This is a genomic window from Paraburkholderia sp. GAS42, assembly GCF_050436565.1.
Lineage (GTDB): Bacteria > Pseudomonadota > Gammaproteobacteria > Burkholderiales > Burkholderiaceae > Paraburkholderia.
In genome coordinates, this window is record NZ_JBNDML010000012.1 from 114,426 (window position 1) to 170,995 (window position 56,570).

Sequence of the window (56,570 nt, forward strand, 5' to 3'; positions counted from 1 at the left end):
AGTTCGGGCATGCCGTTTGCCCGCGCGCCCTGGAAGCGCACGACGGCAACGAAGTCGCGTTTCAGTTCACCCCGGTCGAACGCTTCCTGCACGGCTTCCTGCGAATCGAACACGATTGCCGGGGCCTTCACCTTGCGATGCTGCGCTGCAACCGCGGAAATCTTGATGACGCCGCGACCGAGCTTGCCTTGCATCAGACGCAGGCCGCCGTCCGGCTGGAACGGTTCCTTGATGCTACGCAGCACCTTTGTGTCGAGGCTATCCACAGCGCCCGGCCCCCACATCAGCTTGCCGTCGATCAGCTTCGGCTCTTCGGTGTAGTGCGACAGGCCGCGGCCCGCCACCGTGTTCACGTCTTCATGCAGCAAGCCGCCTTCGAGCAGATTGCGGATCAGGAACGCCATACCGCCGGCCGCGTGATAGTGGTTCACGTCGGCCTTGCCGTTCGGGTAGACCTTCGCGAGGAGCGGCACCGCCTGCGACAGTGTGTCGAAGTCGTCCCAGTCGATCACGATGCCAGCGGCACGCGCGATTGCGACCAGATGCAGCGTGTGGTTCGTCGAACCGCCCGTTGCCAGCAGACCGACGATGCCGTTGACGATCGCCTTCTCATCGATCACATGGCCGATCGGCGTGTAGTTGCCGCGCTCGGCCGTCAGGTCGAGCACGCGGCGCGCGGCCTGCGCGGTGAGCGCGTCGCGCAGCGGCGTGTGCGGATGCACGAACGCTGAACCCGGCAGATGCAGGCCCATCACTTCCATCAGCATCTGGTTGCTGTTGGCTGTGCCGTAGAACGTGCAGGTGCCGTGGCCGTGATACGCAGCGGCTTCGGCTTCGAGCAGCGCGTCGCGGCCCACTTCGCCGCACGCGAACCGCTGGCGGATCTTCGCCTTGTCGTCGTTCGACAGCCCACTTGTCATCGGGCCGGCCGGCACGAAGATCGTCGGCAGATGGCCGAACTGGAGTGCACCGATCAACAGGCCCGGCACGATCTTGTCGCACACGCCAAGACACAGCGCCGCGTCGAACATGTTGTGCGTGAGCGCGACGGCCGTGCTCATTGCGATCACTTCGCGCGAAAACAGCGACAGCTCCATGCCCGCGTTACCTTGCGTCACGCCATCGCACATGGCCGGCACACCGCCCGCAAATTGCGCGACGCCGCCGTTTTCGCGCGCGGCCGCCTTGATGATGTCGGGGAAATTCCTGTACGGCGCGTGCGCCGACAGCATCTCGTTGTACGAAGACACGATGCCGATGTTCGGCTCGCGGATCGTCTTGATAGCAAGTTTCTCGTTACCTTCAAGGCCAGCGAAGCCGTGAGCGAGGTTCGCGCACGACAGCGCGCCGCGCGCCGGAAACTTGCCCTGCGCGTGGTCGATGCGCGCCAGATAGGCGTCACGGCTGGGCCTGCTGCGGTCGATCACGCGCTGCGTGACCTTCGTCAATTGCGGATGCGGGGAAACCATCGAAGCTCCTTCGTCGCTGGCTGGGCGGGACACGCGCACACGGCGCCAGATTTGATAAACGCGGGGGACGGCTTTCGCAGCCGACAATGCGATGTTAGTAGAAAAACTACATCACCGCAACGTTCTGCCACCTGACATCACAGGGTACCCAGATCGGCCTGAGAGCCTTTCCATGCGGCGCTTAAGACAAAATCCCCCCAAACCCAGGGATTACACCTACACTAGGTTATGTAGTTTTTGTACATATCTGCGTGATCGGCTATAGTCCACGCATTCTTCAGCATAGTGCGAGTTTTCCGATGATGCTGTCCCAGGTGGAAGCGATGCGCGACCAGCTGCGTCCGTCCGAGCGCAAGCTGGCCGATTACGTGATCGAGGCGCCGCGCGAGGTGCTCGATCTGTCAATGACGGAAGTCGCGGCGCGCGCGGGCGTGAGCCAGCCGACCATCGCGCGGTTCTGTCACGCGCTCGGCTTTTCAGGTTTCAGGGAGTTCAAGATCCGGCTGGCGCAGGGCATCGCGGCCGAGGTGCCTGCCGTCTATCGCGACGTGCGCCCGGACGAGCCCGCGCCGGGCGTCGCCGCCAAGGTGCTCGACCGGACGATTGGCGCGTTGATCCAGGTGCGCAACAACCTGTCTTCGGATAGCGTCGCTTCGGCGATCGCGCTGCTCGCCGACGCGCGACGCATCGAGTTCTACGGCGCGGGTGGCTCGGGCATCGCGGCGCTCGATGTGCAACACAAGTTCTTTCGCCTCGGCATGCCGAACGTCGCGTATTCGGATCCGCATACGTTTCTGATGTCGGCGGCACTGCTGGGCAAGGGCGATGTAGTCGTCGCGATTTCGAACACCGGGCGCACGCGCGATATCGTCGACGCGGCGAAGTCAGCGCTTGCCGCGGGCGCGAAGGTGATCGCGATCACGCACGGCAATTCGCCGCTCGCGCGCCTCGCCACAGTCGGGCTCTACGCGAACGTCGATGAAGACACGGATATCTTTTCGCCGATGACGTCGCGCGTCTCGCATCTCGCGATCGGCGACATTCTGGCAGTGGGTGTAGCGCTCAGGCTCGGGCCGGAACTGCTCGGCAAGCTGGCCGAGGCGAAGGATGTGTTGCGGCGGCGTCGGATTGAAGACACACCGGCCGTCGCCGGCACGGAAAAGCCGGCGACTGACGGGACGAAAAGCGGGACGAAAAGCGGGACAAAAAGCGGGACAAAATGCGGGACGAAGAACGAAACGAAGCGCTGATCAGAACGGTTTGATGACCACGAGCGCGACAGCGGCGAGCATGCCGAGTACCGGGAGTTCGTTGAACATCCGGTACCACTTGTCTGACCGCTTGTTCTCGCCACGCTCGAACGTGCGCAGCAGCACGCCGCAATACACGTGATACACGATCAGCAGCACGACCACGCCAACCTTCGCGTGAATCCAGCCCTGTCCGCTGCCGATGCCGACCGCGAGCCACAGCCACAACCCGCACGCCAGCGCCGGCACCGCGATAATCGACATGAAGCGGAACAGCTTGCGCGCCATGATCAGGAGGCGCTTCACCGCGGCGGGCTCCGTCTCCATCGCCAGATTCACGAAGATGCGCGGCAGATAAAACAGTCCGGCAAACCAGGAAGCAATCAGTACGATGTGAAACGTTTTCACCCAGAGCATCGGCGGTCCTCGTGCGGCTTGTTGATCTTGTTCGGCTCAAACGAAGGCAGTTACTGACGCCCTTCCCCGTGTCCCAGCACGATGTACTTCATCGACGTCAGCCCTTCCAGGCCAACCGGTCCGCGTGCGTGCAGCTTGTCGTTCGAGATGCCGATTTCCGCGCCGAGACCGAATTCGAAGCCGTCCGCGAAACGCGTCGACGCGTTGACCATCACGCTCGCCGAATCGACTTCGCGCAGGAAACGCATCGCGCGATCGTGATCTTCGGTGACGATCGCGTCCGTGTGTGCCGAACTGTACGTATTGATGTGCTCGATGCCCGCATCGATGCCGTCGACGATCTTGATCGCCAGCACCGGCGCCAGATATTCGGTGCACCAGTCTTCTTCCGTCGCGTCGACGAGCGGACCGACGCCCGCCGCTTCGAGCACTGCGCGCGCCGCCGGATCGACGCGCAGTTCGACTTCCTTGCCGCGATACAGCTTGCCCAGCGGCGGCAACGCTTCGTTCGCGATACCCCGCGCCACCAGCAGCGTTTCCATCGTGTTGCACGTGCCGTAGCGATGCGTCTTCGCGTTATCGCAGACGGTCAGCACCTTCGTGAGATCCGCACGATCGTCGACGTACACATGGCAGATGCCGTCGAGATGCTTGATCATCGGCACGCGCGCGTCTTCCATCAGACGCGCGATCAGGCTCTTGCCGCCGCGCGGCACGATCACATCGACGTATTCCGTCATGGTGATCAACACGCCGACCGCGGCGCGATCCGACGTTCCGACAACCTGCACCGCGTCCTGCGGCAGACCGGCCGCTTCGAGCCCTTCGCCGATCAGCTTCGCCAGCGCCGTGTTGCATTCGAGCGCTTCGGAACCGCCGCGCAGGATCGTGGCGTTGCCCGACTTCAGGCACAGCGCGGCAGCGTCGATCGTCACGTTCGGACGCGATTCATAGATGATGCCGATCACGCCGAGCGGCACGCGCATCTGTCCGACCTGAATGCCGCTCGGACGATACTTGAGATTACTGATCTCACCGATCGGGTCCGGCAGCGCGGCGACCTGGCGCAAGCCTTCGACCATCGTCTTCAGCGCCTTGTCGGAGAGCGTCAGACGGTCGATGAACGCGGCGTCGTGGCCTTTCTCGCGCGCCTTCGCGACATCGCGTGCGTTCGCTGCTTTCAGCGTCGCTGCGTCGCGCTCGATGGCATTCGCCACGGCTTCCAGCGCGGCGTTCTTCGCAGCCGTCGAGGCGCGCGCCATCGCACGCGAAGCGTGTCGAGCGCGGCGGCCGAGGTCGGTCATGTACTGGGTGATGTCCATCGTATTTCTCGTAATGTCGCGCCTGATTCACGCGCGGCGCGCAGGCAGGAACAGCAGGATTAGCGAAAGAGATGCGTCGATTGTAAGTCGGGGACGGCGGGTTTGCTGGCGGCCCATCCGTCTCCGGACATCGGGCGGGATCAGCGTGGCCGGTATGCCGGCCGGCCTGGCGGTGGCGCGACGGGCGTGACCCCAGTACCCGGCGCGGCTTTCGCTGGCGAAGCGACCGTCATCGCCAGTTCGAACAGACCGCTCCACGGATCAGGCGGCGGGTCATGGCGATGATTGCCCGGCGTGCCGCCGGACAGGCCTTTCACCTGACGATCGAGACGCGCCGCCAGCGCCAGCCCCTTTTCGAGCGCCGCCTCGCTGACACGCGACAGCGCCGGCCCGACGAGCCGCTCACGCGGGCCCCACACGCGATTCTCACGCAGCAGGATCGCGAGCGGCTTGCCGGCCGCCACGCCGCGCTTGATGCGCAAGAGCGTGCGCACCTCTTCGACGACCGCCCACAGCACGAGCACGGCTGCCTCGCCTTCGCCACGCAGCCCGTCCAGCATGCGCGACAGCCGGCTGACGTCGCCCGCGAGCATCGCTTCGTTCAGCTTGAACACGTCATAACGCGCGACGTTCAGAACCGCATCGTGGATCTGCTCGAAGCTCAACACACCTTGCGGATACAGCAGACCGAGCTTCTGGATTTCCTGATGCGCCGCGAGCAGATTGCCTTCGACACGCTCAGCCATAAACTGCAACGCGCGCCGCCCTTCCTCGCCCGCCGCAACACGCTGACCCTGCTGCGCAAGCCGCTGCCCAACCCATGCGGGCAACTGCGCACGCTCAACCGGATCGATCTTCAGCGCGACGCCGGCATCGGCCAGCGCGGTGAACCATGCCGACTTCTGCGTGGCCGCATCGAGGCGCGGCAACGTCACCAGCGTGAGCACATCGGGATTCACCGCGGCAACGAGCGTCTTCAGTGCGTCCGCGCCTTCCTTGCCCGGCTTGCCCGACGGAATGCGCAACTCGACCAGTTGACGGTCGCCGAACAGCGACATCGACTGGCTCGCGCCCAGCAGCGAACTCCAGTCGAAACCACGCTCGACGGTGAACACCGAGCGATCGGTGAATCCTGCTGCACGCGCCGTCGCGCGAATGCGGTCGCACGCTTCCTGCGCGAGCAGATGCTCGTCGCCATACACGACGTACAGGCCAGCGAGGCCTTTCGCGAGATGCGGTTCGAGCGCGTCAAGTCGCAGTTGCATGGCTAACGGCACACAGGGTGAGAGCGGAACACAGCGCGGATCACAATGCGGATCACAGCGGCGGCGGCGGCAACGGTGCGCGCGGCGCGACCGCTGGCACTTCCTGGCCCGGCGCCGGATGCAGCGAGCGGACGATCGCCAGACGACGGGTCAACTGGTCGACCGCATCGTTCTGCATGTCGGAATACAGGATGTCGGCTTCCGCGCCCTTCGCCTGCGAGAACTGGTCGCTATAGGTCATTGCGCGGTTCAGCGCGATCGAACTCGGCGGAATCAGCAGCGTGCCGTCGGCGCCGACGAGCGTGTAGTTCAGCGAGTAATTCAGTTGATACTCTTCGACGACACCCACCGAGTTCAGCGTCAGCACGCTGGCGCCGCGTCCTTCGGACATCCGCAGCACGGCATCGGCATTGGTCGGCACATTGACGACCACGGTGTCGCTTCCGCCTTCGACCATCCGGGTCAGCCGCGCGGTGACCGCTGCCGGCGCGCCCGTAATGTTGAGACGCTTGAATGCGTAGTTCTGCTGGCCGCGCAGCTGGAAGCCGCATGCGGACAACATCATCACACCACACGCGAGCGTCAAGAACGATCTGCGAGTCACATTGGCTCCCTGAATACCCAGCGACGAACAGGGCTGGCTTTCACGCGATGTGCCGGCATCCTGTCCATCCTGCTGCTTCCGTTAAACGACGACGTTGATGAGACGACCCGGCACGACGACGATCTTCTTCGGCGGCTTGCCTTCGCCGAATTTCGCGACCATCTCGTGCGCGAGCGCCGCCTGTTCGATGGCTTCGCGCGTCGCCTCTTTCGCGACCGTCAGCGCGCCGCGCACCTTGCCGTTCACCTGCAGCACGAGTTCGATCTCCGACTGCTCCAGTGCCTGTTCGTCGACCTTCGGCCACGGCGCATCGAGCAGCGAGCCGGCTTCGTCTGCGTAGCCAAGTTCCTGCCACAGCTGGAACGTCGCATGCGGCACGACCGGATACAGCACGCGCAGCAGCACGCCGTACGTTTCACGCAGCACGGCGGGCGTCGCACCCCTGGCGCTTTCAATGGCGTTCAGCATCTTCATCGCCGCCGACACCACCGTGTTGTACTGCAGACGCTGGTAATCGTAGTCCGCCTGCTTCAGCACGCTGTAGATCTCGCGACGCAGCACCTTGTCGGTGTCGGAGAGCTTTGCGGCATCGAACGATGCGCGTTGAGCCAGCGCCGTTTCGTTTGCCTGACCGAATGTCCACAGACGACGCAGGAAGCGGCTCGCGCCCTCGACGCCCGAACCCGACCACTCCAGCTGCTGCTCGGGCGGCGCCGCGAACATCACGAAGAGGCGCGCGGTGTCAGCACCATACTGGTCGATCAGCACCTGCGGATCGACGCCGTTGTTCTTCGACTTCGACATCTTCTCCACGCCGCCCAGCACGACCGGCTGACCGTCCGCGATCAGGACTGCGCCCACCGGACGACCCTTGTCGTCATACGTGACGGTGACGTCGGCCGGGTTGTACCAGGTCTTCTTGCCTGCATCGCTTTCGCGATAGTAGGTTTCGTTGAGCACCATGCCCTGCGTAAGCAGGTTCTTCGCCGGTTCGCCGAACTTCACGAGACCCATGTCGCGCATGACCTTCGCCCAGAAACGCGAGTACAAGAGGTGAAGAATCGCGTGCTCGATGCCGCCGATGTACTGGTCCATCGGCATCCAGTAATCGGTGCGCTCGTCGACCATCGTCTTCGCGTCCGGCGCGGCGTAGCGGTAGAAGTACCACGACGAATCGACGAAGGTGTCCATCGTGTCGGTTTCACGCTTCGCGGCCGCGCCGCACGTCGGACACGTGCAGTTCACGAACGCTTCGGACTTCGCGAGCGGATTGCCCGTGCCGTCCGGCACGAGGTCTTCCGGCAGCACAACAGGCAGATCCTTTTCCGGCACCGGCACGTCGCCGCAGCTCGGGCAATGGATGATCGGAATCGGCGTGCCCCAGTAACGCTGACGCGAAATGCCCCAGTCGCGCAGACGCCACGTGATCTGCTTGTCGCCGAGATCGAGCGCTTTCAGGTCGACGGCGATTGCATCGACGGCAGCCGCATAGCCGAGGCCGTTGTACTTGCCGCTGTTCGCGCACACAACGCCTTCCTTGTCGCCGTACCATTCCTGCCAGGCGTCGGTCGAGAACGTCTTGCCTTCGGCTGCGATGACCTGCCGGATCGGCAGACCGTATTTCTTCGCGAACGCGAAGTCGCGCTCGTCGTGCGCCGGCACGCCCATCACCGCGCCTTCGCCGTAGGTCATCAGCACATAGTTGCCGATCCACACTTCGACCTTTTCCTGCGTCAGCGGATGCGTGACGAAGAAGCCAGTCGGCATGCCCTTCTTTTCCATCGTCGCGACGTCGGCTTCGGCGACGCCGCCGCGCTTGCATTCCTCGATGAACGCCTGCAGTTCCGGCTTGCCCTGCGCGAGACGCGTCGCGAGCGGGTGCTCAGCGGCCACCGCGCAGAACGTGACGCCCATGATCGTGTCGGCGCGCGTCGTGAAGACGCGCAGCAGCTTCGCTTCGCCGTCGATCTCATACGGGAAGCCGAAGTTCACGCCGAAGCTCTTGCCGATCCAGTTCTGCTGCATCACCTTCACGCGCTCGGGCCAGCCGAGGCCTTCGAGGTCGCTCAGCAGTTCATCCGCGTACTGCGTGATGCGCATGTAGTACATCGGGATTTCGCGCTTTTCGACAAGCGCGCCCGAACGCCAGCCGCGACCGTCGATCACCTGCTCGTTCGCGAGCACGGTCTGGTCGATCGGGTCCCAGTTCACCGTGCCGGTCTTCTTGTACGCGATACCCTTTTCGAGCATCTTCAGGAAGAGCCACTGGTTCCACTTGTAGTAATCCGGGCTGCAGGTTGCGACTTCGCGCGACCAGTCGATGGCGAGACCCATCGACTGCATCTGCTTCTTCATGTACTCGATGTTGTCGTACGTCCACTTTGCCGGCGGCACGTTGTTCGCGATCGCCGCGTTTTCCGCGGGCATGCCGAATGCGTCCCAACCCATCGGCATCAGCGTGTTGTAGCCGTTCATCCGCAGATAGCGGTACATCACGTCGTTGATCGTGTAGTTGCGCACGTGACCCATGTGCAGCTTGCCCGACGGATACGGCAGCATCGAGACGCAGTAGAACTTGGGTTTGTCGCTGACTTCCGTCGTCTTGTAGGCGTCGATGGCGCGCCATTGCCCTTGCGCGGCGGATTCGACGTCGGAGGGAACGTATTTTTCGTGCATGGTGTGGTGGAGTCGCTGGTTCGGTGCTTCCGCACCGGGCCGGGTGCTTTGCTTGATGGAATCGGTCGCCCCCTCGCGGGGGAAAGGGCTGATTATACCGTCCGGCGGCGGTCTGGCCGGGGCGGCGGCGGTGTGATTTGCGGCGGGTTGCGGCGACGGCGCGTCTTAAGGCCTGCCCGCCGCAGCCGGCGGCGGATCGGTCACAAAGCCAATCCGCTCGAGCCCGGCCTGCTGCGCGGCACCCATCACCTGGGCAATCGTTTCATAGCGCGTCGAACGCTCGGCGCGCAGATGGATTTCGGGCTGGTCAGAACGTTTGCCTTCATCGGCGAATCGTGCGCGCAACTGGTCAAGCGTGATGGGCGTGCTGTCCCAGTAGAGCCTGCCGGCGGCATCGATGGAAAGGGAAATCGTCTGCGGCGTCTGACGCGACGGCGCCGACGCCACCTTCGGCAGATCCAGCCTGATCGCGTGCGTGAACAGCGGCGCGGTGATGATGAAAATGACGAGCAGCACGAGCATCACGTCGATCAGCGGCGTCATGTTGATCTCCGCCATCGGTGCGGCCGTCTGCTTCTTTTCGAGCCCGCCGAATGCCATATCGATGACCTCCGCGAAAGATGTTCAGGCGCCCGTTGCGTTCGTTACGCCCGGCGCGCACACATAGGCGTGCAGGTCGTGCGCGAAGCCGTCGAGTTCTTCCGACAACTGGCGCACCATGCGCCCGAGCACGTTATAGGCGAGCACCGCCGGAATCGCGACGACCAGCCCGAACGCCGTCATGATCAGCGCCTCGCCGACCGGCCCGGCGACGTTCTCGATCATCGCCTGCCCGCTTGCCGCGATGCTGCCGAGTGCGTGATAGATGCCCCACACGGTGCCGAGCAGGCCGACAAACGGCGCCGTACTGCCTACCGAAGCGAGCAGCACCTGGCCGAATTCCAGCCGGCGCTGCGACGCAGCCAGCGCCTGCCGCAGCGCGCGCAGCACGCGCTCGCTGCGCTCGACGCGGCCAAGCAGCGCACCGGGCATATCCGCCTCGGCCGCATGCAGTGCCGCTTCCGCGAGCGGCGCGAACACGCGTTCGCGATCCGCGAGCCGCATCGCGACGACGCCATCCGACAGGGTTTGCGCCTGCCAGAAGAGCGCCACGGCACGCGGCCCCTGACGTTTCGCCCGTCCGAGTACCCAGCTTTTCACGATCAGGAAACACCAGCTCGCCACCGACATCGCCAGCAATACCCACGCGACGCCATGCGTAATTGCGTCACTGGTTTGCAGATAGTGGAGGATGCCGGTGGTTGCCATCGAGCCTCGCTGTGGGACTGTCGGACGGTTGAACCGCCGGTAGATACGTGTTTAGCGCAGGCCGAGCACGTCCTGCATATCGAAGAAACCGGTCGGATGACCTTCGAGGAAACGCACTGCGCGCAGCGCGCCCTGTGCGTAGGACAAACGGCTCGCCGATTTGTGCGTGATTTCGATGCGCTCGCCGATACCGGCAAACAGCACCGTATGGTCACCGACGATATCGCCGCCACGGATCGCGGAAAAGCCGATCGTCGACGGATCGCGTTCGCCGGTCACGCCTTCGCGGCCATACACCGCGCACTGATCGAGATCGCGGCCGAGCGCGTCGGCGATCACTTCGCCCATCATTAGCGCAGTGCCCGACGGTGCGTCGACTTTGTGACGGTGATGCGCCTCGATGATTTCGATGTCGTAGCCGGTTGCGAAATGACGCGCCGCGAATTCGAGCAGCTTGAGCGTGACGTTAACGCCGACGCTCATGTTCGCCGCGAACACGACGCCGGTCTTTTCGCCGGCCGCGCGCAGCTGCGCCTTCTGCGCATTGTCAAAACCGGTCGTGCCGATCACGAGCTTCACGTTGTGACGCAGCGCGGCTTCGAGATGCACCATCGCACCATCAGGACGCGTGAAGTCGATCAGATAGTCGGCTTCAGCGAACACCCGGTCGATGTCGTCGGTCAGCAGGACGCCCGTCTGCTTGCCGAGAAACGCGCCGGCGTCCTGGCCCAGTTGCGGGTTGCCGGCGCGGACGAGCGCGCCTGCGAGCGTCGCGTCGGGATCGTTCAGGACAGTTTCGATGAGCATACGGCCCATCCGGCCCGACGCTCCTGCAATGGCAATTTTCATCGGCAACTCGTCAGCAATTCAGCGGCAACTGCGGGCAACTGCGGGCAACACCCGGGCACCACGAGGAAAAACATGAAAAGGCAGGCGGGCCCGCCGCACGCATCTGTTGCGCGTTCGGCAGGCCCGGCAGGCTTACGCCTGGGGCAAGCTCACCCATCGTGCGCACCTTGCGGACGTAACCCGCAACGATACGGACAATGCGTTTAGCCGCCCGTTCCCGTCGATGCAGGCGCCGGCGTGTTGCTTTGCGGCCCGACCGGGCCCACGGGGTTTTCCGACGGTGCATTCGGATTGGTCGGCGGCGGCGGACGGTGGAACTGGAACTGTGGCGTGACCGGCGTGCCGGAATTCGGCGGCAGACCTGCCGACGGCGGCGTGCCCGCACGCACCGATGGCGTCGTATTACGTGCCGGCGCCTGGACTGCGTCGGTCGCGCGGTTTGCCGCCTGCGCGGCCTGCTCGTTCGCAGCCGTTGACGGCAACGCGGCCGCAGCGGACGCATCGGCTGAAGGCGAACGCGCCGTATCGTACGGCGCCGGGGCCGGAACCGGGACCGGCGCCGAAGCAGCGGCAGCCTCGACCGGTGCGCTCGCGCCGCTCGCAACAACCGGTGCGGCGGCGGTCTTCTTCCTGCCATGCCTGTCGCCATCGATATCGGCCAGCAGTTCGAGGTTCGACGGCAGATCTTCTCCACCCGACCAGCTCGCGACACGATCATTCGCGAAAATCACGACGAAGTCGCGCTGCTGCACGATGGAGGTCGACCCGCGCTTGAAATAGAACAGGTAGTCCCAGCGGTCCGCGTGGAACATATCAGTCAGAAGCGGCGTGCCCAGCACCTGGCGCACTTCCGCGCGCGACATGCCGACCTTCATTTGTGCTGCGGCTTCGCTCGAGACGAAGTTGCCCTGCACGACAGTAATCCGGTACGGCGTGATGCTTTGCGCAATACGCTGCGTGAGGTTGTCGTATGTGGAACATCCAGCAAGAACCGCAACAACCGCAGCAGCGATCAAGGTACCCCGCATGCGGCTCCCCCGGTAGATCAATTGAGATTTTGAAATCATTTCACTCACCGTGCGGGCTTGCTGGCAAGCCGCGCGAGTTTCTATCGAAGATGACCTGAACAGCAATTCACATTACTATTAGAACCCTGCATTGTACTCTAGGGACTCGCCGTCATGACCAATCCAACCGATCTCAAGAATATCGGGCTTAAGGCGACCCTACCGCGCCTCAAGATTCTCGAGATCTTCCAGCACAGCCCGGTGCGCCATCTGACGGCGGAAGACGTCTACCGGAACCTGCTGCACGAGGAACTCGATATTGGTCTCGCCACGGTGTATCGCGTGCTCACGCAGTTCGAGCAGGCCGGTCTTCTGTCGCGCAGCAATTTTGAATCCGGCAAGGCGGTTTTCGAGCTGAACGAGGGGACGCATCACGATCACCTCGTGTGCCTCGATTGCGGGATGGTCGAAGAGTTTTTCGACCCCGAAATCGAAGGCCGTCAACAAGCCATTGCGAAGGAGCGTGGGTTCAAGCTGCAGGAACACGCGCTCGCACTGTACGGCGCCTGCACGAAGGAAAACTGCCCGCATCGCAAGCATTGATCTGATCTGACAGCAGGGGCGGCGCTTTCGCAGCGCCTGCCATGACGAAAGGCCCGGTTTGGCAGTGCCAACCGGGCCTTTTCCGTGCCGCGTGCATGACTCAGGTTGCGATCCCCGCAATCTGCTCGCCCGGCACTTCCAGCCGCCACGGTTCCGTCAATGCGATCTCATCGCAATTGGGCTGTTCGCCGCCGCGATCGATCACCACAAAGTCACTGACGCGATCGAGCGCCAGCAGCGGATGGTGCCAGACGCCTTTCGCGTAATTGACGCCCTGCCAGCCTTCGGTCCAGAACGCGCGCATCTGCGACACGTCGAACTCGCCCGCCGGCGCGACGACGATCACGTAGCACGCGTCGCTTAACGGCAGAAATGCCTGACTGCCGAGCGGATGCCGCTCCATCATCGAGATTTCCAGCGGCCACGCGCGTGGCTGTCCGCGAAACACGTTGATCAACGGCCGGCCTCCGTCACTGCATACGTCGACGGTTGCCAGATCGTGAAAGCGTTCGGTCGTGCCGCCGTTGATCGGGAAATGGCGGGCGCCATCCAGTTCGATCACATCGCCGAACGGCGCGAAGGCTTCGCGCGTCAGGCGCGCGATCCGCAGTGTCTTCATGACGGCCTCTCCGTTACTCGATCTCGCCCAGGAGACGCAGCCGCGACACGCCGCCGTCCGGATAGATATTGAAGCGCACGTGCGTCACGGGTCCGAGCGCGGCGAGCTGCTCGCTGTATGTGTGGACGTTGTCCATTTTCAGCGATTGCTCGGGCAACAGCACAGGCCAGAACATCGCCTGCGTGACGAGCGAATCGTCGGTGCCGCCCACGACCGTCGCCGCCTGCAGCGAACAGCGATCCGGGAAATTGCCCTTGAAATGCGCGGTGTCGACTTCGACGCGGCGGATCGTGCCCGGCCGCGCAAGCGCGACGATGGCCCAGTCGTTGCCCGGCTCGCGACGCCGACGCGTCTCCCAGCCGTCGCCCATGTTGACGCCGCGTCCTGGCATCAGCATCGTCGACGCCGGCCCGAAATGCTGGTTGTTCGCGGCGACGAGATACGCGCCGTTTTCGATCGCAGCGAGATCGATCAGGCTGCCGCGTTCGATATTGCTCCAGTCGCGCTTCGGTTGACCGTACACACGCAGACGCGCGAGGCCGCCATCCGGATAGAGATTCACGCGCAGGTGCGTGAACGCCCGCGCGTCGTTCACTTCGACGTAGTGATGCTGGTTGCCCTGCAACGTCGTTGCAGGCACGAGCGTTTGCCAGTCGGCGTTATCCGGCGGCGTTTCGCCATCGACGTGGCACGCTTCGATTGAAGCCGCCGGCGGAAAATTGCCCGTGAAATGGCTCGTATCCAGATCGACGCCGTGCACGACGCCCGGACGCGCAAGCCGGACCACGCAGTAATCATGACCGGTGGTGCGCTTGCGACGCGTTTCCCAGCCGTCCATCCATTTGCCGTGCTCGTCGTACTTGCCGGGGATGAACACCGCCGGCTGCGGATCGAGCATGCGTTCCTTCGGCGCGAAGAATTCGTCGCTGGCGAAGAGCGCCTTCGCGCCCAGACGCGGATCGGCGAGATTCATGTAGCGGCGCGTGAAGGCGGGTGCGTTCGGGTCGAGGATTGGAGTAGCCATGATGTCAGTCTGTCCTTCGGGATCGTTGGGTGAAAACCGGCGGCAACGTTGCGCGCCGGAATGATCAGATTACGTGCGCCGGTTCGCCGGCTGCGGAACGCGCGGCGTTCTCGTCGCCGCCCGGCACGAAACGCAGTTCGGCATCCTGATCCAGCACGCGGCGCGCACGCACCTTGTCGATATCGTTTTCCCACACGGCGACGACCACCGTCGCCACGCAGTTGCCGATCAGGTTGGTCAGCGCCCGCGCGATGCCGACGAACCAGTCGACCGGCAAAATCAGCACGAGGCCAAGCACGGGAATCGCAGGAATCGCGGAGAGCGTCGCGGCGAGAATCACGATCGCGGAACCCGGAATGCCGTGTGCGCCCTTCGACGTCACCAGCGAAACCAGCACCACAACGATCAGATCGTGCATCGACAGCGGCGTATTCGTGGCCTGCGCAATGAAAATCACCGCGAGCGTCAGATAGATCGAGAAGCCGTCGAGATTGAACGAATAGCCAGTCGGAATCACGAGACCGACGGTCGAATCCTTCACGCCCATCCATTCGAGCTTGCGCATGATCTGCGGCAGCACTGCATCGGACGAAGCCGTGCCGAGCACGATCGACAGTTCTTCACGCAGATAGCGAATCAGCTTGAACACGTTGAAGCCGGCAAGCCGCATCACCACGCCGAGCACGACCGCGACGAATACGATGCAGCTCGCGTAGAACACGATCACCAGCATGCCGAGCTGTTTGAGCGACGCAACGCCATATGTGCCGGTGGTGAATGCAATCGCGCCGAGCACGCCGAGCGGCGCGAGCTTGATGATGAAACTCATCACGCGGAAAAAGACCTGCGCGAGTTCGTCGACGAGGCTGCTGACGCGTTGCGCTTTCTCACCGAGCAGCGAGAGCGCCGAGCCGAACAGCACCGAGAACACGAGAATCTGCAGGATGTCGCCCTTTGCGAAGGCATCGATCGCGGTTTCGGGGATGATTTTCAGCAGGAACCCAGCCGTGTCCTTCAGGCTCTTCGCGTGCTCCGTGTACGTGGAGAGCGATGCGGCGTCGAGCGAATGCAGATCGATGTTCATGCCGACGCCGGGTCTCGTCGCGTAAGCCAGCACCGCGCCGATCACGAGCGCGATTGTCGTCATGATTTCGAAGTAGACCACCGCCTTCAGTCCGACGCGGCCCACTTTCTTCAGGTCGCCGGCATGCGCCATCCCGCCCACAACGACGCAGAACACGATCGGACCGATCACCATCTTGATGAGCTTGAGGAAGCCGTCGCCGAGCGGCCTCAACGATTGCGCGAAATGGGGAAACAACGCGCCGATCACGATGCCCGCCACCAGCGCGATCACCACCCGGCCAAACAGCGAATTGAAAAACTTCAACACGGCTTTCTCCTGGTTCCGGTTCATCTGTTCATACTGGTCCGACCAGTACTGTTATGGCGAATAGTAGGAAGCCGATATAGTCGAGTCAAGGAGAGATTCGACGGGGTTTACCCCCGCGATCTGGCCGTCGTTCAGGCATGCCTTGCGCAGGTTAGTAAACGCGCGATGCACAGGTTCGCAGCGAGGACTACAATGCCGGTCAGACCACGTCCATTTCAAAAGTCAGATGAAAAACGTTCCGCATACCGTCACTGATGCCGCGATTGCGACGATCCGCGAAAGGATCGAAAGCGGCGCGTATCCCGTCAGCAGTCTTTTGCCGGCGCAGCGTCAGTTGTCGGAGGAACTGGCTATCAGCCGGGCTTCGCTGCGCGAGGCGCTATCGACGCTCGAGGCGCTCGGCCTGCTGACAATCAGACCCGGCAAGGGCGTGTATGTCCAGAGCGCGCAGGCAACCGCCGGCGGACACGCGTGGCGTTTTGCTGATCAATCGTCGTTGCCGGACACGTACCAGATGCGTTTCGCGCTCGAAGGCTTTGTTGCGCGCATGGCGGCGCTCGCGGTCAGCGACAGCGACATCGAATGGTTCGAGGACAACATCGCCGCGTTGCACGGCGCGTTGGCCGCAGCCGAACTCGACGAAGCGGCCCAGCTCGACTTCGAGTTCCATATGCGGATGGTGAGCATCGCCGGCAACGCGGCGATCGAGTCGATCCTGCGCAGCAGCGCGGACATCATGAAGGAAAGCCAGCGCATGCCCTTCTACCGGCGCGAACTCGTGCTGACGACGTATCACGAGCATCGTGCGATTCTCGACGCGCTCAAGGCGCGCGACGCCGACGCCGCAGGCAAGGCCATCGAGACGCATATCGCGAACGCCGCGCAGCGCGCCGGCGTGTATTTTCCGACGCCGCGAGCGTGACGGCCGCTGCGGGTGTGACCGCGTCCGCGGCATGGCACGCCGCGACGCCACGCGAAAGGCCATAAAAAAACCGCTCCGAAGAGCGGTTTTTTGTTCCTGCCAGACGCGGGTCACGTGATAAATGACTTCGCGCCTTACTTCGCGCTTTACTTCGCGTTCGCCAGCGCCACAGCCGTATCCAGCATGCGGTTCGAGAAGCCCCATTCGTTGTCGTACCAGCTCGACACCTTCACGAGACGACCCGACACCTTCGTCAGCGTCGAATCGAACGTCGACGAAGCCGGGTTGTGGTTGAAGTCAATCGACACCAGCGGTGCGGCGTTGTAGCCGAGGATGCCCTTCAGCGCGCCTTCCGATGCTTCCTTCATGATCGCGTTCACTTCTTCGACCGTCGTGTCGCGCTTCGCGATAAACGACAGGTCGACGATCGACACGTTGATCGTCGGGACGCGGATTGCATAGCCATCCAGCTTGCCGTTCAGTTCCGGTAGCACGAGGCCAACCGCCGATGCGGCGCCCGTCTTCGTCGGGATCTGGCTGTGCGTGGCCGAGCGCGCGCGGCGCAGGTCTTCGTGATACACGTCCGTCAGAACCTGGTCGTTCGTGTACGCGTGAATCGTCGTCATCAGGCCGTTTTCGAGGCCGATCCTGTCATTCAGCGGTTTGACCAGCGGGGCCAGGCAGTTCGTCGTGCACGATGCATTCGAGATGACCGTGTCCGATGCCTTCAGGACGTGATGGTTCACGCCATAGACGATCGTCGCGTCGACATCCTTGCCGCCCGGCGCCGAGATGATCACCTTCTTCGCGCCAGCCTTGATGTGCGCGCCCGCCTTTTCCTTGGTCGTGAAAAAGCCCGTGCATTCCATCACGACGTCGACCTTGAGTTCGGCCCACGGCAGTTCAGCCGGGTTACGGACAGCCAGCACGCGGATCTTGTCGCCGTTCACGACGAGGTTCTCGCCGTCCACCTTCACTTCGCCCGGGAACTTGCCGTGCGCCGTGTCGTACTGCGTCAGGTGGGCGTTGGTGTTGGCATCGCCGAGATCGTTGATGGCGACGATTTCGATATCGTGCTTCTTGCCGTTTTCATAGAAGGCGCGCAGCGTGTTGCGGCCGATCCGGCCGTAGCCGTTGATTGCGACGCGAATCGTCATGTTCTATCTCCTGATTCCTGATGGCTAAAAAAATACGTTCTATGCAGGGGGTTCCGCCGCCGCGCCCACCCTGCACGCGTGCGACAGAACGAAATGCCAGCGTCAGCCGAGCGTCTTCTTCGCCGTTTCCACGACGTGGTCGACCGTAAAGCCGAAGAACGGGAACAGCACGTTGGCCGGTGCGGACTCGCCGAACACGTCGATGCCAACCACGCCGCCTTCGAGGCCGACATACTTGCGCCAGAAATCGGTCACGCCCGCTTCGATCGCGACGCGGCGCACGCCCTGCGGCAGCACGCGCTCACGGTACGCAGCGTCCTGCTTGTCGAACACCGTGGTGGACGGCATCGACACGACGCGTGCCGCAATGCCGGCTTGCGCCAGCGGCTCGACGGCCTTCATCGCCAGTTCGACTTCCGAGCCGGTCGCGATCAGGATGATCTTGCGCGCGGGAATGTCGTCGTTCCAGTCGCGCAGCACGTAGCCGCCCTTCGCGATGTTCGCGATCTGCGCATCCGTACGTTCCGAGAACGCGAGGTTCTGGCGGGTGAAGATCAGGCACGACGGACCGTGGTGCTCGACTGCCTGCGTCCACGACACTGCCGTTTCGACGGTATCCGCCGGACGCCACACTTCCATATGCGGAATCAGACGCAGGCTCGACACGTGCTCGATCGACTGGTGCGTCGGACCGTCTTCGCCGAGGCCGATCGAATCGTGCGTGAACACGAAGATCGACGGCGCCTTCATCAGCGCGGCGACGCGCAGCGCGTTGCGGCTGTAATCGGAGAACGTCAGGAACGTGCCGCCGAACACCTTGAAGCCACCGTGTGCAGCGATGCCGTTGATCGCCGCGCTCATGCCGAATTCGCGCACGCCATAGTTCACGTAGTTGCCGGCAGCGCCATTTTCGCCGACGCGCACGTACTTCGCCGCCTTCCAGTTGGTCAGATTCGAACCGGTCAGGTCAGCCGAGCCGCCGAGCAGTTCCGGCAGCACGACCGACAACCCTTCGATGGTCTGCTGCGAAGCCTTGCGGGTCGCGACGGTTTCAGCGCGCTCGTTGGCGCCGGCGATGATTGCCTTCGCCTTTTCGGCCCAGTCAGCCGGCAGATGCTTCGACGTGCGGCGCTCGAATTCAGCGGCTTCCTGCGGATACTTCGCACGGTACGCGGCGAACGCCTTGTCCCATTCGCCTTCGACCTTCGCGCCCGATTCCTTCGCGTCCCACGCTGCGTAGACTTCCGGCGGGATCACGAACGGCTCGTAGTTCCAGCCGATCTTCGCGCGCGTGGCCGCGATTTCCTTGTCGCCGAGCGGCGCGCCGTGCGCGTCGTGGCTGCCCGCCTTGGTCGGCGCGCCTTCACCGATCACCGTCTTGCAGCAGATCATGGTCGGCCTGTCCGACAGCTTCGCCTTCCTGATCGCTGCGTCGACCGCTTCGACGTCGTGACCGATGACGCCCGGGATCACGTTCCAGCCGTAGGCTTCGAAGCGCTTTGGCGTGTCATCGTGGAACCAGTGGATGACTTCGCCATCGATCGAAATGCCGTTGTCGTCATAGAACGCGATCAGCTTGTTCAGCTTCAGCACGCCCGCGAGCGAGCACGCTTCGTGCGAGATGCCTTCCATCAGGCAGCCGTCGCCGACGAACACATACGTGTGGTGATCGACGATCTTCGCGTCCGGCCTGTTGAATTCGTTGGCAAGCAGCGATTCGGCGAGCGCCATGCCGACTGCATTCGCGAGGCCCTGGCCGAGCGGGCCCGTCGTGGTCTCGACGCCCGGCGTGATGCCGTATTCCGGGTGACCCGGCGTCTTCGAATGTAGCTGACGGAAGTTCTTCAGCTCTTCCATCGGCAGATCGTAGCCGGTCAGATGCAGCAGCGAATACAGCAGCATCGAGCCGTGACCGTTCGACAGCACGAAGCGGTCGCGATCGGCCCACTGCGGATTTTTCGGGTTGTGGCGCAGATGGCGCGACCACAGCGCAACGCCGATCTCGGCCATGCCCATCGGCATGCCCGGGTGACCGGAATTGGCTTTCTGAACGGCATCCATAGCCAGTGCGCGAATCGCATTGGCCATCAGGGAGGTGGGTGCGGGAGACGAGGTCGTCATGTCGAGTCCGGAGAACGAGTCCAAAAAAGCGGGAGCGCGGGCAGCGGTCCGGAAGCTCGGCGGCCAGAGGGCTCCGGCGCACGATGCGGCGCCGGGAGACGCGAAACGGGCAGAGCAAACGGACAAGGCAGCAAAGCGGGACATTCTAGCAGATCGTCACCGTTTACCCGGCCGCGGACGGCCTGGCGAGCCAAGTTTCGCCTTGGGTTCGACTATAGGGATCGCTTAGGGTTCGCCGGGGTTTGCGGACGGAACTGGCGTCTGCTGGAGGCTGGAAAGCGGCTTGCGGAGTGGCGCTTGAGTGGTCGCCTGGGTTGGCCACCGGGTTGGCGTTCGGGTTGGCCGCCGGGTTGACCACCGGGTTGGCGTTCGGGTTGGCCGCTGGCCTGAACGTCGGACTGGCTCCCGCATCCGCCCCTCTATAATCGCCCCATCGAGAACTATCGCGCCGCATGCGCACCTGCCATCCGTGAGCGCCCCACTTCTCTTCCACCCTTCACCCGACGCGATCTACGGCTTTCCCGGCGCTCGCCGTCTCGCGAGCGTGGATTCGCCGTTCCAGCACATCGAGGTGTGGGACACGCCGCAACTCGGCCGGCTCTTCACGCTCGACGGCCGCCCGATGACGTCGACCGGCGACGAGTTCATCTATCACGAATGCATGGTCCATCCGGCCGCGCTCGCGCACCCGGCGCCGCGCGCCGCGCTGGTGCTGGGCGGCGGTGATGGTGGCGCGGCGCGTCAGTTGCTGCGGCATCCGGGAATCGGGCGGATCGTGGTCGCCGAACTGGATGCCGAAGTGGTGCGACTCACGCGCGAGCATCTGCCCGAAGTGCACGGCGGCGCATTCGACGACGCCCGCGTCGAACTCGCGATCGGCGACGCTGCCCGCTATGTCGAAACGAGCGGTGAACACTTCGATCTGGTCGTCTTCGATCTGACGCCGCCCGATTCACCCGCGGCCGGCCTCTATACGACGGCGTTCTACGCACAGCTAAAGCGCGTGATGACACCTGACGCCGTGTTGTCGCTCCATCTCGGCTCGCCGTATTTTCATGCGCCGCGCATCGTCGGTTTGCTGCGCGATCTGGGCGCGACATTTGCCGTGGTACGGACGCTGAGCGCGTTCGTGCCGCTTTATGGATCGCAGTGGCTGATGGCAGTCGCCAGCGACACGCTCGATCCCGCCGCACCTGACCGCGTGGACATCGCCGCGCGGCTCGCGGACCGCCAGATCGACGGTTTGCGCTGCTACGACGCAACGGTGCACGCCAGCCTCTTCGCCGCGGCGGATGCGGCGCGCGATAAACTAAGTCCATTTTTAAAGTCGTCGTGATGCCCAAGCGCAATGCGGAGTCAGGCCGGCGCGAGTCGCAGCAACTCGCGCGTGTCTTGCGGCATCACCGCGTTCGCCCCGACGACCCGTCGATCCGGAGAATTCCTTGACCGCCCCTCGCCCAGCCGGTGTGCCCTGGTTGACCCCCTATCTGACGGTGCGTGATGCCCGCGTCACGATCGCGTTTTTCGAAGCTGCTTTTGGATTCGCCGTGCGAGACAGCGTGAATGATGACGGTGTCGTCATGCACGTCGAAATGACCTATCAAGGCCAGTTGATCGTGATGTTCGCGCCGGAAGGCGGATTCGGTTCGACGGCAAAGACACCCAAAAGCGCGGGCGCGATTGCGCCGCAATCGTTCTATCTCTATGTCGACGACGTCAACGCTGTGTATGCCCGCGCCCTCGCTGCCGGCGCGAAATCGTTGAGCGCGCCCGAAGACCAGTTCTGGGGCGACCGCTTCGCCCAGATCGAGGACCCGGACGGATACCGATGGGCGCTCGCCCGTCACCTTTCATGAACCAGAGAGTCTTTCCCTGATGCCCCGTTTTTTCGTCGACATGCCGCTTCAATCCGGCAACGTCGTGCAACTTCCGGACGACGTCGTTCGCCATGTCCAGGTTCTGCGCCTGCAGACAGGCGACTCGATCGCGCTTTTCAACGGCGAAGGCGGCGAATACAGCGCCGGCCTCGTCGACGTGGAACGTCGCTCTGCCACGGTCGAAATTGCCGAATTCCGTGATATCGACCTCGAGCCGCCCTATCAGCTGACGCTCGCGCAAGGCATCGCCGGCGGCGACAAGATGGACTGGCTGATCGAAAAGGCTGTCGAACTGGGCGCATCGGCTTTCGTACCGCTGACCACCACACGCAGCGTCGTGCGCCTTTCTGGCGAGCGGGCGCAACGACGGAATGTGCACTGGCAAGGCGTCGTTCGCGCGTCGTGCGAGCAATGTGGACGTAACCGTCTGCCCGACGTCGCGCCCGTGAGCGAGTTCGGCGCGTGGCTCGGGACGTTATCGGACGCGCCTGCGGAAGGCGAACTGCGACTGCTGCTTTCGCCGCGCGGCAGCATCGCGTTTTCCGCGCTGCCGGTTGAACCGCCGCGGGGTCGCGTCACGGTGTTGATCGGACCGGAGGGCGGATTGTCAGCGGATGAAGAGACGGCGGTGACGAATCAGGGCTTCACGCCGGTCGGGCTCGGGCCGCGCGTGCTGCGCACGGAAACCGCTGGCATCGCCATGCTGGCTGCGTTGGCCGCGCGCTGGGGCGGCTGGTAAATCGTTGTTCCGCGCGGCCTTTTGTTCAGGGTGTCCGTTTCCTGACGCCGAATCGATACGCGAAGATATCGCGGCACAAAAGACAAAGCCCGCCAGACGGCGGGCTTTGTCTTTATATCCTCAACGGACGGACGGCGACTCAAGCCGCCCCGACGACGTCACGCGAACGAGTAAAACACGCGGAACGCCACCTTGCGCTCGGCCCAGAACTCGGCGGCTTCGCGGAACACATCGAGCAGCGTTTCGCGGCCTTCCTTATCGAATTTTTGTGCCACCGGCAGCGCTTCGAGCACGATCACGAAGCCAGGTTGCGGACCGGCCTTCGCGACCAGATCGGTCAGGCAATCGTACAGCGCGTCGTAATTCTTGCCGAAGTGCTTGGGAAACATGAACGACGTCGCAATCGTTTCCATCACTTCCTGCTTGCTTTGCGCGTTGCCGCAACAGGCGTAGAGAAAATGCTGCTCGAGCTGGTTCGCCTCGTCAGCAAGATCCTGCACGCGAAACGCGCGGATCGACTGTACGATGTTCGGTCGTACGGTCTTGAAAAGACTCATGGGGCCCTCGTTCGATGAAAGCACAGTGCTGGCTTCGCTCTGGGTATCCTGGCCGGGGCCGGCGCTGCGCATCTGCATGACGCGCTGGAACAGATTGCCGTTACCGGCCGCGAAAAGATCCGTCGCGACTGCCGAGTCGTGCGCGTAGACGTTGTCGCTCATGCTGTTCATCCCGATGTCATTCAACAATACGTTTAAAACTCGTGTAGTGGTCGTCGGAGTAATAACAGTTGTCGGTTCGCTGTAGCGGACCACCGCAGACAATGCGACGCGCGCCCCGATTGCGGGCGCGAGGCGTGGGGACGGTGTATTCGTGGTAATAACCGCGTTTGTGCGGCGACAGCAACCGCTCGCGATTGCCGAATACGATGCCGTCCTTCTCATACGGGTAAGGCCCGCCTGCTGCAATCAAGTTCAAAGTATTGACTGCTTCCCGCGGCAATTGCGCCACCGCGATAGTGCCCTGCGCCTGATCGGTGGACGGCGTCGGGGTATCGCGCGCGAAGGCGCCAGAAACGACACTCCCGCACAGGCTGACGACGATCAGGGCGGCTGGGAGCACGCCGTTGCGGAGCCACTTGCGCGCCATGAACCAGAATTCCCGCTGTTAGATCACGAGTTCGACGACCATGAAAGGTGTAAGGGTATCTCTAATGGTCCGTGGAATCAATGCGCGATCGACCAGCCGAACGCTCCACCGAAGCGCAAACGCCCCACTGGCGCGCCTTCCGGCGGCTTTTGCCGCAGCCAAATTAATCCTGGCTCGAATCCGGAACAATCAGGGCGCGACCGGCGAGGACATCGAACGGAAATGGCGCGGGCTTGACGCCAGTTCGTTCGAGGGCACAGCCGGTCGGCTTGCCCGGACCGCAGGACACGGCACGGCGCGACCATCGCGGGCGCGCCGTTTCATGCGGCAAAAATTACCGGGAGGCGATCACATCAGCGACCAGCAACGCCGTCATGTTGACGATCCGTCGCACCGTCGCCGAAGCGGTCAGCACGTGGACCGGCTGCGCCGCACCCAGCAGCATCGGGCCAATCGCGATGTTGTTGCCGGCAGCCGTCTTGAGCAGGTTGTACGAGATGTTCGCGGCGTCGATATTCGGCAGGATCAGCAGGTTCGCGTCACCCTCAAGGGTCGACTCGGGCAGCACTTCGCGACGCAGGTTCGCGTCGAGCGCGACGTCGCCGTGCATTTCGCCGTCGATCTGCAGGTCGGGTGCGCGCTCCTGCACCAGCGCCAGCACGTCGCGCATCTTCTGGGCGCTCGGCGCGTGGCTCGTGCCGAAGTTCGAATGCGACACCAACGCGATTTTCGGCTCGATGCCGAAACGACGCACTTCCTCAGCGGCCATGACCGTGATCTCGGCGAGCTGCTCGGGCGTCGGATCGACGTTCACGTGCGTATCGACGATGAAAATCTGCCGGCCCGGCAGCACCAGCGCGTTCATCGCGGCGTAGACGCTGCAGCCTTCACGCTTGCCGATCACCTGATCGATGAAGTGCAGATGGCGGTGCGTCGTGCTGATCGTGCCGCAGATCATGCCGTCGGCCTCGCCCTTCTTCACCAGCATCGAGCCGATCAGCGTCGTGCGACGGCGCATTTCGAGCTTCGCCATCTGCTCGCTGATGCCCTTACGCACCATCATCTTGTAATAGGTCTGCCAGAAGTCGCGAAAGCGCACGTCGTGGTCGTTGTTGACGACCGTGTAATCCTGGCCAGCAACGAGGCGCAGGCCGTAGCGCGCGATACGCTGCTCGATCACCGCCGGACGGCCAATCAGGATCGGCTTCGCCAGCTTTTCATCGACGACGATCTGGAGCGCGCGCAGCACGCGCTCTTCTTCGCCTTCCGCGAACACGATGCGCTTCTTCTCCGGCTCGACGCTGCGCGCGAGCTGGAAGATCGGCTTCATCGTCGTGCCGCTGTGATAGACGAACTGCTGCAGATGCTGTTCGTACGCGTCCATGTCCTCGATCGGACGGGTCGCGACGCCCGAATCCATCGCCGCCCTCGCCACCGCCGGCGCGATCTTGACGATCAGGCGCGGATCGAACGGCTTCGGAATGAGGTACTCCGGACCAAACGACAGATCCTGAATGCCATAGGCCGTGGCGACGATGTCGCTCTGTTCCTGGCGCGCGAGTTCGGCAATCGCATTCACCGCGGCGATTTCCATTTCACGCGTGACCGTCGTCGCGCCCGCATCGAGCGCGCCGCGGAAGATGAACGGGAAGCACAGGACGTTGTTGACCTGATTCGGGTAATCGGTGCGGCCCGTGCAGAGCACGGCGTCCGGACGCACTTCGAGCGCGAGTTCCGGCAGGATTTCCGGCGTCGGGTTGGCAAGCGCGAGAATCAGCGGCTTGTCGCCCATGCGTTTGACCATGTCCTGCTTCAGCACGCCACCGGCCGAAAGCCCCAGGAAAATGTCCGCGCCGTCAATCGCCTCACCCAGCGTGCGCGCGCTGGTTTCGCGCGCAAAGCGTTCCTTGTCCGGATCCATCAGTTCGACGCGACCCTTATAGACCACGCCGGCAAGATCGGTCACGAGAATGTTTTCGAGCGGCAGGCCGAGATCGACGAGCAGATCCAGACACGCCAGCGATGCTGCGCCCGCGCCTGACGCCACCAGCTTCACCTTCGAAATGTCCTTGCCGACGACCTTCAGCCCGTTCGTAACGGCCGCCGCGACGACGATCGCCGTACCGTGCTGGTCATCGTGGAACACCGGAATCTTCATGCGCTTGCGGCATTCGCGCTCGACGATAAAGCAGTCCGGCGCCTTGATGTCTTCGAGGTTGATGCCGCCGAACGTCGGTTCGAGCGCGCAGATCACCTCGACGAGCTTGTGCGGGTCGGACTCGTTAAGTTCGATGTCGAACACGTCGATGCCGGCGAACTTCTTGAACAGCACGGCCTTGCCTTCCATCACCGGCTTCGACGCGAGCGGCCCGATGTTGCCGAGACCGAGCACCGCGGTGCCGTTCGTCACCACGCCGACGAGGTTGCTGCGCGCCGTGAACCGCGCCGCGTTCAGCGGATTCTCGACGATCTCCTCGCACGCGAAGGCAACCCCGGGCGAGTACGCCAGCGCGAGGTCGCGCTGGTTGATCATCTGTTTGGTCGGTGCGATCGCGATCTTCCCGGGAGTCGGGAACTCGTGATAATCAAGGGCAGCTTCGCGAAGTTTGGTATTGGCGGGAGTCGACATAAGGCGGGCTTGGAAGTGCAGATTAGAATAGAAGTTCGACGCATTGTAGCGCCAATCCCAAAGCCGATTCCTTCAAAAAGGGTACAACTGCCGCGACTGAAACAGCGCAAACGCCCGCTGTGCGGTGCAGCAAACGGTTCGCTATCGGCCGTCTGGCCGGGTTTTACCAGCCGGACGGCCGAGTCGCCGGGCGGAAAACCGGACCGTACAATCCATGCATTCCCGTCGCGCTTCAAAGGCCTTCGGCTCCCATTCTGCCGTCGCGATCGTCGAGCTTCGAAACCGCGCTTCGCGCTTGCAGATGGACTTCAGGGCACGTTCCCGCTTTTCGGATTTACGCCATGCTTTCCGAGTTTTCGCTGATCGACCGTTTTTTTGCGCGCCGCGCGCGCGCCACGCCACGTGCACCGCTCGGCATCGGTGACGACTGCGCGCTGCTCTTGCCGCGCGCCGGCGAGATGCTGGCGATTTCGACGGACATGCTGGTCGAAGGTCGCCACTTTCTTCCTGACGTCGATCCTCACGCGCTAGGTCATAAGGCGCTGGCCGTCAACCTGTCCGATCTCGCCGCGATGGGCGCGAAACCGCAGGCGTTCACGCTGGCGCTCGCGTTGCCAGAAGCGCGCGAAAGCTGGCTCAGCGCGTTCAGCGAAGGCATGTTCGAGCTCGCGGAGCGCTTCGACTGCGAACTGGTCGGCGGCGACACGACGAGCGGACCGCTCAACATCTGCATCACGGTGTTCGGCGAAGTGCCGCACCAGCACGCGCTGCGCCGCGACGCCGCGCAGCCCGGCGACGACATCTGGATCTCCGGCACGCTCGGCGACGCGCGTGCCGGGCTCGGCGTATCGCGTGGCGAATGGTCAGTTGAAAACGATGACGCCGCGGCATTTCGCCGGGCGCTCGAGCGCCCGGAGCCGCGCGTCGCGCTCGGCCTCGCGCTGCGCGGCCACGCACGGGCCGCGCTCGACATATCGGACGGGCTCGCGAGCGATCTGCTGCACATCCTCGAGCGCTCGCGCGTGAACGCGAGCGTCGACATCGACGCTGTGCCGCGCTCAGCCGCGCTTCGCCGGCTAACCGCCGACGTGCAGCGCCGCTGCACGCTTGCCGGCGGCGACGACTACGAACTGTGCTTCACCGCACCGCAGTCCGCGCGCACGGCAATTGAAGCTGCGGGTAAAACCGTTGATGTGCCCGTGACGCGCATCGGTACAATAAGCGCTCTCCGGACCGGCGAACCTGCGATCACGTGGCACGACGCAGCGGGTACGCCGCTCACTCTGACGTTGCAAGGCTTCGATCATTTCCATGCAGACTGAACCGCCGCTCGGCCCCGTCGACGACCTCACGCCCACTCCCGATCCGCGCGCCCCCCGGCCGCGCCGCGCGACTGCACGCTTCATGCTGTCGCATCCCTTGCATCTGATCTCGCTCGGCTTCGGCAGCGGACTGTCGCCGATTGCACCGGGCACGTTCGGCACGCTGTTCGCGTGGGCGTCGTTCGCGGCGTTCAATCACTATCTGACTGTGATCGAGTGGGGCATCCTGATCGCGGTCGGTTTTTTCGCCGGCATCGGCATTACGGGTTTCACCGCAAAACGGCTTGGCATTGAAGATCCGTCGCCCGTCGTGTGGGACGAGATCGTCGCGTTCTGGCTCGTGCTGCTGATGGTCACGCCGGTCACGTTCACCGGGCAGTTGTGGGCGTTCATCGTGTTCCGCTTTTTCGACATGGTGAAGCCGCCGCCCATCCGCTATTTCGATCGCAAACTGAAAGGTGGTTTCGGCATCATGTTCGATGACCTCGTCGCTGCGTTCTTCACGCTGCTCGTGATCGCGCTGTGGCGCATGTCGGTCTGACCGACGCACGTTACCGGACACACGTATGGCTACCGATTCCGTCGTCCATCAACTTGCGATCCGCGTGGGCAACCGTTTGCGCGACGAACGGCTGATGCTCGCGACGGCCGAATCCTGCACGGGCGGCATGGTCGCGACAGCCATGACGGACATCTCCGGCAGCAGCGGCTGGTTCGAACGGGGCTTTGTCACGTATTCCAACCAGGCGAAGAGCGAAATGATCGGCGTGCCCGCCGACCTGATCGACAAGCACGGCGCGGTGAGTGAACCCGTCGCACGCGCGATGGCGGAAGGCGCGTTGCGCAATAGTCGCGCGCAGGTGTCTCTGGCGATCACCGGGGTCGCCGGGCCTGGCGGTGGCACGGAAACGAAACCAGTCGGGATGGTCTCGTTCAGCTGGACGAACCGCCTGCATACGAAGGTCGAGACGGTCGTGTTCAAGGGTGACCGCGACAGGATCCGCGTGCAGGCGGCTGCGCACGCATTGCGTGGTGTGCTCCTGCTGCTCGATGAGCAGGAACGTTAGCCTTTCTTTTCTCCACAAACGATACGACCCACGCGATCCAGATGACGCCTCCCGCTACCGATAAAGACGAACTGATCCGCCGTTTCGGGCTTCAGCCTCATCCTGAAGGCGGGTTTTTCCGCGAGACGTATCGCTCGAAAGCGGGGGTCGCGAGGCAGGGTTCGGACGAGACGCGATCAGCGTCGACCGCAATCTACTATCTGCTCGCTGATGGTGCCCATTCGGCATGGCACCGGATCAAGTCCGACGAAGTCTGGCATTTTTATGCCGGTGAGCCGATGTACGTTCACGTGCTCGACGAAGCCGGGCACCTGACGTCGCACCGGCTCGGCGATGCGCTCACGCATCCGGATGCCGTATTTCAGATGGTTGTGCCGGCTGGGCAGTGGTTTGCGGCGGAATGCGCCGATCCGGCGGGTTACGCGCTGGTCGGTTGCACGGTGGCGCCGGGGTTCGAATTCAGCGAATTCGAACTGGCCAGCGTGGACGTGCTGCTGGAGGCATATCCGGCGCATCGGGACGTCATCGCACGGCTCGGACCCGACGCTCGCGTTGGATAGCTAACCCTCTCACCGATACTGATTAATCCGGTCCCGCGTCTCCCGCGCCGCCTTAGCCGCAGCTTCAGCGAAATCGTCACCCTTGCCCGCATAGATGATCGCGCGTGACGAGTTGATCAGCATCCCGGTGTTCGCGGCCGTGCGACCCGCGCGCACCGTCGCCTCGACGTCGCCGCCCTGGGCGCCGATGCCGGGAATCAGCAGCGGCATGTCGCCGACGATCCCGCGCACCACTTCGATTTCCTTCGGAAACGTCGCGCCGACCACAAGGCCGAGCTGGCCGCTCGCGTTCCATTTCTCGGCCGCAAGACTCGCAACGACCTGGTACAGCGGACGCCCGCCCGTCTCCAGAAACTGCAGATCCGAGCCACCCGCATTCGACGTGCGGCACAGCACGATCACGCCCTTGCCTTTGTGTTCGAGATACGGCTCGATCGAATCGAAGCCCATGTACGGATTCACCGTTACAGCATCCGCGCGATAGCGTTCAAAGGCTTCGCGCGCGTATTGCCCGGCGGTGCTGCCGATATCGCCGCGTTTCGCGTCGAGAATCACCGGCAGCGCTGGATGATGCTCGTGAATGTGTGCGATCAGCTGTTCCAGCTGGTCTTCGGCGCGATGGGCGGCGAAGTACGCGATCTGCGGCTTGAACGATGACGCGTACGGCGCGGTCGCGTCGACGATGGCGCGGCAGAATTCGAAAATGGCATCGGGCCGGTTCGCGAGCGCGCCGGGAAACTTCGTGGGCTCGGGGTCGAGGCCGACGCACAGCAGCGAGTTCGTGCGCTGCCACGCGTCGTTGAGTGTCTGGATGAATGAGGACATGGTGAAAACTCGCGGCGAGCCATTGACGGATGAGGCGCGTATTTTAACCGGCAGCGCCTGGTTCCGGGCCGGACGGTCGCACAAGTGGCGTCGCGCATTCCCGCCGGCGCACCGTCATCGCCCGGCGATCACCACGACATCCCTACGTAACGCCACGTAACGCGGCGTAAATCGCCAGCCGGTCGTCGCCCCGACACCGCCAGCAGACCCGGAATTACTGCTTTCCATGCCCCCGCGCACCGGCCGTCGACCGCATGCCGGTCCGCTCGACCGTGAAAGTAAACTGTCGCGTCAGACGCTCGCCGCGCGCAAGCACCGTCATGCCATTCGCCGCGGCGCCGCCCGGCAGGTTCATCGCGTTGATCGGATGATCGACCGGCTCGAAGCAGAAGAAATCTTTCGACGGCGGCGTGTACAGCACGTAGTAGTCAGTATCGGCGGCTATGGTGAGCGACAGACGCCGCTTCGGCCACACAACCGCCGTGCGTCCACTCCAGCCGGTGAACGCATGGTTCACGATCGTCTCGGGCAGCGGATACGCGACGCCGAACTGCCATGCCGGCGGTGCCGGCACATGCCGCATCGGCAGCCAGTCGTCGTCGGCGAGCCACAGGCCGCCAGCCGCTGCCGACAGCTCCGTGCCTGTATCGCGCGGCAGAAACGGATGAATCCCGAGGCCGAATGGCAGCGCTTCACGCCCCGAGTTCTCAATCTCAAGCGTCACGATCAGCGTCGGGCCGTCGAGCGTGTACATCTGCATCGCGCGATATGCGTATGGCTTGCCACGACTGCGATCGAGCGTCAGACGCACGCTCTGATGATCGGTGTCCGCGACCTGCCACGGCGCGAGCCAGCCATCGCCGTGAATCGGCAGCGATTCGCCGTCGCGATTGAGCGGCACGTCGATCGAGCGCCCGGAAAAACTGAATTGTCCGCCGCCGATCCGGTTTGAATACGGCAGCAGCGGATAGCACGCGAGTTCGTTCGGATCGGTATCGCAGGCGACGTGACGGCAGCGACGGAAAATCGGCACGAGGCCGCCGTCGCTGCGATAGTCGAAACGGGTAACGCCGCCGCCGAGCAGCGGCGCGACGTCGAGCCGGAGTTGTGCGTTGGAAAGGGTGACGGACGCGATATCGCCCGCGACCGTCGTTCCGGTTGCGACGGCCGAAGTACTCGGTCCGGGCAGCACGGGGTTGGCAGCCGCGGCGAGTCTCGCGCGGCGCGACTGCGATGAAGACGAGCCAACGGAATTCGTGACAGTCATGTCAGTCTCCTGGAGAGGCGTCAAACATTGCCGTCGTCATCGACGGGAAGTTCTGCTGCGGGCGACTCGGCAAGCCGGTCGCCTCTATGGCGTCGTGCTGCATGCTGCCTGATCAATCAATGTGTACTGCCCTGCGTTATTACCTGAAACGATCGACACAAAGCCCTCATCGCCGCGCCGGCACACCCTGAAAAAGCGGTTCCGGCAGGCCGCGCGCCTCAGGCGTCGCGATAAAAACGCCACCTGCGCGCGTGTCTTTGACAAGCGCCGCTGCGTCGAGATCCACGCGCGCGCTCGTGATGTACAGCGTGCCCAGTTGCGCCCCGCCCAGCGCGACGCAACTCGGTTGCGCGGTCGGCACCGTCACGCGCGCCGTTTCGACACCGTCAGCGCCATATCGCACGACGCGCGAGCCACCCCACTGCGCGTTCCACAGGCCGCCGTCGCGATCGACGGTCGAGCCGTCGGGTTCGCCGGTCGCATCTGTGAGCGTCGTGAAAACGCGGTCACCGGAAATGCGGCCGTCGCTGCCGTATGCACAGGTGCGGATCGTGCGGGTCGGCGAATCGCAGTAATACATCGTCGCGCCGTCCGGGCTGAACGCAATACTGTTCGCAATTGCCGGCGATGGCAATGGCAAACGTTCAAGCGTCAGATCATGATTCAGGCGATAAAAGCCGCCGACCGTCTTCACCGGCGACGCCTCGTCTTTCGTTCCGAATACAAAACGCCCCTGACGGTCGCATCGGCCGTCGTTGACGCGCGTATTCAAACCCGGCTCGACGTCGACGATCCGCTGAGTCTCACCGGTAGCGAGATCGAAGAATGCGAGGTGCGACGCAAGACCAAGGAGCAGGTAATGCGGATCGGCGCACAGCGCGAACGTGGCGAGCCGCTCGGGCATCGGCCAGAACGTGCTGCGGCCGTCGCGCGGGTCGTAGCGCCACAGACGCGCGCCTTCGATGTCCGTCCAGTAAAGGCGTCCGCTGCGTGCGCACCACGTCGCGCCTTCGCCAAGCTTGCATTTTGCGTCGACGAGAAGCGCAGCCTGCTGTTCGCGCACCGCCACGCTCATGCCCAGCCTCCGTCGACGACCACGTCCTGCGCGGTCATCATGCGGCTGTCATCGGCGGCGAGGAAGAGCGCCATGCGGGCCAGATCCTCAGGCAGCAGTTCGCTGTCGATGCACTGGCCTTGCTTGATCGCTTCGCGGCCCGCATCGTCGAGCCACAGGCGCTTCTGCTTTTCAGTCATCACCCAGCCCGGCACCAGCGTATTGACGCGAATATTGAACGGCCCGAGGTCGCGCGCGAGACCGCGCGTGAGCCCCTGCACCGCCGCTTTCGACGTTACGTACACGGGATAACCACCGTTTTTCAGCATCCAGCTGATCGAGCCGAGATTGATGATCGAGCCGCCGCCCGCCGCCTTCATGTCGTCGACCACGGCCTGCGCCGCGAAAAACTGGTGACGGACGTTGACCGCGATGCCCGCGTCGAAAAACCCGGGCGTGACTTCCGCGATCTGGTGACGCTTGTCGTTCGCCGCGTTGTTGACGAGCACGGTGATCGGGCCGAGCGCCGCGCGCACGTCGGCAATGGCCTTGCGCAGTGCATCGATATCCGTCAGATCGCATGGCAAAAACAGCGGCTTGTGACGCGAGTCGCCGAGTTCGTCGGCGTGTGCTTCACCGGCGCTCGCATCGATATCGAAGAACGCGACGCGCGCGCCCTGCGCCGCGAAGTGTTCGACGAACGATGCGCCGATCCCGGTTGCGCCGCCGGTGATCAACACCGTGCGGTCGGTAAGACTCGGATAGCGCGCGTACCTGCTATCCGCCTGACGTTCATTCGCATTGGCCGGAGACGACATCGTTCGATTCCTTCTCAAAAGCAAACATTAATCACGCGAACCGCGGTTCTTGAGCTGGTCCAGCAGCACGGCGGCGAGCAGGATCGCGCCACGCACGAGGTACTGGTAGAACGCGTCGATGTTGAGCAGGTTCATCACGTTTTCGACCGTGCCCATGATGAGCACGCCGATCACGACACCCGAGATCGTCGCGCGGCCGCCCAGCAGCGACACGCCGCCCAGCACGCACGCCGAAATCACGTTCAGCTCGAAGCCTTCAGCCGCATTCGGCTGACCGGACGTAATACGCGACGCGAGAATCACACCTGCCAGCGCCGTCACTGCGCCCTGGATCAGGAAGATGTAGACGCGCGTGCGTTCCACATTGATACCGGCGAGACGCGACGCTTCCGGATTGCCACCGATCGCCAGCGTGTTACGGCCGTAGACGGTCTGGTTCAGCATCACGCCGAACACGATAAAGCACAGGAGCGTCACCCAGATCGGCAGCGATACGCCGAAGAACGACAGGCCGCCCAGCGCGATAAACGAATCCGACGAAACACCTACCGCCTGACCGTGCGACACGATGAAGCCGAGGCCACGGACGATTTCCATCGTCGCGAGCGTCGTGATCAGCGCATTGATGCGCAGGTACGCGATGACCGCGCCGTTTACGAAGCCGATCACGCCGCCAGCCGCGACCGCTGCGATGATCGCGATGAACGTGTTGCCGGTTGCGTTCAGCACCATTGCGCAGAGCACGCCCGCGAACGCGACGATCGAGCCGACCGAAAGGTCGAAGTCACGCGACGCGAGACAGAACATCATCGTGCACGCGACCATGCCGATCTGCGAAATCGACAGCGCGAGGCCGAGCATGTTGTCGATCGAGAAGAAGTGGTCGACGGTCAGCGACATCGTCAGGAACATCACCACGAAAATCACGATCAGGCTGTATTCGGTGACGTGTTGCCACCACTTCTGCTTGTCGCTGGCTTGCGGAATCAACGCATCGGCGGCGCTCTTCGCGGCCTGTTGCGCGAGGTTTTCTCTGGCTTGCATTTGATAACTCCTCCCGTTCCCCACGGGTTGTCGGACAGGTAATGAAGCGATCGTGACTGGCGATCGTGTCCGGTGAAATTCAGGCCGCCTGCGCGGCGGGTTCTGTCGAGCTTTGCGGCAGTGCAAGGCTCAGGACGGTCTGTTCGGTTGCTTCGCCGCGCTTCAGCTCGCCGGAGATCCGGCCCTGTCGCATCACGACGATGCGGTCGGACACGCCCAGCACTTCCGGCAGTTCCGACGAAATCATCACGATCGCGCAGCCGCGCTCGGCAAGCTGATAGATCACGTTATAGATCTCGTGCTTCGCGCCGACGTCGATCCCGCGCGTCGGTTCGTCGAGAATCACCACTTTCAGGTCCGGTTCGGCCAGCCAGCGCGACAGGATCGTCTTCTGCTGGTTGCCGCCCGACAGGAAACGGATCTTCTGCCGGCGGCTCGGCGTCTTGATCTTCAGCAGCTTGATGAAGCGGTCAGCCGTCTCGGCCTCTTTCCTGCGATCGAGGAACAACCCCGCGCGCAGATAGTGCCGGCGGCAGCTGATGTTGATGTTCTCCGATACGGTCGCCATCGCGACGATGCCTTCTTCCTTGCGGTCTTCCGGGCACAGCACGATGCCATGCCTGATCGCTTCACCCGCGCTGCGAATCCTGATCGTCTTGCCGTCGAGCATGATCTCGCCGGCCTTCTTGTGATCCGCGCCGTAGACGAGGTGCATCAGTTCGCTGCGGCCCGCACCCACAAGACCGAAGAAACCGACGATCTCGCCGCGGCGCACCTCGAAGTTCGCCGGCTCTTTGAGCGCGTGACCTTCGATTGCCTTCGCCGCAAAGCGCACTTCGCCGAGCGGGCGCGGCTTGTAATTCCAGATGTCCGAGATTTCGCGACCGACCATCTCGCTCACGAGCGTGTCGCGGCTGACGCCTTCGAGCGTCGGATGTGAGGCGACCTTGCGGCCGTCACGGAAAATCGTGCAGGCGTCGCACAGCTGATAGATCTCGTCCATGCGGTGCGAGATGTAGATCAGTGCGCGGTTGTCGGCGCGCAGATCGCGCACGAGCTTGAACAGCACTTCGGTTTCGCGGTGCGACAGCGAACTCGTCGGTTCGTCGAGCGCAATGACGCGCGCATTGCGCATCAGCGCCTTGCAGATTTCGACCATCTGCCGTTGCGCGATCGACAGCTTGCCCAGCTTCGCGTTCGGGTCGAGATCGACGCCCATCGCGGCGAGCCGCTCGCGCACGAAGCGTTTCGCTTCGCGCTTGTTCACCCAGCCGAGCGAATTCGGCAACTGGCCAAGCAGCAGATTTTCTGCGACGGTCAGATCGGGCACATATTGCAGTTCCTGGTGAATCACCGCGATGCCCGCGCCGATCGATGCGGCCGCGCTCGAAAAGTGCACGTCGTTGCCGTCGATCAGGATGTGGCCGGAATCCGGTTGATACTCACCACCGAGAATCTTGAGCAGGGTCGATTTCCCCGCGCCGTTCTCGCCCATCAGGCCGTGCACCTGGCCGACGTTCACCTCGAAGGACACCCCATCGAGCGCGCGCACGCCTGGAAACACCTTGCCGATATTGTCAAAACGCAGCGTCGCTGACACTTCGCTTCCCCTCACATTGCGGACGTCTCGCGCGCACACGCAATCAGACGTCACGTTCACGCGAAAAGCCCTGTCATCCCTGTTTTGTGGGCACCCTTCGACACGTCGTGTTCGCCGGGCGCCATCTGATGCCCGGCCAGGCAACTGGATGCGACATGCATCCGGCGCCTGGCCGCTTACCGCCTGCTATTGCTTATTTCGATGCGAGACCCATCTTTTCACGCACTTCACCGACGTTGTCACGCGTGGCGAGCATGCCGCTCGTCAGCGTGAGCAGCGGCGGTTCCTTGCCTTGCGTGATCCACGTGTACATCAGCGTCGACGTTTCTTCGCCGTGGCGCTTCGGGCTGATGATCACGGTGCCGAAGAAGCCCGTCGGGTTCGGCTTCTTGAACTCGTTCAATGCCGATTCCGAGCCGCCGATACCGATACCGATCATGCTGTCCGCCTTGAAGCCGCGGCCTTCTGCTGCGCGCACTGCGCCGAGCACGCCTTCGTCGTTCAGCGCGTAGGCAATCCAGTGCTTGAACTGCGGGTTCTTCGTGAGTGCGATGTTTGCTGCGTTGAAGGCGTTTTCCGTGTCGGTCTTCGCCTGCGGCGCTGCGATCACGTTTGCCTTCGGGAAGCCTGCAGCAACCAGTGCATCGGTTGCGCCCGTCGTGCGGTCGTGTGCGGTCGGCAGCTGTTCGTAGGTCACGTCGATGGCGCCGACTTCAGCCATGTTCCAGCCGCGCTTCTTGATTTCCGCAGCCAGACCGTCGCCGACCTGCTTGCCGATGTTGTACGCCGAGATGCCCATGTGCGGCACGGCGTCGATCGGCTTGCCTGCGCCGTCGACGAGGCGGTCATCGACCGTCATCATCTTCAGGCCGTCAGCCTTCGCCTTCGCCACGATGCCCGGTCCGAGCTTCACGTCCGGCGTGCAGATGATGAAGCCTTGCGCCTTTTGTGCGGAGAGGTTGTCGATCGCGCTCATCACCTTTTCGCCCGACGGTGCACCGATCTTCACCAGCGTGAAACCTTTCTCCTTAGCGGCGATTTCCGCGAACTTCCACTCGTCCTGGAACCACGGTTCTTCCGGCTGCTTCACCAGAAAACCGATCTTCACCGGATCGGCTGCCTGAGCGGCCGTCGCGCTGAAGAGCACACCCGCCGCTGCAGCTGCCAGCGTGAGGAAAATTCTACGTTTCATAATGCGTGTCTCCTGACTGATTGGTAACGAGAAGGTGGTTGGCCGCGTCTTCTTTTGCCGGTTGTCGCGACACACGCGGCCAGTGCGTCGCCCGACTGAAAACCGTGTTCCTGCCCTGCCTTTTTGCCAGTGCTAGTCGTGGTACAGCGCCGAGCGCCCGCCATCGACCGTGATACAGCTCGCATTGATGAACGGCGCTTCATCCGATGCGAGAAAGACTGCTGTCATCGCCACTTCTTCCGGGCGGCCGATACGCTTCATCGGCTGCAGATCCAGGGTTGCCTTTTGCGCTGCAGCCGGGTCCGGCTGACCGTCCCACCAGTCGCGCGTCAACTGCGTCTCGACGTAACCCGGCGCAATCGCGTTCACCCGCACGTTGCGCGGCGCGTATTCGATGCCGAGCGCGCGCGTCAGACCCAGCACGCCGTGTTTCGCAACGGGGTACGGAAAGCAACCCGGAATGATCTTGAATGCATGTGTCGACGCAATGTTCACGATGCTGCCGGCGCCACGTTCGACCATGCCCGGCAACACGGCGCGACAACCGTTCCACACGCCGTCGAGATCGACCGCGAAACAACGGCGCCAGTCATCATCCGTCATCGTTAGCGGGTCGCAGAATACGTTGATACCCGCATTGTTGATGAGCACGTTGAGCGGTCCGAATGCCTTTTCCGCTTCGCTCACGGCGTGTTGCACCGACGCCGGTTGCGTCACATCGGTTTGCACCGCCAGCACTTTCGCGCCGGGCTGCAGACCGTATTGCGCTTCGATTTCGCGCGCAGTGTGCTGCGCGGTTTCGATATCCAGCTCAGCCAGCACGACGGCCGCGCCTTCGCGCGCGAAGGCATGTGCGATCGCCGCACCGATGCCACGACCAGCGCCGGTGATCAATGCGACCTTGTCGGCCAGACGGTTCATTTCTGTGCACCTGCCTTCGCGATGCGCAGGCCGTTGACGTACGCCTTCGCGTGCGATGCCGTGACCGCCGCGCTCTGACCTGGCTTGTACAGCGCGGAACCCAGACCGAAGCCGTTCGCGCCCGCCGTGAGGAACGGACCCATGTTGTCCGGCGTGATGCCGCCGACCGGCACGAGCGGCACTTCAGCCGCGATCACCGCGCGCCACGCCTTTACGACGTGCGCACCGAGCTGTTCGGCCGGGAACATCTTGAGTACGTCGGCGCCATTCTTCAGCGCAAGAAACGCTTCGTTCGGCGTCGCGACGCCCGGCGAGCAGGCCAGGCCCAGCGCCTTGGCGGCGATGACAACTTCGGAATCGCTATGCGGCATCACGATCAGTTCGCCGCCGGCCGCTTTCACGTCGTTGACGAAGCTCGGATGCAGCACGGTGCCCGCGCCGACGATGGCGTCGGCCGGCAGTGCCTGACGGATCGCAGCGATGCTGTCGAACGGCTGCGGCGAATTCAGCGGCACTTCGACAATGCGGAAACCCGCTTCGTACAGTGCGCGGCCGTGGTCGGCGGCATCGACGGGCGTGATGCCGCGCATGATCGCGATCAACGGACACGCCTCGAATGCGGCGATCAGCCTCGCATGCGGCATGTATGGTGCGGGCAGGTTGATGTGAGGTTGCATGTCGATTCCTTGTGCGTTCGTGGGCGGTCGTCAGCCGGCAGAACGGGTGGTCGTGCCGGTGCTGGCCTTCGTTCCGGCGGCAGCGACGAGGCCTGCCTGCGTCGCGATGCGCCACAGACCATGTTCCGTTGCGTGCTGCACGAGTGCGGCCTGGGTGCAGCCGAATTGCGCGAGTGCGAGCCGGTAGCGTTCGCACAGCGCCTCGTTGCCGATGAGCAGTAGCGACTTGCCGGCGAGCGAATTCTGCTGCTGCATGAGTACCGCTTCGAGACCGGCGAGTTCGTGGCCGATCAGGAGACCCGACAGATAGTCGGGCTGTTCGATCGATGCGAGTTGTCCGGTCAGGCCGAGCGTGCGCGTGCTGAAGATCGTCGCGAGTACGCCGGCGGTGCCGCTGTTGCGCGCGACGCTGACGCCGCGCAGAAATGCCTCGGTGTCGGGCGATTCGGGCGCGGTCATTGTGCGGCCGAGGATCGTGTGGTCGCGCAGCGCGGCGAATACTTCACCCGTCATGAAGGTGTGAAAGCGTTCGATACGACCGCCGCGCACGACGGCCCATTTCGCGTGCGTGCCGGGCAGGCCGATCAGTTCGCTTGCGTCGATCGCGCCGTTCGCCTTGCCTGCTTCGCCGGAAACAGCAGTCTTTCCGGCGAGCGCGCCGAAAATCTGCGTTTCTTCGCCGCGCATGACGTTCGGCAACTCGCCGCGTTGCAGGACACCCGGCACGATATGGATCGTGAGACCGCGGGCGGTCTTGACGCGCACGATGCCGGCGACGAGCGAATCCGCGTCGGCGGGCGCATCGACGTACGGCGCTTCGGTCCAGCCCTGCGCGCTGCCGACCATGCCCGCCGCGACGACCGGCAGATCTGGACACTGGTCGAGCCAGGTACCGCAGGCGGCGTCGAACGCGGCATCGAAGCCGCCATCGACGGCCGGACGCGGCAGGTTCATGATGCCGGCCGACGAAGCGCACGTCGCCAGCACATTGCCGGCTGTATCGAGGAGATAGGCGCGCAGCGACGTCGTGCCCCAGTCGAGGGCGATCAGCGCGGCGGCGTTCAGATTCGCGACTTCGGCGACATCGGTGTGATGGCCGGCGCGTGCCTCTGATGCGGGCGCATTTGCGGTGCGCGCCGCGGTCGAGGTGCTCGACTGACTCATCGTTTGATCCTGCGCGTGGTCGGTTGCGGCACACGCCAGCCCAGTTCTTCCGAGATCGCGCGCGCTTCGCGCTGCACGACCGGGATCAGTTCATCCATGCGTTCAAGCGACATATAGGGAATCGTGCTCGCCACCGACAGCGCCGCGACGACCGCGCCCGACGCATCGCGTACGGGCGCCGCGACACAGCGGATGGAGGCTTCGTTTTCTTCGAGGTCGAACGTGTAGCCGCCCGTCGAGTAGTTGGTCATGCGCTGCATGAAGGTCAGCGCATCCGGGCGGTTATCCGGTTTGAAGCTGACACCGGCGAGCGCGCGGCGCGACGCTTCGAAGAGCGAGCGCCAGGCGTCGGGCGGCAGGTCGAGCATCATCGCCTTGCCGATACCGGTCGACGCGAGCGGCATCCGGTGACCCACGCGCGAACGCATTTCGAGGCCACGGGTACCGGGAATCTTGTCGATGTAGAGGACGTCGTCGCCGTCGCGTACGCCGAGGTGGATGGTGTCGAGCGTCTGTTCGGCGAGGGCTTCCAGATGCGGACGCGCGACGGCCGTGAGCGGCATCTGTTCGAGGGCGATGGTGCCGAGTTCGATCAACTTCGGACCGAGCAGGTAGCCGCCCTGAACCTGACGCAGATAACGCGCCTGGACGAGGCTGCTGACGAGGCGGTGGGTGGTGCTACGGGTCGTGCCGAGCGCGGCGCCGAAGGTGCGCAGATCACGCACGCCAGCGGCGGCGGCTTCGAGGATGGCGAGACCGCGCAGGAGCGTTTGCGTGCCGGCCTGTTGCGGCGTGACGTCGAGCAGCGTGCTGGGGACGGCAAAGGAGTCCGTCTGCGCGGCGGCCGATGAGGTCGATGGGGTCGATGCGCTCGCTGCGCCGTTGGAACGGGACGCTGGCTGAGCTGTTTGTGGCGCCTGTGGTTTAGGCGCGTCGGCCTCGCGCGCCTCTTCTCGCCGGTGTATCTCGGACATAGGTTTGCTCGTCTCCGATGTTTGTCTTTTGCGTCTGCTTTTTTTGCTGCGATGCAGCAGTGCTGGCGCTTTTGGCCGCTCTCGCGACTCGTTGGTCTGGATTGTAGGGCGGTTTTTCTTGTTATCCAATATGTGAGTGTTGTGGTCATATAATGGGATATTGCTTCTTGCGGCGCGGTTTTGTTTTTTTCTTGTTCTGACTTTCGTTGGGCTTTCCTTGTAGCCATATCGGTCTATTTGTGTTGCCCCTGTGCGGGGCAGCGCCTGATTTTCTTTGTCCCTCAAGGGGAATTCGTTCGGGGCGTCCTTGCCGACCGGCGCTTCTTCCTCCGCGTCTTGAGCCTTTTGTTGGCCTTTCCTTGTTTTCATGTCGGTCTATTGGCGTCGCCCCTGTGCGGGGCGGCACCTACTTTTCTTTGTCCTTGCCAAAGAAAAGTAGGCAAAAGAAAGGCGCCGAAAACTCGTCCGTTCCGGAGTGTGTCGCACGCGGGGAATGGCACCCCATGAAGTGTCGCCCTCGCCCTTCACGTGGTATGGGTCCGCACACGATCTGATCCCCCGCGCAGTACCGCTCGTGACACAGGGCTCATCCACCCCACTCCGCACTGCGTGCGTCGCGGACGGATTCGCCAGACGGCGGCATGGTTGCGTTAGCTCACTGCGCCGCACGCGCGCAGCACGGCGCAGCAATGACGGCGCAAGCCGTCGGCGGCGGAATCGGTCAGGAAGGCAGTACGCAAGCGGCTACGCGGAAACTATGCCGTCGGCGATGTGACGTGGTGTGACGTGATGTGACGTGACGTGACGTGACGTGACGTGACGTGACGTGACGTGACGTGACGTGACGTGACGTGACGTGACGTAAAGGTTATGCCATTCGGCGACGCAACGCGGAGCCGGGTGGATGAGCCCTTTGTCACGAAGTGTGCTGTGCGGGGGATCCGATCGTGCGCGGGCCGATGCCGGGTGAAATGCGGGGGCGACACCTCATGGGGTGCCATTCCCCGGTGATGACGCACCAGGAAGCGAAGAGTTTTCGGCGCCTTTCTTTTGCCTACTTTTCTTTGGCAAGGACAAAGAAAAGTAGGTGCCGCCCCGCACAGGGGCGACGCAAATAGACCGACATGAATACAAGGAAAGGCCAACAAACCCAGAGCAACGAAAAACCCCTGGCTAGACCAACAAAAAAAACTCACTGCGGCAGTTCAGCCGCTCCCATACGCCTGGCAATCACCCCGGCCCGTTGGGCCAGATACCCCGACCCGCGATGTTCGTCGAAATATTTAGGCCGCGGCAGCATCACCGCCAGCCGCGCCGACTGCCCACCCGACAACTTCATCGCCGAAGTCCTGTAGTAATAGCGAGCAGCGGCTTCAGCACCATAAACCCCATTCCCCCACTCAACGGAGTTGAGATAAATCTCAAAGATCCGTTCCTTGTCCATCAACGTCTCAAGCATCCACGTGATGATCAGTTCCTGTCCCTTGCGGATATAACTCTTCTCCCGCGACAGGAACAGATTGCGCGCCAGCTGCTGCGTAATCGTCGAGCCGCCCGCGACGATCTTCCCGCGCGCCTTGTTCTTCTCCCACGCCTGAAGAATCGCGTCCGTCTCGTAACCGTTGTTATTGACGAAGTTCGCATCCTCGGAAGCAATGATCGCCCGCTTCAGATTCCGCGAAATCTGCCCGTACGGCACCCACGTATGTTGAATGGACAGGTCCGGACGGTCCTGCGAAAGACGCCACGCATCCGAGCGCATGAACGCCGTCGACTGCGGATTCACCACGTTCCAGATCGCGATCTGCGCAAAGTAATAAACCTGGGTCGCAAGCCACGCACACACGAATACCGCCAGCACGTAGAACACCCATCGGATAATCCCCGGCTGGCTCGCGCGCCTCGCTCCTGTCATCGTCGATGTCCCCCGTTCGATTGATACCGAAACGCACGCCGCCGGGAATCAGGCCGCCGGCGTTTTCATCATCGCGCGCAACGCGGCCAGCACCGGCGCGCCGTCCGGTCGCACGCCGCGCCAGATGTAGAACGACTCGGCCGCCTGCTCGACGAGCATGCCGAGCCCATCCGCCGCCCGCGCGCCGAGTGCCTGCGCGTGGCGCATGAACACCGTCGGCTGCGCGCCGTACATCATGTCGTAAGCGAGCGTGTCCGCGCCGAATGCGGCGGCGTCGCACTCGGGAAGCGCTGCGTCGAGGCTGCTCGCCGTCGCGTTGACGATCACGTCGTATGTATGAGGTTCGATTGCCCGCGCGCCGCCACCTGTCAGACGACAGCCGGCTTCGCGCGCCGCCGCGGCGAACTGCGCGACGAGTTCGTCAGCCTTCGCCGACGTACGGTTCACGATCGTCAGCGTCTGCGGCAAACGATCGAGCATCGGCAGCACGACGCCGCGCGCCGCGCCGCCCGCGCCCAGCAGCAGGATGCGCGCGCCCTTCAGCACGACGCCCAGATTCACCTCGATGTCGCGCACGAGCCCGATGCCATCGGTGTTGTCGCCGTGAATGCCGTCTTCGCGAAAGCTCAGCGTGTTCACCGCGCCCGCCGCAGCCGCGCGCGGCGACAATGTGTCCGCAAGCGCGTGCGCCTCGAGCTTGAACGGCACCGTCACGTTCATGCCGCAACCACCGGCTTCGATGAATGCACGCACGTGCGGCACGAACGCATCGACCGGTGCGAGCAGGCGCGTGTAGTCCACAGGCTCGCCCGTCTGCTCGGCGAATCGCGCGTGAATGAACGGCGACTTGCTGTGCGCGACCGGATTGCCAATCACTGCGTAGCGATCGCGCGGTGTGCCCTCGCCCGATTTGACGTCGGTATTCATCGTCCAGGTTCCGTCACGTGCTGTTCCGATGATGCCGCATCGCCCGCGACCTGGCCGTCACCTTCGAGGCTGTCCTCGCCATCCGCGTCAGTCGCACCATCGGCCTCGGCCTGCGCTTCGGCTTCGCTTTCGGCGGAATCGTCGGCGGCGTCGATCAGCTCTTCTTCGCCTTCGTCGGCTTCGTCAACCTCTTCCGCTTCGGCGGCGCCGGTGCCGCTCGTGACCTGCGGCGCATCCAGCACGTGCAGCAGACGCACCGACGCTTCCACCGTCAGTTCATCCAGCGACATCACTTCCATCAGCAGTTTCGTACCGCGTGCATGCACGCCGAGTCCCGGCACATGCAGCAGCAGCGGGATCTCGTCGAGGCGCACCAGATCGCCCTTCACCACCGAAGCCACCACCTGCTTCTTCTCTTCCTGACGCAGCCAGCGCAGACACCAGAAGTACTCCATCCGGCGCTGGTGATCGGCATACGCCGTATAGGTGTCGTCGAAGCCCTGAACGACGGCGAACAGATCCGCGTCCTTCGGCTTGAACGGCGCGGCGAGCTTCGCCGTCACACCGTGCTGCACGCATGCGAGCAACTGCCACTGATTGACGAGATCGACATACCGGCGCAGCGGCGACGTGCTCCATGCATACTGCGCCACGCCGAGGCCTTCGTGCGGCGCGGCGGACGTCTGCATGCGCGTGCGCTTCGGGCCCGTCGGCGCACCAAAGGCACGCTGCGAGCGATAGATGCCCGGCACGCCGTGGTCGTGCAAAAACGCGCCCCACGACGAGTTCGCGAGAATCGCCAGTTCGGCGACGATCGTATCGAGCGGTGAACCGCGACGGCGCGGCGTGATCGTTACGTGCTCGCCTTCAACATAGAAGTTGAAGTCGGTATTGCGCTGCACTTCACGCTTCAGACCATACCCGGCCCGCGCCTGCTGACGCTTTTCGAAGAGCGCCTGCGCGAACGGCCACAACACCGCGATGTCGTCCTTGTGTGGATACTCGCCCGTGCCTGCGGCGAGCGATTCTTCGGTCACCAGTTCATCGAGCGTGTTGTGTCGCAGGTTGTTCTTCACGAACACGCGCTCGGCGCGCGTCTCGCTCGCGACAATATCCAGCGTCTCGCGATTCACGATCACATACAGCGACAACGCCGGACGCAAACCGCCTTCCTTCAGCGTGAACGCGTCGACAACGTCGTCGGGCAGCATCGTGATCTTGTCGCCCGGCATGTAGACCGTCGACAGACGCCCGCGAGCGATCGCGTCGACCGCATCGCCGCGCCCGATCCCGAGCGCCGGCGCCGCGATGTGCACACCGATCCGGACGCGGCCATCCGACAGATGCTCGACGGAAAATGCGTCGTCGATTTCGGTGGTGGTGATGTCGTCGATCGAGAAGGCTTCGACTTCGGCTTCCGGCAGATCGTCCGGCAACGCGCCGACGGTGACCGGCGGGAAACCGGTGCCATGCGGGAAAAACTCGGAGAGAAAGCGCGCTTCATGCAGCGCGCGCGCCGACGGAATGCCGCCGCAGTCGAGCATCAGACGCGCCATCGAAATGCCGCGCGCCGCCGCAGCTGCTTCGAGCGCCTTGTATTCGATCGTGTTCTTGTCAGGCTTCGTCAAGAGACCCAGCGACTTGCCCGCGAGCGATTCCGGCAGACGCCCCGCCTTCAGTTCGTCCTCGAGACCGGCCTGCACCAGCGCCTGCTGGCGCTTGCGCTCCAGACCGGCGAGCGCCATCTGCAGCTGTTCCTGCGGCGCGCGCTGATACTGCCCGCGACCCTTGCGGCGGAAATACACCGGCGCGCCGTGCATGCGCAACACGAGCGCCGCGCGTTCGACCGCGCCGTACGACTCGCCGTAATACTCTTTCGCGAGCGTCGCGAAGGCGAACTCGTCTTCCGGCGCGCATTCCCACAGGAAATCGAGGTCGATTTCCTGTGCGGCGGCGTCGGCCTGCTGCATCAGTTCGCCGGCGGCGGGCTTTTCGAATTCGATCAGGACATCCTTCGCGCGCACCTTCGCGCGCCGCCCGCCCGGCAATTCGACCTGAAACGCGTCGCCCTGACGCGACAGCACGCTGCCCGCCTTGAAACTGCCCGATTCCTCAAAGAAAACGTTCACTCAGTACTCTCGTTCAGACTTCAACCGGCCGACGCGAATCGCTCGCGCGTCCGGCTTCATGTTCGTGGTGGTGGTCCGCAGCCGACGCTCCTTTTTGCCGAAGCGCCCGCGGATCAGGAAATCATGCCGCCTCGCGCGGCGCTGGCGGCTGTGCATCGCAAAATGCGAGCACGTCGTCGACATAGTGGGGAAATTCGCTGATTGCGTGGTCACTGCCTTCTATCAGTGTCGTCCTTGCGCCAGGATAGTGTGCAAGCATTTCCCGGTAATCCAGCACTTCGTCGCCCGTCGCGGCAATCAGATAATAGCGTTCGGGCCGTGTGATCGACGCGACGCTGAGCGCCCGCAATTCGTCCAGATGGCGCGGCTCGACGACGATACTGCCGCCGCCGTGCCACAGTGGCTGTTCGCCGAGATACTGGCCCAGGTCACGTTGCGGCACGACCGCCGGATTCAGCAGCACCGCCGGCCAGCCGTGCTTTTCAGCGAGATACGTCGCGAAATAGCCACCCAGCGAACTGCCAATCACGGTGACGTCCTGCGCGCCCCGTACGACCGATTCAGCCAGCGCCACGGTTTCAAGCGGCGAGACGGGCAGCATCGGACAGCACCATTCGTCGCTGCGGCCCAGTTCGGCGAGCCGCGCCGCCATCACGCGCGCCTTGAACGAATTCGGCGACGAACGGAAACCGTGCAGATAGAGAATCACGCTGCGCCCCGCCGGCCCTCGGCCACCACATCCGACGAAGATCGCGCCGACAACGCGTCGAGCAGCTTTTGATGCACACCGCCAAAGCCGCCATTACTCATCACCAGCACCTGATCGCCCGGCTGCGCCGCCGCGGCAACCGCTTTGACCAGCGCTTCAATATTGTTGAATGCCTGCGCCTTGTCGCCAAGCGGCGCCAGCGCTTCGGCGAGATCCCAGCCGAGCGCGTCGCGGCCAGACGGCGCGCCGTACCCGAAAACAAGATCCGCGGTGGCGAGACTTGCCGGCAGTTGCGCCTTCATGACGCCGAGCTTCATGGTGTTCGAGCGCGGTTCGAGCACCGCGAGAATCCGCGTGCGCTCCCGGCCAACACGCGTGCGCAGCCCGGCGAGCGTGGTTTCGATCGCCGTCGGATGATGCGCGAAGTCGTCGTAGACGGTCACGCCATCGACGCTGCCCCGCACTTCCATGCGCCGCTTCACGTTGCGGAACGTCGCGAGCGAGTGCGCGGCCTGCGCCGGCGGCACGCCGACGTGGCGCGCGGCGGCAATCGCGGCGATCGCGTTCATCCGGTTGTGATCGCCCTGAACCATCCAGTCGACGACGCCCGCGCGCTCACCGTCGTGATACACGGCAAAGCGTTCGTCGACGGGTATGCCATCTTCCGCGGGCAGCGCCTGCCAGCCACCCTCGACGCCAAACCGCTCCACTTCGCTCCAGCAGCCGCGGGTGAGCACACGTTCGAGCGCGTCTTCACGACCGTTCGTGATAATGCGGCCGATGCCCGGCACCGTGCGAACGAGATGGTGAAACTGGGTTTCGATCGCGGCGAGATCCGGGAAGATGTCCGCGTGATCGAATTCGAGGTTGTTCAGGATCGCCGTTTTCGGCCGGTAGTGGACGAACTTCGAACGCTTGTCGAAGAACGCAGTGTCGTATTCGTCAGCTTCGATCACGAAGAAGCTCGAATCGGTCAGCCGCGCCGACACGCCGAAGTTCAGCGGCACACCGCCAATCAGGAAGCCGGGGTTCATACCGGCATCTTCGAGCAGCCACGTCAGCATCGAAGAAGTTGTCGTCTTGCCATGGGTGCCGGCCACGGCCAGCACCCATTTGCCGTTCAGCACGTGCTCACCCAGCCACTGCGGGCCGGACGTATACGGCAGGCCGCGATCGAGGATCGCTTCCATCAGCGGATTGCCGCGCGAAACGACATTGCCGATGACAAAAAGGTCCGGCTTCAGGTCAACCTGCTCCGCGCCATAGCCTTCGATCAGATCGATGCCCAGCGCTTCGAGCTGCGTGCTCATCGGTGGATAGACGCCGGCGTCGCAGCCGGTCACCTTGTGGCCCGCGCCGCGTGCGAGCGCGGCGAGACCGCCCATGAACGTGCCGCAGATGCCGAGGATGTGGATGTGCATAAGCCTGTCGTGCCGCGCGGGCGTACTTTTTGCGAGGGAAAGGAGTGCGCAGGACCGGTCTTTCAGGATCGTCTGCAAGGGACGCTATTGTAACCGACGCCCCTGTTACAGCCGCGCCGCTTCGTCGCTCAGGGTGGCCAGAAAGGCCGTCATATATTCTCTAGTATGATTGTGAGATGGTTCGCAAATCACATTTCGATCCGCATCGCGTGCGCGAGGAAATCGCCATGGCGGCTGCGAGAATGATCGCCGAAGACGGGCTGGACTACTCGACGGCCAAACGCAAGGCTGCGCGGCAGGTCGTCGGGGAGACGCGTGTCGCCGGCGAATGGCTTCCGGATAACGACCAGATAGAAGAAGAAATCCGCGAGTACCAGTCGCTTTTCCAGGGTGACAGCCAGCCGGCCGTGTTGCGGCGTCTGCGCGAAGTCGCGCTCGACTGGATGCAGCGTCTCGCGCCGTTCAATCCGTATCTGACGGGCGCCGTACTCGGCGGCACGGCGGGCGAGCATTCGGACGTGCATCTGCAGGCGTTCTGCGACAACCCGAAGGAAGTCGCCATCTACCTGCTGAATGCCAACATCCAGTATGACGTGTCGGAGACGCGACACTTTGCCGGGCGCGGCTATGTCGAGACGCTGAGTTTCCTGTGGCGTCCGGCGAACGAGGGCCGCGACGCGGAGCCGGTCGGCATTCACGTCGCGCTCTATGATTCGGACGACCTGCGTGGCGCCGTGCGCGCCGACGCGCGCGGCCGGACCGCACGCGCGAACCGGCAGGTCGTGCAGGCGCTGGTCGCTGAGAGCAGCGCTGCTTCGACGGCCTCTTCTACGACCTCATCCACGACCTCATCCACCAACTGAGCAGACCAACGAAGATGAAGCGGATTCTGGCAGCACTGGCAGTAGCAATTCTGGCAGCGGGCGGCGGGGCCGCTGCCGGCTACTGGTTTCTCAACAGCGGTTCGACGCAGGCCGCGCAGACAGCACAGGCTGGCGGGGCGGCACCCAACCCGCAGAACGCCGTGAACCAGTTGTGGCTGCAGAATGTGACCAACGCCGACGGCAAGCCGCAATCGCTTGCGATGTTCAAAGGCCATCCGGTCGTTGTGAATTTCTGGGCGTCCTGGTGCGGACCCTGCGTCGAGGAAATGCCGGCGCTCTCACAACTCCATCGCGACTACGCGAAGAAGGGCATCCAGTTCATCGGGCTCGGCGTCGATTCCGAAAAGAACGTGAAGACTTTCCTGCAAAAGGTGAAGGTCGACTATCCGGTTTTCGTCACCGGCTTCGGCGGCGCGGACCTCGCACGCGCGTTTGGGAACAACGCGGGCGCCCTTCCCTATACGGTCGTTATTGACGCCAAAGGCAACGTTCTTTCGACAAAATTGGGCGAAATCCAGCCGGCCGAGCTGAAACGCACGCTCGACGCGCTTTAAGCCCATTATTCCGGAACGCACCGAATTCTTCGCCGAACGCCTCTTTTTACGCGTAAATTAGGCGAAATTGACAAAAAATCGGGACGCACGCCGCTTGCGCCCCGCATCCCGGACGGCGCGGAGACCCTGCGAAACTAGACAAGTTTCTCTAATCAGCGCTAAAGTTCGCGCAATTCCACGGAAATAGAAGCGACCATGACGCGACTGCTGGTTCTGCACGGCCCCAACCTCAACCTTCTCGGCACACGGGAACCCGAGGTCTATGGGCGCGTGACCTTGCCGCAGATCGATCAGGCGCTCGCTGACCGTGCCGCCGACGCCAGCGTCGAAATCGCGTCCTTCCAGAGCAATCATGAAGGGGCGATCGTCGACCGGATCCAGGCCGCGCGAACCGAAAAAACCGATTTCATCCTGATCAATCCCGCCGCGTACACGCATACCAGCGTGGCGATTCGGGACGCACTGGCGGGGGTCGACATTCCGTTCGTCGAGATTCATCTGTCGAACGTGCATCGTCGCGAACCGTTCCGGCATCACTCGTATTTCTCCGACCAGGCCGAAGGCGTCATCTGCGGCCTTGGCTGGAAGGGATATCTGTACGCACTCGAATTCGCACTCGACCGGCTGTCCGCAGGACAGGCGGGCGCCGCGCGCGGCTGACTCCAATACACTAATTCTGCGCCGGACGTCATCGAACGCCGGCACTTCACGCATTGAAAGGGGATGCCTAATGGATCTACGTAAGCTCAAGACTCTGATCGACCTCGTCTCCGAGTCCGGTATTTCTGAACTCGAAGTCACCGAGGGCGAAGGCAAGGTTCGCATCGTCAAGAATGCGCCGCCGGTTTACGTGCAGCCGTCCGCCTCGTACGCGCCGCAGTACGCCGGCCCGATGCCGATGCACGGCGCGCCACTCGAAGCACCCGCTGCAGGCGTACCGGCTGTGCCGGCGCCCGCCGCTCCGCAAGGCCACGTGGTGACGTCGCCGATGGTCGGCACGTTCTACCGCGCGCCGTCGCCGGGCGCCGATCCGTTCGTCCAGGTGGGCGACACGGTCAAGGAAGGCCAGACGATCTGCATCATCGAAGCGATGAAGCTGCTGAATGAAATCGAATCCGACCAGTCGGGCGTGATCAAGGAAATCCTCGTCGAGAACGGCCAGGCGGTCGAATACGGCCAGCCGCTCTTCGTGGTCGGCTAAACCGGCGCATTCCGTATCAGCCGCTGGCGTGCGCCCTGACCGGCGCGCGCAACCGATCCTCTGAGGCAGCCGCAGTGTCGTGGTCACCCCCGCCGCGGCGCCCATTGATGAGTCGAAAATCCGCTATGTTTGAAAAAATCCTCATTGCCAATCGCGGCGAAATCGCGCTCCGTATCCAGCGCGCGTGCCGCGAACTCGGCGTCAAGACGGTCGTCGTCTATTCGGAAGCCGACAAGGAAGCCAAGTACGTGAAGCTCGCCGACGAGGCGGTCTGTATCGGCCCGGCGCCTTCGAACCTGAGCTATCTGAACATGCCGGCGCTGATCAGCGCGGCCGAAGTCACCGACGCCGAAGCGATTCACCCCGGCTACGGCTTCCTGTCGGAAAACGCGGATTTCGCGGAACGCGTCGAGCAGTCGGGCTTCGTGTTCATCGGCCCGCGTCCGGAAACGATCCGGCTGATGGGCGACAAGGTGTCGGCCAAGCAGACGATGATCAAGACCGGCGTGCCGTGCGTCCCCGGTTCTGAAGGCGCGTTGCCGGAAGATCCGAAGGAGATCGTGAAAATTGCGCGCGCGGTCGGCTATCCGGTGATCATCAAGGCGGCGGGCGGCGGCGGCGGGCGCGGCATGCGCGTCGTCCACACCGAAGCAGCGCTCGTGAACGCGGTCAACATGACGCGCGAAGAAGCGGGCCGTGCGTTCGGCAATCCGCAGGTCTACATGGAGAAATTCCTGGAGAACCCGCGGCACATCGAAATCCAGATTCTGTCCGACTCGTTCAAGAACGCGATCTGGCTCGGCGAGCGCGACTGCTCGATGCAGCGTCGTCACCAGAAGGTGATCGAAGAAGCGCCGGCGCCGGGCATCGCGCGCCGCCTGATCGAGCGCATCGGCGACCGTTGCGCGGACGCCTGCAAGAAGATGGGCTACCTCGGTGCGGGCACGTTCGAATTCCTGTACGAAAACGGCGAGTTCTACTTCATCGAGATGAACACGCGCGTGCAGGTCGAGCATCCGGTGACCGAACTGATTACCGGCGTCGACATCGTGCAGGAACAGATCCGTATCGCCGCTGGCGAGAAGCTGGCGCTGCGTCAGCGCGACGTCCAGTTCCGCGGCCACGCGATCGAATGCCGTATCAACGCTGAAGATCCGTTCAAGTTCATTCCGTCGCCTGGACGTTTGACGTCGTGGCACATGCCGGGCGGCCCGGGCATCCGCGTCGACTCGCATGCGTACAACGGCTATTTCGTGCCGCCGAACTATGATTCGATGATCGGCAAGCTGATCGCTTACGGCGCGACGCGCGAGCAGGCGATCCGGCGGATGCGCATCGCGCTGTCGGAAATGGTGGTCGAAGGCATCCAGACCAACATCCCGCTGCATCGCGAGCTGATGCTCGACGCAAAGTTCGTCGAGGGCGGCACGAGCATTCATTACCTCGAAAACCGGCTGGCCGCGAAGCTGCAGGCCGCACCGGAAGAAGCGTAAGCAATGAGTTACCGGGAACTGATCGTCGAGCTGGAACGCGAGCACGCGGAGGATCTCTCCGATGCGCTGCTCGACCTGGGCGCGCTGTCCGTATCGGTTGAAGATGCGGACGCCGACACGCCCGACGAGCAGCCGCTTTTCGGCGAGCCCGGTCTCACGCCCGAACGCACCGCGTGGCAGCGCTCGCGCGTGATCGCGCTGCTTGCCGCGGAACATGATCCGGCGGTGCTGCTGGCCGCCGCGTCGAACCAGCTTGGTCTTGCTGCAACGCCGTCGTTCACCGTGCGCGAAGTCGAAGATCAGGACTGGGTGCGCCTCACGCAGTCGCAGTTCGATCCGATTTCGATCGGCGAGCGGATCTGGGTCGTGCCGTCATGGCACGACGCGCCGGACCCTGACGCGCTCGTGCTCGAACTCGATCCGGGCCTCGCATTCGGCACCGGCAGCCATCCGACGACGCGTCTTTGCATGGAATGGCTCGAGCAGAATGTTGAGAAAGATCAATCGGTGCTCGATTATGGCTGCGGCTCCGGCATTCTTGCCATTCTCGCGAAGAAGTGCGGCGCGAACCCGGTAGTCGGCATCGATATCGATCCGCAGGCGGTCGAATCGGCCCGTCAGAACAGTGAGCGCAATCGCGCGAAAGTGACGTACGGCCTGCCCGACGCGTGCCCGGCCGGCGAGTTCGATATCGTCGTCGCGAACATTCTGTCGAATCCGCTGAAGCTGATGGCGTCGATGCTTGCGTCGAAGGTGAAACCGGGCGGCCGCATCGCGCTGTCGGGCATTCTCGCGCGGCAGGCGGACGAGGTTGCGCGCGTCTATGAGCGCTGGATCGACATCTCCGTCTGGCGTGAACACGAGGGTTGGGTCTGCCTCACGGGAACGCGACGCGAAAGCCATTAGAATAGGCCTATCGTCCACTTCAACGCCCTCAGGGTTCCCGGCTCAATATGCTCCTGGCGACGCGCTGTCCCTTCTGCGAAACAGTTTTCCGACTCCAGCCGGCGCATCTTTCGCTGCGGCGCGGTCTCGTGCGTTGCGGACACTGTCACGAAGTCTTCGACGCATCCAGCAGTCTCTACGAAACCAGCGACGGTGATTTTTCCAACGCCAAACCGGTCAGTGCAGATGTCGCCTCGGCGTTGATTGCGGGCGCGGACCTGAAGCGGGAAACGGGTCCGGTTCCGGTTGCGGCTCCGGCTCCCGCAGCTACGCCGACGCCCGATGAGCAGCATGGGGCGGCGGCCGGCGAAGCGGCGCTTGCCGAGAAACGCGCGGAGCCGACGTTTGGCACGCCGGTCGAGGCGCCAGCAGAGAAGCCCGTTGAGGCGCCGGTTGAGACACCCGAGCACGCTTCGTTCACGCCGCCTCCCGCTTCTGACGAAACGCACGCCTTCCCGCCTGTTGAGACGCCAGCGGAGACGCCCGTACACCCGTCATCTCCCGCGTCCGTCGAACCACACGCAGCCGCCGAAACGCCCGCACCTGCTGAAACGCCCGCGCCTGTCGAACCGCACGCATCGTTCGAAACACCTGCGGCCGCCGAACCCCACACGCCGTTCGAAACATCCGCGCCGGTCGAACCGCACGCTGCCTCGCCCACATTCGAAGACGCACACCACCAGGCCGGCGTTGCGCCCAACTTCCGCACTGAGGCGTGGAACCCGTGGGCACCCGCGCCGGACGCGCTGATCGACGACCGTCTGCGTCACAGCACGAAGAATCTTCCGTATCGTCCGCTTTCCGAATCCGCGATGGCGAAGCTGAAATCCGCCATCGAACGCGAGGCGGCCGGGCGGGCCGCCCACGAAGGATCGGCCGCGACGCCCGCGCACGATTTCCCGACCATGCACGAGCCGGTGCATGAGTACGTCAACGGCCATCACGCAGCGGAAGAACGCGAGACGACGAACTGGCGTGCAACGGAACCCGCGATCGAGGAACAGGCCGAGCCGACTTTCGCGACCGTGCCCCCTGTCGGCGCATTCAATTCGGCGACGCATGACAGCGAGCCGCGCTTCAACCCCGCGGCACGCGAACCGTTCGCCACGTCGCTCGATGAACACGACGCCGAACCATTCGCCGTCGTTCGCGAGGCGCGCGAGACCGAGCCGCGCCCGCTCGGCTGGCTCATTTTCGGCACGCTCGTCGCGCTGATCCTGTTTGTTGCGCTGATTGCGCAGGTCGCGTGGTGGCAACGCGAGACGGTGATGGTCTACTGGCCGGGTACGCAGCCGCTGTTCGCGAAAGCTTGCGAGCAACTCGGCTGCACAGTCGCGCCGCCACGCGATATCGACGGCCTGCAGGTCGAGCCGTCTGATCTGCGTCAGGTGGACGGCCCGCATAAGCTCGAACTGAAGATGCCGTTGCGGAACCGTTTCAACGTCGCGCTGGCCTATCCGGCGATCGAGCTCACGCTGCTCGACGCACAGAACAACATCGCGATCCGTCGTGTGCTGTGGCCGCAGGACTACGTGCCGGCTGGCACGCAGATTGCCGCAGGGCTTCCGGCGCGTACGACACAGACGATGGTCGTGCGTCTCGATACCGGCGATGCCGTCGCATCGAATTTCCGCGTGCAGATTTTTTACCCCTGACGTTCCCGACGTCGCCGGCGCTCGCGGCAATCGCGACGCCGCTGACGTCCTCGACGCCGTGAAGGCAGCAGTTACGCATCCCTCGCGCGCCCAGCCGGACCGGGCGCGTTTACTGTCAACTCTGACGTATTTCCGGAGCACAACATGAGTCAAGTCACGCTGGGTGGCAACCCGATCGAAGTAGCCGGCACGTTCCCGTCCGTGGGCCAGAAGGCGCCTGCGTTCTCGCTCGTCGGCAAGGATCTGAAGCCGGTCGCGCTCACCGATTTCGCCGGCAAGCGCAAGGTGCTGAACATCGTCCCGAGCCTCGACACGCCGACCTGCGCCACGTCGACGCGCAAGTTCAACGAAGCCGCGGGCAAACTGTCGAACACGACCGTGATCGTCGTGTCGGGCGACCTGCCGTTCGCCGCATCGCGCTTCTGCACGACGGAAGGCATCGAGAACGTCGTCACGGCATCGACGTTCCGTGGCCATGACTTCGCGAAGGCGTACGGCGTCGATGTGACGAGCGGCCCGCTGACGGGCCTGACGGCACGCGCAGTCGTCGTGATCGATGAAAACGACAACGTCGTGCATGCGGAACTCGTCAGCGAGATCAAGAACGAGCCGAACTACGACGCCGCGCTCGGCGCGCTGAAATAAAACCTTGCCGCACGTGGGTTCGCGCCGCGCAACTGCGCGGCGCTTTCGCATCCGGGCTCGTATCCGGCTGCAACCACGGACTTTCGCGCGGCGCTCTTTACCCACGCTATTTACAGGAACGTTTGCCTTGGCCACGCTCATTTGCGGTTCGCTCGCCTACGACAACATCATGACCTTCGAAGGTCGCTTTCGGGAGCACATCCTGCCTGAGCAGGTCCACATCCTGAACGTGAGCTTCCTCGTCCCGACGATGCGCCGCGAGTTCGGCGGCTGCGCCGGCAACATCGCGTACTCGCTGAAACTGCTCGGCGGCGACGCGCGCATCATGGCGACGATGGGCGCCGTCGACGCGCAGCTGTACATGGATCGCTTCGCGAGCCTTGGTCTGTCGACGGAACATGTGCGCGTGCTGCCGGACACGTATTCCGCGCAGGCGATGATCACGACCGACCTGGAAAACAACCAGATCACCGCGTTCCACCCGGGCGCGATGATGCAATCGCACGTGAACCACGCGGGCGAAGCGAAGGGCATCACGCTCGGTATCGTTGCGCCGGACGGCTTCGACGGCATGATCCAGCATTCGGAAGAGCTCGCTGCGGCCGGCGTGCCGTTCATCTTCGATCCGGGCCAGGGACTGCCGCTTTTCGACGGCGCGTCGCTGCGCCGCATGATTGAACTTGCCACTTACGTAGCAGTCAATGATTACGAAGCCGCGCTCGTCAGCGACAAGACGGGCTGGTCGATCGGCGAGATCGCGAGCCGCGTCGATGCACTGATCGTCACGCGCGGCGAACAGGGTGCGCAGATTCATCACGCAGGCAAGATCGAAGACATCCCGGCTGTCACCGCGAAACAGGTGCTCGATCCGACCGGCTGCGGCGACGCGTTCCGCGGCGGCCTGCTCTACGGCATCGAGAACAACCTCGGCTGGGCTACGACCGGTCGCCTCGCGAGCCTGATGGGCGCGCTCAAGATCGAACAGCAAGGGCCGCAGAACTATGCGCCGTCGCGCTCAGAGATCAACGAACGATTCAAGCAGGCGTTTGGATACGACCTGCCGTAAATGAGTGGAGTGTGGGGAATGAAAACGAGTCGCCTGGTAGTAGCGGTGATGATCGCAGGTTCGCTGATCATGACAGGCTGCGCGTACAACAGCAGTTCGGCGGACGTCTACACGGCGTCGCAGGCGCAACGTGAAGAAACGGTG

General features: G+C 63.5%; 54 protein-coding genes (2 of these 54 cut by a window edge). 20 read left to right on the forward strand and 34 right to left on the reverse strand.

The features are described 5' to 3' along the window. Positions 1–1,469 carry the 5' portion of a phosphogluconate dehydratase gene (gene edd, locus P3T16_RS18960; protein ID WP_429343425.1) on the reverse strand. Its footprint begins 403 nt before the window's first position, so only the first 1,469 of its 1,872 coding nucleotides appear in the window; the start codon lies at positions 1,467–1,469; its stop codon lies beyond the left edge, outside the window. A 302-nt stretch (positions 1,470–1,771) separates the two neighbouring features. Here edd and P3T16_RS18965 point away from each other — a divergent pair, with 302 nt between their 5' ends. After that, complete coding sequence (locus tag P3T16_RS18965; protein WP_429343486.1) at positions 1,772–2,719, forward strand: MurR/RpiR family transcriptional regulator; 948 nt, start codon at positions 1,772–1,774, stop codon at positions 2,717–2,719. Here P3T16_RS18965 and P3T16_RS18970 read toward each other — a convergent pair whose 3' ends face one another. The 9 genes from P3T16_RS18970 to P3T16_RS19010 all read right to left on the reverse strand — a co-directional run bounded on the left by P3T16_RS18970 (position 2,720) and on the right by P3T16_RS19010 (position 12,188). Then, complete coding sequence (locus tag P3T16_RS18970) at positions 2,720–3,136, reverse strand: CopD family protein (protein WP_429255460.1); 417 nt, start codon at positions 3,134–3,136, stop codon at positions 2,720–2,722. It abuts the gene before it with no gap. A 50-nt stretch (positions 3,137–3,186) separates the two neighbouring features. Continuing rightward, positions 3,187–4,458 (reverse strand): glutamate-5-semialdehyde dehydrogenase, encoded by a 1,272-nt coding sequence (locus P3T16_RS18975; protein ID WP_429343426.1) that lies wholly within the window; start codon positions 4,456–4,458, stop codon positions 3,187–3,189. Between the two features lie 140 nt (positions 4,459–4,598). Next, entirely contained in the window at positions 4,599–5,723 is a 1,125-nt protein-coding gene (gene holA, locus P3T16_RS18980) for a DNA polymerase III subunit delta (protein ID WP_429343427.1), read from the reverse strand. 52 nt (positions 5,724–5,775) lie between these two features. Beyond that, entirely contained in the window at positions 5,776–6,327 is a 552-nt protein-coding gene (lptE, locus tag P3T16_RS18985; RefSeq protein ID WP_429255463.1) for an LPS assembly lipoprotein LptE, read from the reverse strand. An 81-nt stretch (positions 6,328–6,408) separates the two neighbouring features. Beyond that, positions 6,409–9,003 (reverse strand): leucine--tRNA ligase, encoded by a 2,595-nt coding sequence (gene leuS / locus P3T16_RS18990; RefSeq protein WP_429343428.1) that lies wholly within the window; start codon positions 9,001–9,003, stop codon positions 6,409–6,411. A 165-nt stretch (positions 9,004–9,168) separates the two neighbouring features. Continuing rightward, positions 9,169–9,603, reverse strand: a complete 435-nt coding sequence (locus P3T16_RS18995) for an ExbD/TolR family protein (RefSeq protein WP_429343429.1) — start codon at positions 9,601–9,603, stop codon at positions 9,169–9,171. A gap of 24 nt (positions 9,604–9,627) precedes the next feature. Beyond that, positions 9,628–10,311: a MotA/TolQ/ExbB proton channel family protein gene (locus P3T16_RS19000; protein WP_429343430.1), complete on the reverse strand. Its 684-nt coding sequence runs from the start codon at positions 10,309–10,311 to the stop codon at positions 9,628–9,630. Between the two features lie 51 nt (positions 10,312–10,362). Continuing rightward, positions 10,363–11,160, reverse strand: a complete 798-nt coding sequence (gene dapB / locus P3T16_RS19005) for a 4-hydroxy-tetrahydrodipicolinate reductase (protein WP_429255467.1) — start codon at positions 11,158–11,160, stop codon at positions 10,363–10,365. Positions 11,161–11,363: 203 nt separating this feature from the next. Next, the gene (locus P3T16_RS19010; RefSeq protein WP_429343487.1) at positions 11,364–12,188 is read right to left on the reverse strand and encodes an outer membrane protein assembly factor BamE; all 825 of its coding nucleotides are present in this window, start codon (positions 12,186–12,188) and stop codon (positions 11,364–11,366) included. Between the two features lie 153 nt (positions 12,189–12,341). On the opposite strand from P3T16_RS19010, the gene fur reads away from it, so the two are divergent. After that, positions 12,342–12,770, forward strand: coding sequence for a ferric iron uptake transcriptional regulator (gene fur, locus P3T16_RS19015; RefSeq protein WP_429255468.1), 429 nt, complete (start codon positions 12,342–12,344; stop codon positions 12,768–12,770). 100 nt (positions 12,771–12,870) lie between these two features. Here the strand turns inward: fur and P3T16_RS19020 are convergent, their stop codons facing one another. The 3 genes from P3T16_RS19020 to P3T16_RS19030 all read right to left on the reverse strand — a co-directional run bounded on the left by P3T16_RS19020 (position 12,871) and on the right by P3T16_RS19030 (position 15,806). Then, positions 12,871–13,389, reverse strand: coding sequence for an ureidoglycolate lyase (locus P3T16_RS19020; RefSeq protein WP_429343431.1), 519 nt, complete (start codon positions 13,387–13,389; stop codon positions 12,871–12,873). Positions 13,390–13,402: 13 nt separating this feature from the next. Further along, entirely contained in the window at positions 13,403–14,413 is a 1,011-nt protein-coding gene (gene alc, locus P3T16_RS19025; RefSeq protein WP_429255470.1) for an allantoicase, read from the reverse strand. 64 nt (positions 14,414–14,477) lie between these two features. Continuing rightward, entirely contained in the window at positions 14,478–15,806 is a 1,329-nt protein-coding gene (locus P3T16_RS19030; protein WP_429343432.1) for a C4-dicarboxylate transporter DctA, read from the reverse strand. 226 nt (positions 15,807–16,032) lie between these two features. Here P3T16_RS19030 and P3T16_RS19035 point away from each other — a divergent pair, with 226 nt between their 5' ends. Beyond that, entirely contained in the window at positions 16,033–16,728 is a 696-nt protein-coding gene (locus tag P3T16_RS19035; protein WP_429343433.1) for a FadR/GntR family transcriptional regulator, read from the forward strand. 146 nt (positions 16,729–16,874) lie between these two features. Here P3T16_RS19035 and gap read toward each other — a convergent pair whose 3' ends face one another. Then, entirely contained in the window at positions 16,875–17,885 is a 1,011-nt protein-coding gene (gene gap / locus P3T16_RS19040; protein ID WP_429255473.1) for a type I glyceraldehyde-3-phosphate dehydrogenase, read from the reverse strand. Positions 17,886–17,987: 102 nt separating this feature from the next. Then, positions 17,988–20,006 (reverse strand): transketolase, encoded by a 2,019-nt coding sequence (gene tkt / locus P3T16_RS19045; RefSeq protein ID WP_429343434.1) that lies wholly within the window; start codon positions 20,004–20,006, stop codon positions 17,988–17,990. 469 nt (positions 20,007–20,475) lie between these two features. On the opposite strand from tkt, the gene speE reads away from it, so the two are divergent. The 3 genes from speE (at position 20,476) to P3T16_RS19060 (ending at position 22,622) form a co-directional block, all read left to right on the forward strand. Beyond that, a complete protein-coding gene (speE, locus tag P3T16_RS19050; RefSeq protein ID WP_429343435.1) occupies positions 20,476–21,342 on the forward strand; it encodes a polyamine aminopropyltransferase in 867 nt (288 codons plus the stop codon). A 106-nt stretch (positions 21,343–21,448) separates the two neighbouring features. Then, complete coding sequence (locus P3T16_RS19055; RefSeq protein WP_429343436.1) at positions 21,449–21,862, forward strand: VOC family protein; 414 nt, start codon at positions 21,449–21,451, stop codon at positions 21,860–21,862. Positions 21,863–21,881: 19 nt separating this feature from the next. Beyond that, positions 21,882–22,622 (forward strand): 16S rRNA (uracil(1498)-N(3))-methyltransferase, encoded by a 741-nt coding sequence (locus P3T16_RS19060; protein WP_429343437.1) that lies wholly within the window; start codon positions 21,882–21,884, stop codon positions 22,620–22,622. Between the two features lie 158 nt (positions 22,623–22,780). Here the strand turns inward: P3T16_RS19060 and P3T16_RS19065 are convergent, their stop codons facing one another. From P3T16_RS19065 to P3T16_RS19075, 3 genes are all read right to left on the reverse strand, one after another. Further along, the gene (locus P3T16_RS19065; RefSeq protein WP_429255478.1) at positions 22,781–23,350 is read right to left on the reverse strand and encodes a barstar family protein; all 570 of its coding nucleotides are present in this window, start codon (positions 23,348–23,350) and stop codon (positions 22,781–22,783) included. Between the two features lie 7 nt (positions 23,351–23,357). Then, a complete protein-coding gene (locus tag P3T16_RS19070; protein WP_429343438.1) occupies positions 23,358–23,768 on the reverse strand; it encodes a ribonuclease in 411 nt (136 codons plus the stop codon). A gap of 334 nt (positions 23,769–24,102) precedes the next feature. Continuing rightward, positions 24,103–26,397, reverse strand: coding sequence for an NADP-dependent malic enzyme (locus P3T16_RS19075; protein WP_429343439.1), 2,295 nt, complete (start codon positions 26,395–26,397; stop codon positions 24,103–24,105). A 341-nt stretch (positions 26,398–26,738) separates the two neighbouring features. Between P3T16_RS19075 and thiL the strand changes: the two genes are divergently transcribed. From thiL to P3T16_RS19095, 4 genes are read left to right on the forward strand one after another with little or no spacing between them, the layout of a single operon-like run. Beyond that, a complete protein-coding gene (gene thiL / locus P3T16_RS19080) occupies positions 26,739–27,719 on the forward strand; it encodes a thiamine-phosphate kinase (RefSeq protein WP_429343440.1) in 981 nt (326 codons plus the stop codon). After that, positions 27,709–28,260 (forward strand): phosphatidylglycerophosphatase A family protein, encoded by a 552-nt coding sequence (locus P3T16_RS19085; RefSeq protein WP_429255482.1) that lies wholly within the window; start codon positions 27,709–27,711, stop codon positions 28,258–28,260. The genes thiL and P3T16_RS19085 overlap by 11 nt, the downstream gene beginning before the upstream one ends. A gap of 25 nt (positions 28,261–28,285) precedes the next feature. Further along, the gene (locus P3T16_RS19090) at positions 28,286–28,786 is read left to right on the forward strand and encodes a CinA family protein (protein ID WP_429255483.1); all 501 of its coding nucleotides are present in this window, start codon (positions 28,286–28,288) and stop codon (positions 28,784–28,786) included. 41 nt (positions 28,787–28,827) lie between these two features. Then, a complete protein-coding gene (locus P3T16_RS19095; protein ID WP_429343441.1) occupies positions 28,828–29,346 on the forward strand; it encodes a cupin domain-containing protein in 519 nt (172 codons plus the stop codon). 9 nt (positions 29,347–29,355) lie between these two features. On the opposite strand, the gene pyrF is transcribed toward P3T16_RS19095, so the two are convergent. From pyrF to mpl, 16 genes are all read right to left on the reverse strand, one after another. Then, a complete protein-coding gene (pyrF, locus tag P3T16_RS19100; protein WP_429255485.1) occupies positions 29,356–30,171 on the reverse strand; it encodes an orotidine-5'-phosphate decarboxylase in 816 nt (271 codons plus the stop codon). Positions 30,172–30,385: 214 nt separating this feature from the next. Beyond that, complete coding sequence (locus tag P3T16_RS19105) at positions 30,386–31,438, reverse strand: aldose 1-epimerase (RefSeq protein WP_429343442.1); 1,053 nt, start codon at positions 31,436–31,438, stop codon at positions 30,386–30,388. 166 nt (positions 31,439–31,604) lie between these two features. Beyond that, positions 31,605–32,513, reverse strand: a complete 909-nt coding sequence (locus tag P3T16_RS19110; protein ID WP_429343443.1) for an SMP-30/gluconolactonase/LRE family protein — start codon at positions 32,511–32,513, stop codon at positions 31,605–31,607. Next, positions 32,510–33,310 (reverse strand): SDR family NAD(P)-dependent oxidoreductase, encoded by an 801-nt coding sequence (locus tag P3T16_RS19115; RefSeq protein ID WP_429343444.1) that lies wholly within the window; start codon positions 33,308–33,310, stop codon positions 32,510–32,512. The genes P3T16_RS19110 and P3T16_RS19115 overlap by 4 nt, the downstream gene beginning before the upstream one ends. Before the next feature lie 27 nt (positions 33,311–33,337). After that, a complete protein-coding gene (araH, locus tag P3T16_RS19120; protein ID WP_429255489.1) occupies positions 33,338–34,354 on the reverse strand; it encodes an L-arabinose ABC transporter permease AraH in 1,017 nt (338 codons plus the stop codon). A 79-nt stretch (positions 34,355–34,433) separates the two neighbouring features. Then, positions 34,434–35,954 (reverse strand): L-arabinose ABC transporter ATP-binding protein AraG, encoded by a 1,521-nt coding sequence (araG, locus tag P3T16_RS19125; protein WP_429343445.1) that lies wholly within the window; start codon positions 35,952–35,954, stop codon positions 34,434–34,436. A 193-nt stretch (positions 35,955–36,147) separates the two neighbouring features. Continuing rightward, positions 36,148–37,146 carry an arabinose ABC transporter substrate-binding protein gene (locus tag P3T16_RS19130; RefSeq protein WP_429255491.1) on the reverse strand — a complete coding sequence of 333 codons (999 nt, stop codon included), beginning with the start codon at positions 37,144–37,146 and terminating at the stop codon, positions 36,148–36,150. A 132-nt stretch (positions 37,147–37,278) separates the two neighbouring features. Beyond that, complete coding sequence (locus P3T16_RS19135; protein WP_429343446.1) at positions 37,279–38,067, reverse strand: SDR family oxidoreductase; 789 nt, start codon at positions 38,065–38,067, stop codon at positions 37,279–37,281. Then, on the reverse strand, positions 38,064–38,744 hold the full coding sequence (locus tag P3T16_RS19140; RefSeq protein ID WP_429255493.1) for a 2-dehydro-3-deoxy-6-phosphogalactonate aldolase: 681 nt from the start codon (positions 38,742–38,744) through the stop codon (positions 38,064–38,066). Before P3T16_RS19140 ends, P3T16_RS19135 begins: the two co-directional genes overlap by 4 nt. A 30-nt stretch (positions 38,745–38,774) precedes the next feature. Next, a complete protein-coding gene (locus P3T16_RS19145; RefSeq protein WP_429343447.1) occupies positions 38,775–39,908 on the reverse strand; it encodes a 2-dehydro-3-deoxygalactonokinase in 1,134 nt (377 codons plus the stop codon). Further along, on the reverse strand, positions 39,905–40,882 hold the full coding sequence (locus P3T16_RS19150; protein WP_429255495.1) for an IclR family transcriptional regulator: 978 nt from the start codon (positions 40,880–40,882) through the stop codon (positions 39,905–39,907). The genes P3T16_RS19145 and P3T16_RS19150 overlap by 4 nt, the downstream gene beginning before the upstream one ends. Positions 40,883–42,074: 1,192 nt before the next feature. Then, the gene (gene mtgA / locus P3T16_RS19155; RefSeq protein ID WP_429255497.1) at positions 42,075–42,797 is read right to left on the reverse strand and encodes a monofunctional biosynthetic peptidoglycan transglycosylase; all 723 of its coding nucleotides are present in this window, start codon (positions 42,795–42,797) and stop codon (positions 42,075–42,077) included. Positions 42,798–42,845: 48 nt separating this feature from the next. Further along, the gene (aroE, locus tag P3T16_RS19160; protein WP_429343448.1) at positions 42,846–43,724 is read right to left on the reverse strand and encodes a shikimate dehydrogenase; all 879 of its coding nucleotides are present in this window, start codon (positions 43,722–43,724) and stop codon (positions 42,846–42,848) included. Further along, a complete protein-coding gene (locus P3T16_RS19165; protein ID WP_429343449.1) occupies positions 43,721–45,853 on the reverse strand; it encodes a ribonuclease catalytic domain-containing protein in 2,133 nt (710 codons plus the stop codon). The genes aroE and P3T16_RS19165 overlap by 4 nt, the downstream gene beginning before the upstream one ends. 121 nt (positions 45,854–45,974) lie before the next feature. Beyond that, complete coding sequence (locus P3T16_RS19170) at positions 45,975–46,562, reverse strand: YqiA/YcfP family alpha/beta fold hydrolase (RefSeq protein ID WP_429255500.1); 588 nt, start codon at positions 46,560–46,562, stop codon at positions 45,975–45,977. Further along, complete coding sequence (gene mpl, locus P3T16_RS19175) at positions 46,559–47,983, reverse strand: UDP-N-acetylmuramate:L-alanyl-gamma-D-glutamyl-meso-diaminopimelate ligase (RefSeq protein WP_429343450.1); 1,425 nt, start codon at positions 47,981–47,983, stop codon at positions 46,559–46,561. Before mpl ends, P3T16_RS19170 begins: the two co-directional genes overlap by 4 nt. Positions 47,984–48,159: 176 nt before the next feature. Here mpl and P3T16_RS19180 point away from each other — a divergent pair, with 176 nt between their 5' ends. From P3T16_RS19180 to P3T16_RS19225, 10 genes are all read left to right on the forward strand, one after another. After that, the gene (locus P3T16_RS19180) at positions 48,160–48,846 is read left to right on the forward strand and encodes a UDP-N-acetylmuramate--alanine ligase (RefSeq protein WP_429255502.1); all 687 of its coding nucleotides are present in this window, start codon (positions 48,160–48,162) and stop codon (positions 48,844–48,846) included. Positions 48,847–48,860: 14 nt separating this feature from the next. Continuing rightward, positions 48,861–49,421 (forward strand): TlpA family protein disulfide reductase, encoded by a 561-nt coding sequence (locus P3T16_RS19185; protein ID WP_429343451.1) that lies wholly within the window; start codon positions 48,861–48,863, stop codon positions 49,419–49,421. Positions 49,422–49,616: 195 nt separating this feature from the next. Next, on the forward strand, positions 49,617–50,081 hold the full coding sequence (gene aroQ / locus P3T16_RS19190; protein WP_429255504.1) for a type II 3-dehydroquinate dehydratase: 465 nt from the start codon (positions 49,617–49,619) through the stop codon (positions 50,079–50,081). Between the two features lie 70 nt (positions 50,082–50,151). Further along, complete coding sequence (gene accB, locus P3T16_RS19195; RefSeq protein WP_429343452.1) at positions 50,152–50,622, forward strand: acetyl-CoA carboxylase biotin carboxyl carrier protein; 471 nt, start codon at positions 50,152–50,154, stop codon at positions 50,620–50,622. A gap of 125 nt (positions 50,623–50,747) precedes the next feature. Further along, positions 50,748–52,115, forward strand: coding sequence for an acetyl-CoA carboxylase biotin carboxylase subunit (gene accC, locus P3T16_RS19200; RefSeq protein ID WP_429255506.1), 1,368 nt, complete (start codon positions 50,748–50,750; stop codon positions 52,113–52,115). Between the two features lie 3 nt (positions 52,116–52,118). Further along, the gene (prmA, locus tag P3T16_RS19205) at positions 52,119–53,021 is read left to right on the forward strand and encodes a 50S ribosomal protein L11 methyltransferase (protein WP_429343453.1); all 903 of its coding nucleotides are present in this window, start codon (positions 52,119–52,121) and stop codon (positions 53,019–53,021) included. 47 nt (positions 53,022–53,068) lie between these two features. Further along, on the forward strand, positions 53,069–54,715 hold the full coding sequence (locus tag P3T16_RS19210; protein WP_429343454.1) for a DUF3426 domain-containing protein: 1,647 nt from the start codon (positions 53,069–53,071) through the stop codon (positions 54,713–54,715). Positions 54,716–54,859: 144 nt separating this feature from the next. After that, a complete protein-coding gene (gene tpx / locus P3T16_RS19215; RefSeq protein ID WP_429255508.1) occupies positions 54,860–55,360 on the forward strand; it encodes a thiol peroxidase in 501 nt (166 codons plus the stop codon). Positions 55,361–55,487: 127 nt separating this feature from the next. Beyond that, positions 55,488–56,426: a carbohydrate kinase family protein gene (locus P3T16_RS19220; RefSeq protein WP_429255509.1), complete on the forward strand. Its 939-nt coding sequence runs from the start codon at positions 55,488–55,490 to the stop codon at positions 56,424–56,426. Positions 56,427–56,444: 18 nt separating this feature from the next. After that, on the forward strand, positions 56,445–56,570 hold the start of the coding sequence (locus P3T16_RS19225) for a glycine zipper 2TM domain-containing protein (RefSeq protein WP_429255510.1). 348 nt of this gene lie beyond the right edge of the window; 126 of the gene's 474 nt are visible here — the first part of the coding sequence; its start codon is at positions 56,445–56,447; its stop codon lies beyond the right edge, outside the window.

What these genes read in the sequence shown, in the direction of transcription:
- P3T16_RS18965 (WP_429343486.1), top strand. Translation starts at nt 1,772, where the DNA reads ATGCTGTCCCAGGTGGAAGCGATGCGCGACCAGCTGCGTCCGTCCGAG.
- P3T16_RS18970 (WP_429255460.1), bottom strand. Translation starts at nt 3,136, where the DNA reads ATGCTCTGGGTGAAAACGTTTCACATCGTACTGATTGCTTCCTGGTTT.
- P3T16_RS18975 (WP_429343426.1), bottom strand. Translation starts at nt 4,458, where the DNA reads ATGGACATCACCCAGTACATGACCGACCTCGGCCGCCGCGCTCGACAC.
- holA (WP_429343427.1), bottom strand. Translation starts at nt 5,723, where the DNA reads ATGCAACTGCGACTTGACGCGCTCGAACCGCATCTCGCGAAAGGCCTC.
- leuS (WP_429343428.1), bottom strand. Translation starts at nt 9,003, where the DNA reads ATGCACGAAAAATACGTTCCCTCCGACGTCGAATCCGCCGCGCAAGGG.
- P3T16_RS18995 (WP_429343429.1), bottom strand. Translation starts at nt 9,603, where the DNA reads ATGGCATTCGGCGGGCTCGAAAAGAAGCAGACGGCCGCACCGATGGCG.
- P3T16_RS19000 (WP_429343430.1), bottom strand. Translation starts at nt 10,311, where the DNA reads ATGGCAACCACCGGCATCCTCCACTATCTGCAAACCAGTGACGCAATT.
- dapB (WP_429255467.1), bottom strand. Translation starts at nt 11,160, where the DNA reads ATGAAAATTGCCATTGCAGGAGCGTCGGGCCGGATGGGCCGTATGCTC.
- P3T16_RS19010 (WP_429343487.1), bottom strand. Translation starts at nt 12,188, where the DNA reads ATGCGGGGTACCTTGATCGCTGCTGCGGTTGTTGCGGTTCTTGCTGGA.
- fur (WP_429255468.1), top strand. Translation starts at nt 12,342, where the DNA reads ATGACCAATCCAACCGATCTCAAGAATATCGGGCTTAAGGCGACCCTA.
- P3T16_RS19020 (WP_429343431.1), bottom strand. Translation starts at nt 13,389, where the DNA reads ATGAAGACACTGCGGATCGCGCGCCTGACGCGCGAAGCCTTCGCGCCG.
- alc (WP_429255470.1), bottom strand. Translation starts at nt 14,413, where the DNA reads ATGGCTACTCCAATCCTCGACCCGAACGCACCCGCCTTCACGCGCCGC.
- P3T16_RS19035 (WP_429343433.1), top strand. Translation starts at nt 16,033, where the DNA reads ATGAAAAACGTTCCGCATACCGTCACTGATGCCGCGATTGCGACGATC.
- gap (WP_429255473.1), bottom strand. Translation starts at nt 17,885, where the DNA reads ATGACGATTCGCGTCGCAATCAACGGCTACGGCCGGATCGGCCGCAAC.
- tkt (WP_429343434.1), bottom strand. Translation starts at nt 20,006, where the DNA reads ATGACGACCTCGTCTCCCGCACCCACCTCCCTGATGGCCAATGCGATT.
- P3T16_RS19060 (WP_429343437.1), top strand. Translation starts at nt 21,882, where the DNA reads ATGCCCCGTTTTTTCGTCGACATGCCGCTTCAATCCGGCAACGTCGTG.
- P3T16_RS19065 (WP_429255478.1), bottom strand. Translation starts at nt 23,350, where the DNA reads ATGAACAGCATGAGCGACAACGTCTACGCGCACGACTCGGCAGTCGCG.
- P3T16_RS19070 (WP_429343438.1), bottom strand. Translation starts at nt 23,768, where the DNA reads ATGGCGCGCAAGTGGCTCCGCAACGGCGTGCTCCCAGCCGCCCTGATC.
- P3T16_RS19075 (WP_429343439.1), bottom strand. Translation starts at nt 26,397, where the DNA reads ATGTCGACTCCCGCCAATACCAAACTTCGCGAAGCTGCCCTTGATTAT.
- thiL (WP_429343440.1), top strand. Translation starts at nt 26,739, where the DNA reads ATGCTTTCCGAGTTTTCGCTGATCGACCGTTTTTTTGCGCGCCGCGCG.
- P3T16_RS19085 (WP_429255482.1), top strand. Translation starts at nt 27,709, where the DNA reads ATGCAGACTGAACCGCCGCTCGGCCCCGTCGACGACCTCACGCCCACT.
- P3T16_RS19090 (WP_429255483.1), top strand. Translation starts at nt 28,286, where the DNA reads ATGGCTACCGATTCCGTCGTCCATCAACTTGCGATCCGCGTGGGCAAC.
- P3T16_RS19095 (WP_429343441.1), top strand. Translation starts at nt 28,828, where the DNA reads ATGACGCCTCCCGCTACCGATAAAGACGAACTGATCCGCCGTTTCGGG.
- pyrF (WP_429255485.1), bottom strand. Translation starts at nt 30,171, where the DNA reads ATGTCCTCATTCATCCAGACACTCAACGACGCGTGGCAGCGCACGAAC.
- P3T16_RS19105 (WP_429343442.1), bottom strand. Translation starts at nt 31,438, where the DNA reads ATGACTGTCACGAATTCCGTTGGCTCGTCTTCATCGCAGTCGCGCCGC.
- P3T16_RS19110 (WP_429343443.1), bottom strand. Translation starts at nt 32,513, where the DNA reads ATGAGCGTGGCGGTGCGCGAACAGCAGGCTGCGCTTCTCGTCGACGCA.
- P3T16_RS19115 (WP_429343444.1), bottom strand. Translation starts at nt 33,310, where the DNA reads ATGTCGTCTCCGGCCAATGCGAATGAACGTCAGGCGGATAGCAGGTAC.
- araH (WP_429255489.1), bottom strand. Translation starts at nt 34,354, where the DNA reads ATGCAAGCCAGAGAAAACCTCGCGCAACAGGCCGCGAAGAGCGCCGCC.
- P3T16_RS19130 (WP_429255491.1), bottom strand. Translation starts at nt 37,146, where the DNA reads ATGAAACGTAGAATTTTCCTCACGCTGGCAGCTGCAGCGGCGGGTGTG.
- P3T16_RS19135 (WP_429343446.1), bottom strand. Translation starts at nt 38,067, where the DNA reads ATGAACCGTCTGGCCGACAAGGTCGCATTGATCACCGGCGCTGGTCGT.
- P3T16_RS19140 (WP_429255493.1), bottom strand. Translation starts at nt 38,744, where the DNA reads ATGCAACCTCACATCAACCTGCCCGCACCATACATGCCGCATGCGAGG.
- P3T16_RS19145 (WP_429343447.1), bottom strand. Translation starts at nt 39,908, where the DNA reads ATGAGTCAGTCGAGCACCTCGACCGCGGCGCGCACCGCAAATGCGCCC.
- P3T16_RS19150 (WP_429255495.1), bottom strand. Translation starts at nt 40,882, where the DNA reads ATGTCCGAGATACACCGGCGAGAAGAGGCGCGCGAGGCCGACGCGCCT.
- mtgA (WP_429255497.1), bottom strand. Translation starts at nt 42,797, where the DNA reads ATGACAGGAGCGAGGCGCGCGAGCCAGCCGGGGATTATCCGATGGGTG.
- aroE (WP_429343448.1), bottom strand. Translation starts at nt 43,724, where the DNA reads ATGAATACCGACGTCAAATCGGGCGAGGGCACACCGCGCGATCGCTAC.
- mpl (WP_429343450.1), bottom strand. Translation starts at nt 47,983, where the DNA reads ATGCACATCCACATCCTCGGCATCTGCGGCACGTTCATGGGCGGTCTC.
- P3T16_RS19180 (WP_429255502.1), top strand. Translation starts at nt 48,160, where the DNA reads ATGGTTCGCAAATCACATTTCGATCCGCATCGCGTGCGCGAGGAAATC.
- P3T16_RS19185 (WP_429343451.1), top strand. Translation starts at nt 48,861, where the DNA reads ATGAAGCGGATTCTGGCAGCACTGGCAGTAGCAATTCTGGCAGCGGGC.
- aroQ (WP_429255504.1), top strand. Translation starts at nt 49,617, where the DNA reads ATGACGCGACTGCTGGTTCTGCACGGCCCCAACCTCAACCTTCTCGGC.
- accB (WP_429343452.1), top strand. Translation starts at nt 50,152, where the DNA reads ATGGATCTACGTAAGCTCAAGACTCTGATCGACCTCGTCTCCGAGTCC.
- accC (WP_429255506.1), top strand. Translation starts at nt 50,748, where the DNA reads ATGTTTGAAAAAATCCTCATTGCCAATCGCGGCGAAATCGCGCTCCGT.
- prmA (WP_429343453.1), top strand. Translation starts at nt 52,119, where the DNA reads ATGAGTTACCGGGAACTGATCGTCGAGCTGGAACGCGAGCACGCGGAG.
- P3T16_RS19210 (WP_429343454.1), top strand. Translation starts at nt 53,069, where the DNA reads ATGCTCCTGGCGACGCGCTGTCCCTTCTGCGAAACAGTTTTCCGACTC.
- tpx (WP_429255508.1), top strand. Translation starts at nt 54,860, where the DNA reads ATGAGTCAAGTCACGCTGGGTGGCAACCCGATCGAAGTAGCCGGCACG.